Source organism: Ruegeria sp. HKCCD7221, assembly GCF_013031225.1.
In the GTDB taxonomy this organism is placed as follows: domain Bacteria; phylum Pseudomonadota; class Alphaproteobacteria; order Rhodobacterales; family Rhodobacteraceae; genus Ruegeria.
This window is the reverse complement of record NZ_WPZE01000007.1, coordinates 1-56098: the sequence shown is the minus strand read 5'-3', so window position 1 is coordinate 56098 and position 56098 is coordinate 1. Positions and strand designations below refer to the sequence as shown.

At 58.1% G+C, this 56098-nt stretch carries 57 protein-coding genes and 1 tRNA gene (1 of these 58 cut by a window edge); 26 read left to right on the top strand and 32 right to left on the bottom strand.

The genetic code is table 11. The features are described 5' to 3' along the window. The 3 genes from GOX73_RS20790 to GOX73_RS15960 all read right to left on the bottom strand — a co-directional run. Window positions 1-629: the 5' portion of a helix-turn-helix domain-containing protein gene (locus tag GOX73_RS20790; protein WP_254428709.1), read on the bottom strand. It extends 124 nt beyond the left edge of the window; only the first 629 of its 753 coding nucleotides appear in the window; it begins with the start codon at window positions 627-629; the stop codon falls past the left edge of the window. 292 nt (window positions 630-921) lie between these two features. Next, window positions 922-1482, bottom strand: a complete 561-nt coding sequence (ilvN, locus tag GOX73_RS15965; RefSeq protein ID WP_171122214.1) for an acetolactate synthase small subunit — start codon at window positions 1480-1482, stop codon at window positions 922-924. A gap of 66 nt (window positions 1483-1548) precedes the next feature. Continuing rightward, window positions 1549-3300 carry an acetolactate synthase 3 large subunit gene (locus GOX73_RS15960; RefSeq protein ID WP_171126567.1) on the bottom strand — a complete coding sequence of 584 codons (1752 nt, stop codon included), beginning with the start codon at window positions 3298-3300 and terminating at the stop codon, window positions 1549-1551. A gap of 422 nt (window positions 3301-3722) precedes the next feature. Between GOX73_RS15960 and GOX73_RS15955 the strand changes: the two genes are divergently transcribed. Then, window positions 3723-4568 carry a 2OG-Fe(II) oxygenase gene (locus GOX73_RS15955; RefSeq protein WP_171126568.1) on the top strand — a complete coding sequence of 282 codons (846 nt, stop codon included), beginning with the start codon at window positions 3723-3725 and terminating at the stop codon, window positions 4566-4568. A gap of 91 nt (window positions 4569-4659) precedes the next feature. On the opposite strand, the gene GOX73_RS15950 is transcribed toward GOX73_RS15955, so the two are convergent. Beyond that, on the bottom strand, window positions 4660-5307 hold the full coding sequence (locus tag GOX73_RS15950; protein ID WP_171122217.1) for a response regulator transcription factor: 648 nt from the start codon (window positions 5305-5307) through the stop codon (window positions 4660-4662). Continuing rightward, window positions 5304-6737 (bottom strand): cache domain-containing protein, encoded by a 1434-nt coding sequence (locus tag GOX73_RS15945; protein ID WP_171126569.1) that lies wholly within the window; start codon window positions 6735-6737, stop codon window positions 5304-5306. The genes GOX73_RS15950 and GOX73_RS15945 overlap by 4 nt, the downstream gene beginning before the upstream one ends. 248 nt (window positions 6738-6985) lie before the next feature. Between GOX73_RS15945 and GOX73_RS15940 the strand changes: the two genes are divergently transcribed. The 3 genes from GOX73_RS15940 (at window position 6986) to GOX73_RS15930 (ending at window position 11489) form a co-directional block, all read left to right on the top strand. Further along, window positions 6986-8068, top strand: coding sequence for a TRAP transporter substrate-binding protein (locus GOX73_RS15940; RefSeq protein ID WP_171122219.1), 1083 nt, complete (start codon window positions 6986-6988; stop codon window positions 8066-8068). Between the two features lie 122 nt (window positions 8069-8190). Next, the gene (locus GOX73_RS15935) at window positions 8191-9117 is read left to right on the top strand and encodes a TRAP transporter small permease subunit (protein ID WP_171122221.1); all 927 of its coding nucleotides are present in this window, start codon (window positions 8191-8193) and stop codon (window positions 9115-9117) included. A 17-nt stretch (window positions 9118-9134) separates the two neighbouring features. After that, window positions 9135-11489 (top strand): TRAP transporter large permease subunit, encoded by a 2355-nt coding sequence (locus GOX73_RS15930; protein WP_171122223.1) that lies wholly within the window; start codon window positions 9135-9137, stop codon window positions 11487-11489. 138 nt (window positions 11490-11627) lie between these two features. Here the strand turns inward: GOX73_RS15930 and GOX73_RS15925 are convergent, their stop codons facing one another. The 4 genes from GOX73_RS15925 to GOX73_RS15910 all read right to left on the bottom strand — a co-directional run bounded on the left by GOX73_RS15925 (window position 11628) and on the right by GOX73_RS15910 (window position 13848). Continuing rightward, window positions 11628-12017, bottom strand: a complete 390-nt coding sequence (locus tag GOX73_RS15925) for a VOC family protein (protein ID WP_171126570.1) — start codon at window positions 12015-12017, stop codon at window positions 11628-11630. Between the two features lie 6 nt (window positions 12018-12023). After that, window positions 12024-12848: an arginyltransferase gene (locus GOX73_RS15920; protein WP_171122227.1), complete on the bottom strand. Its 825-nt coding sequence runs from the start codon at window positions 12846-12848 to the stop codon at window positions 12024-12026. Between the two features lie 78 nt (window positions 12849-12926). Next, window positions 12927-13358, bottom strand: coding sequence for an RDD family protein (locus GOX73_RS15915; protein WP_171122228.1), 432 nt, complete (start codon window positions 13356-13358; stop codon window positions 12927-12929). Between the two features lie 67 nt (window positions 13359-13425). Then, window positions 13426-13848 (bottom strand): DUF2852 domain-containing protein, encoded by a 423-nt coding sequence (locus GOX73_RS15910; protein WP_171122230.1) that lies wholly within the window; start codon window positions 13846-13848, stop codon window positions 13426-13428. Window positions 13849-14068: 220 nt separating this feature from the next. On the opposite strand from GOX73_RS15910, the gene GOX73_RS15905 reads away from it, so the two are divergent. The 4 genes from GOX73_RS15905 to GOX73_RS15890 are packed head-to-tail and all read left to right on the top strand — an operon-like array spanning window position 14069 to window position 18897. Then, entirely contained in the window at window positions 14069-16858 is a 2790-nt protein-coding gene (locus GOX73_RS15905; protein WP_171126571.1) for a glutamine-synthetase adenylyltransferase, read from the top strand. Further along, on the top strand, window positions 16845-17117 hold the full coding sequence (locus GOX73_RS15900) for a hypothetical protein (RefSeq protein ID WP_171122235.1): 273 nt from the start codon (window positions 16845-16847) through the stop codon (window positions 17115-17117). The genes GOX73_RS15905 and GOX73_RS15900 overlap by 14 nt, the downstream gene beginning before the upstream one ends. Window positions 17118-17155: 38 nt before the next feature. After that, window positions 17156-18358, top strand: a complete 1203-nt coding sequence (locus GOX73_RS15895) for an RSP_2647 family RNA methyltransferase (protein ID WP_171126572.1) — start codon at window positions 17156-17158, stop codon at window positions 18356-18358. Further along, on the top strand, window positions 18355-18897 hold the full coding sequence (locus GOX73_RS15890; RefSeq protein ID WP_171126573.1) for an RSP_2648 family PIN domain-containing protein: 543 nt from the start codon (window positions 18355-18357) through the stop codon (window positions 18895-18897). Before GOX73_RS15895 ends, GOX73_RS15890 begins: the two co-directional genes overlap by 4 nt. Before the next feature lie 13 nt (window positions 18898-18910). On the opposite strand, the gene GOX73_RS15885 is transcribed toward GOX73_RS15890, so the two are convergent. From GOX73_RS15885 to GOX73_RS15855, 7 genes are all read right to left on the bottom strand, one after another. After that, a complete protein-coding gene (locus tag GOX73_RS15885) occupies window positions 18911-19600 on the bottom strand; it encodes a M48 family metallopeptidase (RefSeq protein ID WP_171126574.1) in 690 nt (229 codons plus the stop codon). An 83-nt stretch (window positions 19601-19683) separates the two neighbouring features. Next, complete coding sequence (locus GOX73_RS15880) at window positions 19684-21405, bottom strand: hypothetical protein (RefSeq protein WP_171126575.1); 1722 nt, start codon at window positions 21403-21405, stop codon at window positions 19684-19686. 171 nt (window positions 21406-21576) lie between these two features. Further along, entirely contained in the window at window positions 21577-22761 is a 1185-nt protein-coding gene (locus GOX73_RS15875; RefSeq protein WP_171122245.1) for a VWA domain-containing protein, read from the bottom strand. Between the two features lie 3 nt (window positions 22762-22764). Then, window positions 22765-22935 (bottom strand): hypothetical protein, encoded by a 171-nt coding sequence (locus GOX73_RS15870; RefSeq protein WP_171126576.1) that lies wholly within the window; start codon window positions 22933-22935, stop codon window positions 22765-22767. 3 nt (window positions 22936-22938) lie between these two features. Continuing rightward, window positions 22939-24303 carry a DUF2927 domain-containing protein gene (locus GOX73_RS15865; RefSeq protein ID WP_171135002.1) on the bottom strand — a complete coding sequence of 455 codons (1365 nt, stop codon included), beginning with the start codon at window positions 24301-24303 and terminating at the stop codon, window positions 22939-22941. After that, complete coding sequence (locus GOX73_RS15860) at window positions 24300-24749, bottom strand: GNAT family N-acetyltransferase (RefSeq protein ID WP_171122251.1); 450 nt, start codon at window positions 24747-24749, stop codon at window positions 24300-24302. Before GOX73_RS15860 ends, GOX73_RS15865 begins: the two co-directional genes overlap by 4 nt. A gap of 116 nt (window positions 24750-24865) precedes the next feature. Then, window positions 24866-25711 (bottom strand): MoxR family ATPase, encoded by an 846-nt coding sequence (locus GOX73_RS15855; RefSeq protein WP_171126578.1) that lies wholly within the window; start codon window positions 25709-25711, stop codon window positions 24866-24868. A 373-nt stretch (window positions 25712-26084) separates the two neighbouring features. Between GOX73_RS15855 and dksA the strand changes: the two genes are divergently transcribed. Both dksA and GOX73_RS15845 read left to right on the top strand, forming a co-directional pair. Next, the gene (gene dksA, locus GOX73_RS15850; protein WP_171122255.1) at window positions 26085-26507 is read left to right on the top strand and encodes an RNA polymerase-binding protein DksA; all 423 of its coding nucleotides are present in this window, start codon (window positions 26085-26087) and stop codon (window positions 26505-26507) included. Between the two features lie 70 nt (window positions 26508-26577). Further along, a complete protein-coding gene (locus GOX73_RS15845; RefSeq protein WP_171126579.1) occupies window positions 26578-27729 on the top strand; it encodes an FAD-dependent monooxygenase in 1152 nt (383 codons plus the stop codon). A gap of 4 nt (window positions 27730-27733) precedes the next feature. Here the strand turns inward: GOX73_RS15845 and xth are convergent, their stop codons facing one another. Together xth and GOX73_RS15835 are read right to left on the bottom strand one after the other, a co-directional pair. Continuing rightward, window positions 27734-28513, bottom strand: coding sequence for an exodeoxyribonuclease III (xth, locus tag GOX73_RS15840; RefSeq protein ID WP_171126580.1), 780 nt, complete (start codon window positions 28511-28513; stop codon window positions 27734-27736). A 282-nt stretch (window positions 28514-28795) separates the two neighbouring features. After that, a complete protein-coding gene (locus GOX73_RS15835) occupies window positions 28796-29119 on the bottom strand; it encodes an iron-sulfur cluster assembly accessory protein (protein WP_171122261.1) in 324 nt (107 codons plus the stop codon). Between the two features lie 76 nt (window positions 29120-29195). On the opposite strand from GOX73_RS15835, the gene GOX73_RS15830 reads away from it, so the two are divergent. Then, window positions 29196-30368: a deoxyguanosinetriphosphate triphosphohydrolase gene (locus GOX73_RS15830; protein ID WP_171126581.1), complete on the top strand. Its 1173-nt coding sequence runs from the start codon at window positions 29196-29198 to the stop codon at window positions 30366-30368. On the opposite strand, the gene GOX73_RS15825 is transcribed toward GOX73_RS15830, so the two are convergent. Continuing rightward, window positions 30350-30901 (bottom strand): hypothetical protein, encoded by a 552-nt coding sequence (locus GOX73_RS15825; protein WP_171126582.1) that lies wholly within the window; start codon window positions 30899-30901, stop codon window positions 30350-30352. The two genes, GOX73_RS15830 and GOX73_RS15825, sit on opposite strands and share 19 nt — an antisense overlap. A 132-nt stretch (window positions 30902-31033) precedes the next feature. On the opposite strand from GOX73_RS15825, the gene argS reads away from it, so the two are divergent. The 6 genes from argS to GOX73_RS15795 all read left to right on the top strand — a co-directional run bounded on the left by argS (window position 31034) and on the right by GOX73_RS15795 (window position 36676). Further along, window positions 31034-32779, top strand: coding sequence for an arginine--tRNA ligase (argS, locus tag GOX73_RS15820; RefSeq protein WP_171126583.1), 1746 nt, complete (start codon window positions 31034-31036; stop codon window positions 32777-32779). Between the two features lie 88 nt (window positions 32780-32867). Continuing rightward, window positions 32868-33932, top strand: coding sequence for an SPOR domain-containing protein (locus tag GOX73_RS15815; protein ID WP_171122269.1), 1065 nt, complete (start codon window positions 32868-32870; stop codon window positions 33930-33932). Continuing rightward, window positions 33929-34936, top strand: a complete 1008-nt coding sequence (gene nagZ, locus GOX73_RS15810; RefSeq protein WP_171126584.1) for a beta-N-acetylhexosaminidase — start codon at window positions 33929-33931, stop codon at window positions 34934-34936. The genes GOX73_RS15815 and nagZ overlap by 4 nt, the downstream gene beginning before the upstream one ends. Next, window positions 34926-35720, top strand: a complete 795-nt coding sequence (locus GOX73_RS15805) for a ScpA family protein (protein ID WP_171126585.1) — start codon at window positions 34926-34928, stop codon at window positions 35718-35720. The genes nagZ and GOX73_RS15805 overlap by 11 nt, the downstream gene beginning before the upstream one ends. Next, on the top strand, window positions 35713-36369 hold the full coding sequence (gene scpB / locus GOX73_RS15800; protein ID WP_171122275.1) for an SMC-Scp complex subunit ScpB: 657 nt from the start codon (window positions 35713-35715) through the stop codon (window positions 36367-36369). The genes GOX73_RS15805 and scpB overlap by 8 nt, the downstream gene beginning before the upstream one ends. Before the next feature lie 64 nt (window positions 36370-36433). Further along, window positions 36434-36676 carry a hypothetical protein gene (locus GOX73_RS15795; RefSeq protein WP_171126586.1) on the top strand — a complete coding sequence of 81 codons (243 nt, stop codon included), beginning with the start codon at window positions 36434-36436 and terminating at the stop codon, window positions 36674-36676. Here GOX73_RS15795 and GOX73_RS15790 read toward each other — a convergent pair. The 8 genes from GOX73_RS15790 to GOX73_RS15755 all read right to left on the bottom strand — a co-directional run bounded on the left by GOX73_RS15790 (window position 36673) and on the right by GOX73_RS15755 (window position 42039). Further along, entirely contained in the window at window positions 36673-37752 is a 1080-nt protein-coding gene (locus GOX73_RS15790) for a 2'-deoxycytidine 5'-triphosphate deaminase (RefSeq protein WP_171126587.1), read from the bottom strand. The genes GOX73_RS15795 and GOX73_RS15790 overlap by 4 nt on opposite strands. Window positions 37753-37813: 61 nt before the next feature. After that, window positions 37814-37890, bottom strand: a tRNA-Pro gene (locus tag GOX73_RS15785). A gap of 61 nt (window positions 37891-37951) precedes the next feature. Continuing rightward, a complete protein-coding gene (locus tag GOX73_RS15780) occupies window positions 37952-38566 on the bottom strand; it encodes a MerR family transcriptional regulator (RefSeq protein WP_171126588.1) in 615 nt (204 codons plus the stop codon). An 18-nt stretch (window positions 38567-38584) separates the two neighbouring features. After that, on the bottom strand, window positions 38585-38887 hold the full coding sequence (gene ihfA / locus GOX73_RS15775; RefSeq protein WP_008755922.1) for an integration host factor subunit alpha: 303 nt from the start codon (window positions 38885-38887) through the stop codon (window positions 38585-38587). 96 nt (window positions 38888-38983) lie between these two features. Continuing rightward, window positions 38984-39955: a beta-ketoacyl-ACP synthase III gene (locus GOX73_RS15770; protein ID WP_171126589.1), complete on the bottom strand. Its 972-nt coding sequence runs from the start codon at window positions 39953-39955 to the stop codon at window positions 38984-38986. 21 nt (window positions 39956-39976) lie between these two features. Further along, window positions 39977-41065: a phosphate acyltransferase PlsX gene (gene plsX, locus GOX73_RS15765; RefSeq protein ID WP_171126590.1), complete on the bottom strand. Its 1089-nt coding sequence runs from the start codon at window positions 41063-41065 to the stop codon at window positions 39977-39979. Window positions 41066-41089: 24 nt separating this feature from the next. After that, the gene (gene rpmF / locus GOX73_RS15760) at window positions 41090-41296 is read right to left on the bottom strand and encodes a 50S ribosomal protein L32 (protein ID WP_008756996.1); all 207 of its coding nucleotides are present in this window, start codon (window positions 41294-41296) and stop codon (window positions 41090-41092) included. Between the two features lie 206 nt (window positions 41297-41502). Beyond that, window positions 41503-42039: a DUF177 domain-containing protein gene (locus tag GOX73_RS15755; protein WP_171126591.1), complete on the bottom strand. Its 537-nt coding sequence runs from the start codon at window positions 42037-42039 to the stop codon at window positions 41503-41505. A gap of 85 nt (window positions 42040-42124) precedes the next feature. On the opposite strand from GOX73_RS15755, the gene GOX73_RS15750 reads away from it, so the two are divergent. The 3 genes from GOX73_RS15750 (at window position 42125) to GOX73_RS15740 (ending at window position 45283) form a co-directional block, all read left to right on the top strand. Beyond that, window positions 42125-42601 carry an outer membrane protein assembly factor BamE gene (locus tag GOX73_RS15750; RefSeq protein WP_171122288.1) on the top strand — a complete coding sequence of 159 codons (477 nt, stop codon included), beginning with the start codon at window positions 42125-42127 and terminating at the stop codon, window positions 42599-42601. Window positions 42602-42698: 97 nt separating this feature from the next. Next, window positions 42699-43433 (top strand): GNAT family N-acetyltransferase, encoded by a 735-nt coding sequence (locus GOX73_RS15745; protein WP_171126592.1) that lies wholly within the window; start codon window positions 42699-42701, stop codon window positions 43431-43433. Between the two features lie 41 nt (window positions 43434-43474). Continuing rightward, on the top strand, window positions 43475-45283 hold the full coding sequence (locus GOX73_RS15740; RefSeq protein WP_254429221.1) for an ABC-F family ATP-binding cassette domain-containing protein: 1809 nt from the start codon (window positions 43475-43477) through the stop codon (window positions 45281-45283). A 3-nt stretch (window positions 45284-45286) separates the two neighbouring features. Here the strand turns inward: GOX73_RS15740 and GOX73_RS15735 are convergent, their stop codons facing one another. Further along, the gene (locus tag GOX73_RS15735; RefSeq protein ID WP_171126593.1) at window positions 45287-46042 is read right to left on the bottom strand and encodes a 3-hydroxyacyl-CoA dehydrogenase; all 756 of its coding nucleotides are present in this window, start codon (window positions 46040-46042) and stop codon (window positions 45287-45289) included. A gap of 239 nt (window positions 46043-46281) precedes the next feature. Between GOX73_RS15735 and GOX73_RS20620 the strand changes: the two genes are divergently transcribed. Beyond that, the gene (locus tag GOX73_RS20620) at window positions 46282-47136 is read left to right on the top strand and encodes a hypothetical protein (protein WP_174825690.1); all 855 of its coding nucleotides are present in this window, start codon (window positions 46282-46284) and stop codon (window positions 47134-47136) included. 85 nt (window positions 47137-47221) lie between these two features. On the opposite strand, the gene tyrS is transcribed toward GOX73_RS20620, so the two are convergent. Further along, entirely contained in the window at window positions 47222-48466 is a 1245-nt protein-coding gene (gene tyrS / locus GOX73_RS15725; RefSeq protein WP_171126595.1) for a tyrosine--tRNA ligase, read from the bottom strand. 183 nt (window positions 48467-48649) lie between these two features. Here tyrS and GOX73_RS15720 point away from each other — a divergent pair, with 183 nt between their 5' ends. Next, window positions 48650-49774 carry an anhydro-N-acetylmuramic acid kinase gene (locus tag GOX73_RS15720; RefSeq protein ID WP_171126596.1) on the top strand — a complete coding sequence of 375 codons (1125 nt, stop codon included), beginning with the start codon at window positions 48650-48652 and terminating at the stop codon, window positions 49772-49774. Here the strand turns inward: GOX73_RS15720 and GOX73_RS15715 are convergent. Together GOX73_RS15715 and GOX73_RS15710 are read right to left on the bottom strand one after the other, a co-directional pair. Continuing rightward, window positions 49740-50630, bottom strand: coding sequence for a fatty acid desaturase (locus tag GOX73_RS15715; protein WP_171126597.1), 891 nt, complete (start codon window positions 50628-50630; stop codon window positions 49740-49742). The two genes, GOX73_RS15720 and GOX73_RS15715, sit on opposite strands and share 35 nt — an antisense overlap. Before the next feature lie 3 nt (window positions 50631-50633). After that, window positions 50634-51053 carry a cupin domain-containing protein gene (locus GOX73_RS15710; protein ID WP_171126598.1) on the bottom strand — a complete coding sequence of 140 codons (420 nt, stop codon included), beginning with the start codon at window positions 51051-51053 and terminating at the stop codon, window positions 50634-50636. Window positions 51054-51137: 84 nt separating this feature from the next. On the opposite strand from GOX73_RS15710, the gene GOX73_RS15705 reads away from it, so the two are divergent. After that, window positions 51138-52556 (top strand): YdiU family protein, encoded by a 1419-nt coding sequence (locus GOX73_RS15705; RefSeq protein WP_171126599.1) that lies wholly within the window; start codon window positions 51138-51140, stop codon window positions 52554-52556. A 10-nt stretch (window positions 52557-52566) separates the two neighbouring features. Here GOX73_RS15705 and GOX73_RS15700 read toward each other — a convergent pair whose 3' ends face one another. Beyond that, the gene (locus GOX73_RS15700) at window positions 52567-53454 is read right to left on the bottom strand and encodes a DMT family transporter (protein ID WP_171126600.1); all 888 of its coding nucleotides are present in this window, start codon (window positions 53452-53454) and stop codon (window positions 52567-52569) included. A 235-nt stretch (window positions 53455-53689) separates the two neighbouring features. Here GOX73_RS15700 and GOX73_RS15695 point away from each other — a divergent pair, with 235 nt between their 5' ends. From GOX73_RS15695 to GOX73_RS15685, 3 genes are all read left to right on the top strand, one after another. Then, window positions 53690-54394 carry an endonuclease/exonuclease/phosphatase family protein gene (locus GOX73_RS15695; RefSeq protein ID WP_171122308.1) on the top strand — a complete coding sequence of 235 codons (705 nt, stop codon included), beginning with the start codon at window positions 53690-53692 and terminating at the stop codon, window positions 54392-54394. 74 nt (window positions 54395-54468) lie between these two features. Continuing rightward, window positions 54469-54882, top strand: a complete 414-nt coding sequence (locus GOX73_RS15690) for a Fur family transcriptional regulator (RefSeq protein ID WP_171122310.1) — start codon at window positions 54469-54471, stop codon at window positions 54880-54882. A 136-nt stretch (window positions 54883-55018) separates the two neighbouring features. Continuing rightward, entirely contained in the window at window positions 55019-55900 is an 882-nt protein-coding gene (locus GOX73_RS15685; RefSeq protein ID WP_171126601.1) for a DMT family transporter, read from the top strand. The last annotated feature ends 198 nt before the right edge of the window (window positions 55901-56098 follow it).

The window sequence follows — 56098 nt, the reverse complement described above, 5'->3', positions numbered from 1 at the left end:
GTGGTTTTTGACAGACAAATCGCAACGCCTCGCCATTGATCAGATTGCGCGTCGTTCCCGCGTTTCACGAGGTAAATTCGACTGTTCTGCGATGCGCGGCTGGACATGAGGATATAGATCTGGCGGCCAGCGCATGCTGCAATACCCTGAACCTCACGCAGGTTGGACGCAACGCTATCTTCTCCTGAGGGTGGTTCATAACTTCGGACCAGTGTGCATTGCGGTAGCCTGCGCGCATGCAGGACCCTGTGCCGGGTCGCATGGGGTTCGTCCAGCCCTGTCTCGGAGACAAAATAGAAACCCGCCGGAAGCAGGTTTTCCGTAAGTGTCCCGGGGCCGGAACCCAGAAATTCAGTCAGCGCCGAGGCTGCTGGGTGGACCGGAGGCAAGTCGATCTCGTCAATAGGGCGCAGAAGAATGCGCGCGTCGACCTCGAAGAAATTGCAAATCCGGTCCAGAACGTCCGGGCGCGGAAAGCTTTCACCGCCGAGATATCTGTTGAATTGCGTCCGGTTTATTCCAAGCTGGCGGCAGAGTTCGGAAACCGAGGGGTACTGCCTTGCCAATCGCCGTAGATTTGCGCCGAACATCTTGCGCAGTTCCGCCGGGCTGCGAGTGTTATTCGTCATTTGTGTCCCAGGTTCTTATTGTGACTTTGCAGGGTAACAAACAGCGCACGGGCCAACGAATGGTATTGCGCTTAATTTCACTGAATACGCTAACGGGCGCATCCCAACGCCACGCTACTCCATGAGGCTAGCGTGCAAAAGCGTAAACGCAATAGGCTTTAGTTCGTTTTGTTTGATCTTTATGGCGGTTTTCCGCAGAGGGCGGAAAAGGGAATCCCGAAATCCTGCTAGGTGCGGATTTTGGAAACAGATACCCCGCCCACGGGGTCGTCCAAGGGCGGGGTGGATATTATCAGTCACCGCGCAGCAGGGCTGCGACTCCGGTGCGGGCCACTTCGACCAATCCCAGCGGGCGCATTAGATCGGCAAAGGCGTCGATCTTGTCCGGTGCGCCGGTGATTTCGAAAATGAACGAATTCAAGGTGCTGTCGACTACGTTGGCGCGGAAAATATCGGCCAGACGCAGGGCTTCGACGCGCTTGTCGCCTTCACCGACGACCTTGATGATCGCCAATTCCCGCTCGACCGAGGGGCCTTCGACAGTCAGGTCGTGGACATCGTGCACAGTCACGATCCGACCCAACTGCGCTTTGATCTGTTCGATCACCTGTGGGGTGCCGGTGGTGACGATGGTGATACGGCTGAGATGGCCGGTATGATCAACCTCGGCCACGGTCAGACTTTCGATGTTATAGCCGCGACCAGAGAACAGCCCGATCACACGCGCCAGTACACCGGGCTCATTCTCGACGAGAACTGCTATCGTGTGACGTTCCTGAACGTCTGAAAAGGTGGGCCGTAGGTTATAGGCCGAATGGCGGGTGGCGCCTTTTTTGATATGTAGGGCAGACATTTACGTCCCTTTCATCATCTTGCGAAAACCGGGCGTCGGGCGCACGGTCAATTCCGACGAATGTTGTTAAACCAGAACCGAACCTTTGGAGTCGATCACGCCCTGCGTCTCGGCCTCGCCCAGCAGCATCTCGTTATGGGCTTTGCCCGACGGAATCATGGGGAAGCAGTTTTCGTGCTTTTCCACCAGACAATCAAAGATGACGGGGCCGTCATAGTTGATCATTTCCATGATCGCGTCATCCAGATCTGCGGGGTCGGAACACAAGATACCCTTGGCTCCGAAGGCCTCGGCGAGTTTAACGAAGTCGGGCAGCGCTTCGGACCACGAATGCGAGTACCGCTCGCCATGCAGCAGCTCCTGCCACTGGCGGACCATACCCAGACGTTCGTTGTTCAGGATGAACTGTTTCACAGGCAGGCGGTACTGAACGGCTGTGCCCATCTCCTGCATGTTCATCAGCCACGAAGCCTCACCCGCGACGTTGATCACCAGCGCGTCCGGGTGGGCCATCTGCACACCGATCGAGGCCGGGGTGCCATAGCCCATGGTGCCCAGACCACCGGATGTCATCCAGCGGTTGGGGTCTTCAAAGCCCAGATACTGCGCGGCCCACATCTGGTGCTGGCCGACCTCGGTGGTGATATAGCGGTCGTGTTTTTTGGTCAGCTCTTCAAGGCGTTGCAGCGCATATTGCGGTTTGATCGTCTTTGCGCTGTTGGTGTAAGCCAGACAGTTGACCTTGCGCCAGTCACTGATCTGTTCCTGCCATTTGGAAACTGCCGCAGCATCGGTCTTGCGACCGCGCGCTTTCCAGACCTTCAGGATATCCTCAAGAACATGCGCGACGTCGCCCACAATCGGGATGTCCACACGGATCACCTTGTTGATGGACGATGGATCAATGTCGATATGGGCCTTCTTCGAATTCGGCGAAAAGGCATCAATCCGCCCCGTGATCCGGTCATCAAACCGAGCGCCGATATTGATCATCAGGTCGCAATCATGCATCGCCAGATTGGCCTCATAAAGGCCGTGCATGCCCAGCATGCCCAGCCAGTTTTCACCCGAAGCTGGATATGCACCTAAACCCATCAGGGTCGAGGTGATGGGAAAGCCGGTCGAATCCACCAGTTCACGCAGCAACTGGCTGGCCGCAGGGCCTGAGTTGATCACGCCACCGCCAGTATAAAAGACGGGCTTCTTGGCGGTCTCCATCGCGGCTACCAGTTCGGTGATCTCTTCCAGATCGCCCTTCATTACCGGTTGGTAATGCGAGGTCGAGGGTTTCGGGCTGGTATATTCACCCGATGCGAATTGCACGTCCTTTGGAATGTCGATCAGCACCGGACCGGGGCGGCCCGAGGTGGCGACGTGGAAAGCTTCATGCATGGTCTCGGCCAGCGAATCCGTGTCCTTCACCAGCCAGTTATGCTTGGTGCAGGGGCGGGTGATGCCGACGGTGTCAGCCTCTTGGAACGCGTCCGAGCCGATCATGAAGGTCGGCACCTGACCGGTCAAAACAACGATCGGGATCGAATCCAGCAACGCATCGGTCAGGCCGGTCACCGCGTTAGTGGCACCGGGACCCGAGGTCACAAGCGCAACGCCGGGTTTTCCGGTCGACCGCGCATAGCCTTCGGCGGCGTGGACGGCCCCTTGTTCGTGACGCACCAGAATGTGGCGAATGTCGTTTTGCAGAAAAATCTCATCATAGATCGGTAGCACGGCGCCGCCGGGGTATCCGAATACCGTGTCCACGCCCTGATCCTTGAGGGCCTGAACCACCATCTTTGCGCCGGTCATCTCACGTGTCATCTGCTTTGCTCCGTTCGCGACATGTGTCTTGCGTTTTGCCAAAAAAAAGCCCCCGAGATTTTCGGAGGCGCATGGGTTGGATTATGGTTTACCGTTACCGGCCCATGCGCGTGTTTCCTACGATTACGACTAGCGCTTTCATCGCCAGAGGCTCCTTTTTTGCGTGCAGGGACATTATGGGCGGTAAAAGGGGGCGTCAACAGGCAATCGTACCAATTTTGTATCTTGAGCGATGAATTTTGCGACATTTTATTGCGCGTATTGGCGCCTGGCCGGAAGATTCGAGAAGATTTCCTGTCGTCTGCATGTGCATCGCAAAAATAACAGTGTCGGAAAGCGTCGTGGCAATGTCCCAAACAAGCATGATCGGCCGATTGGGTTGAGTACGCTGACTTTGTCTTTGCAGGCAGAGGAGGCGGGAAATGTTGCACGATCTTGTGGATCTGGGACGGTATCCGATCGATTGTCCGGGCTCGCGGGCGTATGATCAATTGATCGGCGATTTGCGGCGTGAACTGGATCAGGACGGATGCGCCGTCCTGCCGGGTTTTGTGCACGCCGAAGGGTTGGCGCAATTGCTGCAAGAGGCGCGGGCGACCGCCCCAAAAGCGCATCGCTCGTTCAATCGAACAAACGCCTATTTCACGAAGGATGATCCTGGGTTGGCGGCGGATCATCCTGTCCGGCGGTTCTATGATCGGTCCAATGCCTTTGTGCCGGCTGATAATTTCAAAACATCCGGACCTTTGCGCCGAATCTATGAATTTGAGGGCTTTCAACCTTTCATCCGCGCGGCCTTGGATGAGGCCGAGGATCGGTTCTTTCGCTATGATGACCCGCTGGCGGACGTCATTATCAATGTCGTTGAGGAAGGGCAGGGCTTCCCTTGGCATTTCGACACCAACAACTACACCGTGACATTGGCCATCCAAAACGGAGAGGAGGGCGGCGCGTTCGAGTATGTGCCGAACCTGCGCAGTTCTTCGGACGAGAATTTTGACACGGTCGCTTCGGTGTTGGACGGGAACAGAGCGCGGGTGCGCAAGCTTGAACTGCAACCCGGCGACCTGCAGATATTCAAAGGGCGCTACTCTCTACACCGCGTTGCGCCTGTCAAAGGGTCGTCCAGCCGGTATGTGGGGATTTTTTCATTTGTCGAGGCCGAAGGTATGTGCGGCGGGGTCGAACGAACTCGGCAATTATATGGCCGTGTTTTGCCGCATCACCTGGAGCGGGAAGGGGTAAGGCGAGACAGTCTGCTTGACTGATGCTGGTCGGCAGAAGGCCCTCCCGCCCATTGTCGACGCGCCTTTGGCGCGCCTCCGCTGGTTGGGCGTCGCTGCGCTGCGCGCTGCGGGATCAAAATCCGGGGCTTGTGCCTTGTAGGACGCCGTGTTCCAGCGCATAGCGTGTAAGACCGGCTGTCGATGATATGCCCAGTTTGCGTTTGATGTTCTTGCGGTGCGTCTCGACGGTGCGAACAGAGATATCCAGCGCCTGAGCGACTTCTTTATTCGACTTGCCTTGGGCGAGCTCCAGCAGGATTGTCTGTTCGCGCCCAGTCAGCGCCTCACGGGTGCTTTCGCCCTTGGGCTGTAACGAGCCACTGGCACCCGTGCAAAGGTATTGTTCCCCGCGCATTACGGCGTCGATGGCCTGTTTGATCTCTTCGGTTGGGACGTCCTTGAGGACATATCCCTTGGCACCATGACTTAGCGCGGTCGAGATGTATTCCGGGCTGTCATGCATTGACAGGATAAGGATGCGGGTCCGGGGCAGGCGTTCCAGGATGATCTCGGTGGCACTCAACCCGCCAAGCCCCGGCATATTCAGGTCCATCAGAATGACGTCTGGGGCCAGGTCTGTCGCCTTTTCCACCGCCTCTTGTCCGCTACTGAGCGTTCCGACGACCTGAATTTCGTCATAGCTTTCAAGGATTGACTGAATCCCTTCGGCAACCATCGGGTGGTCATCTACAATAAGGACCCGGATCGTTTGGTCGCTCATGTACCGGCCTTTCGGTTTGGGGTCGCGTCTTCGCGTGGTGGCAACAAATGACTCAGGGGCAGGCTGGCCTCGATCACCGTGCCGCTGCGTGGGCCGCGTGATGACAGAATACGCAATGAGCCGTCAAGCTGTTCGATACGCTCTTGCATATTCCGCAATCCGATCCCGGCGCTTGCCTGTCCGGGGTCGCTACGCAGACCACGACCGTTATCGGTAATGCGCATTGTCGCGCCTTTCTTATGGCCGCGCAAATCAATTGTAACGCGCGTTGCCCCCGAATGACGCTCAATATTGGTGAGGGCTTCTTGGGCGATGCGATACAGCGCGATCTTGCTGTCCTGATCCAGACGGTTACGGAAGACAACGGTTGAAAACTCGGTCTCAATCCCGGTGCGTTCGCGGAAATCGTCGGTTAGCGCCTTGAGCGCCGGGCCAAGCCCCAGATCGTCCAAAACGCCCGGGCGCAGGTCGCGGCTGATGCGGCGGACCTCGGTGATGGCAGTGCCAAGGTGGTCGATCCCTTTCTCCAACGGAACGCGTGCGCCTGCGTCATCACCCCGCGCCAAGCGGCGACGGGCGTTGTCCAAAGCATAGCGCACACCGACCAATATCTGACTGATCCCGTCATGCAGCTCACGGGCCACGCGACCGCGTTCTTCTTCCTGCGCGTCAAACACACGCTGGGTCAGCTCTTTCAGTTTGGCGTCGGCCAGCCTGCGTTCGCGGAAGTTCAGCAACATGCCCGAGGCAAAGACGATCAGCACGGCGGCCAGTACGATGCCGCCGATATACATGAAGGTACGCTGCACGCGGGCCTCGACCTCGGCGCGGGCATTGGCCACCGTTGCAACAATATCGTCTATGAAAACACCGGTCCCCACGGCCCAGCGCCAATCTTGCAGGCCGACGACATAGGCGATCATCTGCGCCTCTTCCCCGGTTGAGGGCTTTTGCCACATGAAACTGTGCCATCCGGCCCCCTGACGGGCGAGACGAATGAACTCATCAACAACGGGCGTGCCGTCGCTGTCGGTCAGGCCTTCCCAGTTTCGGTTGATGAACTGGGTTTGGCGCGGGCTGACCAGATTGTTACCGTCATAGTCATAAACGAAAAAGAACCCATCCTTGCCGTAGATCATCGCCGACAGGATTTGCGTCACAAGGTTCTGCGCCACCTTGTCGTCAGTTGATGCGCGGCCATAGATGTAAGCGAACCCGTTGCGGGCTTGGGTTACATAGTTGCGCAGTTCTTCCTTCTTGGCCTCGATCAGCCTGCGTTCCAGCGCCTGAATCTCGCGCTCGGCCGTTGCACGGGATTCATACGTCACGAACAGTGCTATCGCAGCGACGGCCACGACCAAGGGAATCGCCGCGACAAGCGACAATTTCTGGCCATAGGTCAGCGAAATCAGGTTTCGGAATCCCCTCATGGTCGAATCGATACGCAAGCCTGCGGCAAATTGCAAAATTTTTGGACTTTTGATCGTTCTTCCCGGCCATAGGTCGGAAAATTGTGGTGTTTGGCGTCAAATTCACGACCCAAGCCGCCAAAAAACCGCGGTTCCTACGTAGTAGTAGGTATTCACATTCAATTCGGGGTCATTAGGCTGGCGCGCACTGACAACGACTGCCCCCGGCATCGGCTGGGGTATTGGATATGTAGGGGAGGAACACTCATATGGATCGTCGTTCATTTCTGAAAACATCTGCTCTGGGCGGCTCGGCAGCTGCGGCCACAACGCTGGCGGCTCCGGCTTACGCGCAGGGCAAGCGCACTCTGACCATGGTGACCTCGTGGGGTCGTGGTCTGGCAGGTGTTTTCGACAGCGCGCAGCGTTGCGCCGACAGCATCACCGCAATGTCTGACGGCAACCTGACCGTTGACATCAAAGCAGCCGGTGAACTGGTTGGCGCGTTCGAAGTTTTCGACGCGGTATCGTCGGGTCAGGCCGACATGTACCACGCGGCGGACTATTACTTTGTGGGTCAGCACCCGGGCTATGCCTTCTTCACCGCTGTTCCGTTCGGCATGACCGCGCAGGAACTGGTGAACTGGTACTACCATGATGGCGGCATGGAAGCTCATGACGAGCTGGGTCAGATCTTTGGCCTGAAGTCGTTCCTGGCCGGTAACACCGGTGCGCAGGCGGGCGGCTGGTTCTCGAAAGAGATCAACAGCCCCGAAGACTTTAACGGGCTGAAGTTCCGCATGCCGGGTCTGGGCGGTAAAGCCCTGGGTAAACTGGGCGCGTCCGTTCAGAACATCCCGGGTTCGGAAGTGTATCAGGCACTGTCCTCCGGCGCGATCGACGGGACCGAGTGGATCGGACCTTGGGCCGACGAAAAGGCCGGTTTCCAGGAAATCACCAAGACCTACTACACCGCTGGCTTCCACGAGCCGGGCGCAGGTCTGTCGCTGGCGACCAACCGCGACGTGTTCGAGGAACTGACACCCGCACAGCAGAAGATCATCGAGATCGCTGCCGCCGAAGCGCACCAGTGGAACCTGGCGCAATTCCTGGCCAACAACGGTGCCGCCCTGCAGCGTCTGCAGTCGGGCGGCGTGAAGGTCATGGAATTCCCGGACAGCGTTTGGGATGCCTTCGGCACCGCCAGCCAGGAAGTTCTGGACGAAAACATGGGCGACGAGCTGTTCAAGAAGATCCACGACAGCGCGATGGCTTCGATGGCGGCGTCTTCGGCCTGGTTGAACCTGTCGTCGGGTGCCTACACTGCACAGCGCGACCGCGTTCGCGGCTAATCGCAGGAACTAAACTCAATTGGTTTCCCCGCCAGGTGCGGGGAAACCTTTCCCGTTGCACATGCAGGGCTCGGACAAGCCAACAATAAGCTGCGGTGCAACTGACGCGACCTGGGGACAACATGCAGGACGAAAACGGTATCTCGTTCTTCGGCGCCCTGTGGAATGGACTGGTTTGGTTCATTCAGAACATTGCCGAAGCCTTCTATAATTTCGGATATGCCATCACGCATCCGCAACTCTGGCTGAACTGGTCGGACAAAGAAGCCATCATGCGCTTTGTCTATTATGGCGGGTCGGTCGAGTTCTTCTTTGTGATCTTCACCATCTTTTTGGTTCTGACCGCCATCGGTCTGTATTATCGGAACTTCATGTGGGGCATGGTGCGCGGCCTTGAGGGGTTCGCCAACACAACCGGACGCTTCTTTGCGTGGGCGGGCCTGTTGATGGTCATCCAGCAAATCGTCATAGTTTTCATGCAGCGGGTGTTCGCGCGGCCCGATATGGCCTTTGGTTTCGGTATCCCGATCCAGATGGATATCAGTTGGTATGCCGAAGAACTGAAGCTTTATAACGCAATGGTCGTGTGCCTGTGCTGCACCTATACCTTCGTGCAGGGCGGACATGTTCGGGTTGACCTGATCTATGCAGGCATCAGCCACCGGGCCAAACGTGTGATCGACATGCTGGGTGCGTTGTTGTTCATGATGCCGATGGCGGTGCTGACATGGATGTACGGATGGTACTTCATGTGGCGGCACCTAATCGTGCCGAAGCCCTCGGCCAGCGATACACTGGACAAGCTGGTTCTGAAATCCCGCGCGCTGCGTTGGAACGTGGAAACCATCGGCTTCAGCCCGAATGGGTTTAACGCCTACTTCCTGTTCAAGATCCTTCTGGTGGCCTTCGCGGGCATGGTGTTCCTGCACGCCATCGCGTTCCTGTACCGGTCGTATCTGGAATATGTGGAAGGGCCAGACAGCGTTGGAAAATACCTCGACAAGGACAGCCTTGGTGAGGGTGAAGAAGCCTACGAAGGCGCACATTAGGGACGGGGACCCAGACTATGTTATTCGGACTTGATGGCGTCGAGATAGGCCTCATTATCGTGTTCTTCTGCCTTTTCGGAGGCATTCTGTCCGGCTTTCCGGTGGCCTTTGCCATCGGTGGGGCGGGGATCATCTCATTCGGGATCATTGCGGCGCTGGACAGTGCCGGGCTGCTGATACATCAGGCGATTGATACCAGCTCACAAGCCTATCGGGATGTGGTGAATTCTGGGATCAAGCCAGATGTGATATCGGTGTTCCGATACCCGGACTTACCGCGCATAGCTGAGCCGGTCTTTGTATCGGGCTGGGAAACGGCCCTTGACCGCAACGTCTCGTTCATCGTGAACCGCATGAATGAACGTGTTCTGGCGGGGCAGTCGATCGAAACTCTGCTGGCCGTTCTGATGTTCGTCCTGATGGGCATCACGCTTGAACGCTCGAAGATTGCAAACGATCTGCTGACGACGATGGCGCGCGTTTTCGGACCGCTGCCGGGCGGTCTGGCTGTGTCGATTGTTGTTGTGGGCGCGTTCCTTGCGGCCTCGACCGGGATCGTCGGGGCCACCGTGGTGACCATGGGCCTGCTGGCGTTGCCGACGATGTTGCGGAACAACTATTCGCCTGAACTGGCGACGGGTGTGATCGCCGCTTCGGGTACGTTGGGGCAGATTATTCCGCCCTCGATCGTGATCGTTCTGCTGGGAACTCTGGCGGGAGATTTGTATTCAACCGCTCAGGAAACCCGCGCAGTTGAAGCGGGCTGTACCGACGCGCTGACCTATCTGGGTGAGCCGGCGGTGGTTTCGGTCGGCACGTTGTTCCAGGCGGCGCTGCTGCCGGGGATCATGCTGGCATTGCTCTATGCGCTCTATGCGTTCGGATATGCGTTGCTTAACCCCGATAAGGCTCCGGCTGTTGAACTGTCGGGCGGCAGTGGCGAAGTGATTACTCGCGCCGAAGGTCTGACCTGGTTGCTGGGCGCGCCGGTCGCCCTGATCGTGGGCGCGGTAATGCTAAGTAGCGCCGGTATCATCGGCAGCCAGAACATCAGCGTTTCGGCGTTCTCTGACATTGGAGAGGGCGCATCGCTGCGTACCAACGTGTCTGCGGAATGTAAGGCCTCGATGATCGACCTGCATGGTCAATCCGCCTGGGATCAGGCCGTGGCCGAGCAAGAGGCTATCGACGCTGCAGGCGGAACCAGCGAAGCCACTCGACTGACCGAAGAGGAACTGGCCGCTGCTCAGGAAGCCAAAATCGCAGCGGCTGCACCGATCGGAACAGGTGTCGCCGTGATGGTTGTTCTGCTGGGTCTGACGCTGGTCATGGGACGGGGAATTGCACCGTCGCAGTCTACGCAGCCCCTGATCGTTGGGGCCATTGGCCTGTTGCTGATGCTATTGGTGGATGTGCTTCTGATCGCGCCGACAACATCGTCCGGGGCGACCTTCCTGCTGTTGGCGGTGCCGTTTGCGCTGGCCATGTATGGCTGTAAGGAAGCTGCGGCGCGGTGCGCGACCAATGATCTGATCCGTGTGGTGTTCCCACCGCTGGTTCTGATCATCGCGGTTCTCGGCTCGATCCTGGGTGGTGTGACGAACCCAACTCCGGCGGCTGCGCTGGGGGCTGGTGGTGCGATCATGCTGGCGGCCTATCGCAAACTGCAGGATCAGGGACGATCCGGCAAGGTGATCATCTGGTCGACATTTGCCGTGATCATTGCCCTGCTCATGGGGGTCAACTTTGACCTGCGCATCAACCAGGGCGGTGTGACGGCGGAAACCTGGATTGCCTTCTTCATCGCATATGGCGCTTACCTGTTCGCCCTGTTCGGCCTGATCTATGGGTGCTGGGTTCTGTTTACCAGTGGTGTTCTGACGCCGGTGGTACGGGAAACCGCCAAGGTGACCTCGATGGTTTTCACCATCCTGATCGGGTCGCAATTGTTGAACCTTGTGGTGATCTCGTTTGGTGGGGAACATTACATTCAGCAATTCCTCAGGAGCTTTGACAACGAGTTTACGGTTTTCCTGATCGTGATGCTGGTCTTGTTCATCCTTGGGTTCGTGCTGGATTTCCTTGAGATCATCTACATCGTGATCCCCATCGTAGGCCCGGTGATCTATGGCGGATCGTTTGATCCGAAATGGGTCACGATCATGGTCGCGGTGAACCTGCAGACCTCGTTCCTAACGCCACCTTTCGGATTTGCCTTGTTCTATCTGAGGGGGGTTGCACCGAAGGAGGTCACGACGGGGCATATCTATCGCGGGATCATTCCTTTCGTGCTGATCCAGGTGGTCGGAATCGCGATCCTGTGGTTCTTCCCGTCGATTGTGACAATCGTTCCGGATCTGATCCCGAACTGATCTTTGGGTGTCATTCAGTGAAAATGAAAAGGGGGCCTGCTGGCCCCCTTTGCTTTGGCGTTTTGGGAAGGGGCCAGCCCCTTCTTGGCCTGCGGCCAATTCAACCCCGGGATATTTTTGGCCAGATGAAGGGACGGATCAGGTGAACTGAATGAGGTCCCAGCGGTTTCCGAAGGGATCGCGCCAGACGGCGACCGTTCCGTAGGGCTCGTGTCGGGGGGCTTCCTCGAAGTGAACACCTGCGGCGTTCATTTTGGCGTGGTCGCGGTCGAAGTCATCGGTTTCCAGAAAGAAGCCTACGCGCCCGCCGGTCTGGTTGCCGATTGACGCGGACTGGTCAGGGTTGTCTGCGCGAGCAAGCAGTAGCGATCCCTGCTTTGATCCTGGCGGTGCGATGCGCACCCATCGCTTTCCGGCGCCCAGGTCAATATCCTGCAGCACGGTGAATTTCAGCGTTTTCGTATAGAATGTGATGGCTGCGTCATAATCCGGGACCACCAGCGTCACCGCGTGGAGACTTTGGCGCATTTTGCCTCAGCCCTTGGTCGGGTGGCGGTCGGGTAGTTGGATATTGGCTACCTGTTCGGCAATGGGGGCAGTGGACAGTGGATGATGACTGGAGTCCGGCAATTCCGACGGATTGCCGACATTGATCCATTCGCCCCGAACGTACGCTTCGAGCCCGGAGAAGCGGGCCTTGTATCCCATTTTGGGGCTTCCGGGTACCCAATACCCCAAATAGACGTATGGCAGGCCAGCTTCGCGGGCGATGTCGATGTGATCGAGGATCATGTACGTCCCCAAAGAGCTTTGCGGCTGGTTCGGGTCGTAAAAAGAATAGACCATGCTAAGCCCGTCATCCAAGACGTCCGTCAGGCTTACGGCGATCAGGTCACCGGTGGTCGGGTCCGCGTATTCCACGACCCGGCTGCGGATCGGAGTTTCCTCGATCATCGCGGCAAATTCGAAGACATCCATATCGGCCATGCCGCCATCCGCGTGGCGCGTGTCCAGATATCGGCGGAACAGTTCGTATTGTTCATCTGTTGCCCAAGGCGAGTTCGCCTTGCGCTGGAGGTAGGCGTTGCGTTTGATGGCGCGTTTTTGGCTTTTGCTGGTGCGAAACTCGGACACGTTTATCCGGGCGGACAGGCAGGCTGCGCAATCGGCGCAAGACGGGCGGTACAGCACGTTCTGCGACCGGCGGAATCCCTGTTGAGACAGCGAGTTGTTGAGCTGATCCGCGCCTTCGCCCTGTAGGGCGGTGAACAACTTACGCTCCATCCTGCCCTCAAGATAAGGGCAGGGTTGTGGGGCCGTCACATAGAATTGTGGCGCTATTGGCAGCGTGTGTCGCATGAATGTTCCAGGTTTCCTGAAACGGATGATAACAACCGATCCCGGTACCGCCAAGTGATTCAAGCAGTTGGATAATTATTACGCGCGCTGGTTGATCATGACCGTTCCAAGGAAAGCATCTGTAAGCCCCTGGCACCGCGCGCTGGTCAGCATCATGATGACCGAGATGATCTGCAGGACTGGGAAAGCCATGCTGACGAAATAGCCCGCGGTGTGTGCCAAGGCTTTGCCGGTATCCATGCGGGCCCCAAAGGAATCGCGCAATTCTATGCCCATGAACCGCATACCCAAAGTGGCTGAGCCATTTGCGATGGTCACGACACGATAGATAAAGCTGACGACCGCGTAGATCAGGGCAAGAATAAACAAGCCCATGCCCAAGGTCAGAAAGATCGCAACTGTGCAGAGCAGCGAGACAAAGGCGATGTCAAACAACCACGCGACAAAGCGTTTGATCGCCACGGACTGATAGAACTCCGGCTGGCGGTCAGGGTCAGGCAAATGGGTCATGTAGGGAATTTCCGAGTTGTTGTGTGGTTTACCCTGTCCCGATCGGGCGGGGCAGGGCAAGTCTGGATCAGGCGTTCTCGCCGTTTTCGCTTGGATCGCGGTTTTCGCGGGCGCGTTCGTCCATGAACTGATCGAACTCGGCCTTGTCCTTGGCTTCGCGCAGGCGGCGCAGGAACGCTTCAAAATCCTGTTGTTCGCGCTCCAGACGGGCAAGGGTGTCGGCCTTATATGCATCAAAGGCGCTGTTGCCCGAGGGTTTCATGGCGCTCATGTGGCTGTGCCAGGTTTTGCGGCGGCTGCAGGACTTGCTGAACATGCGTTTGCTCCAGATCATATAGGCCAGAATGGCCAGGCCTACGGGCCAGAAGAAGATGAATCCAAGGACCATTACAGCGATCCAGGCCCCTTTTCCCTTATCATCAAGCCAGGCTTCGGCGCGGTAGAGCCATCCCGGATTTTCAGGGACGGCGTGGTCGGAAAGTGCGGTCATTTGGGGTCTCCGGGTTAATGTAAATTGCGTTCACATCATCTAGATGGGGGGTATGCGGCAGGTTGCAAGGGGTGAATGTGAAAAAGATTTACATCTTGGATGGGCGGTGCATAGCAAAGCGCCGAGAAAAGGTTAGTTTCCGCTTGCGCAAGGCATTGAAATTACGCCATCTCCTAATTGGGGCTTGAATCCCTTGTATTGTCTTTCCGCCGGAGGGTTAATGTCAGGACCACTCGCCATCCAACGAATGCCTCTACCTTTCGATCCGTCGTTGGGGGCAGAGGCGCGTGCGCTTGTCACTGATCTCGCACCTGAAGCCGGCGAACTTATCGCTGGGGCCGCCGGATCGAGCCCTTATCTGAATGGGCTTGTTGCGCAAGAAAAGGACTGGCTTGCGCAGGCTTTAACCCAGCCAGATCAGGCACTGGCAGATGTGATGCAGGGCGTACAAAATCTGCCAGCGGATCAGTTGAAGCCCGGATTACGACAGGCCAAGCGGCGGGTGGCGCTTCTGACCGCTCTGGCTGATCTGGCCGGTGCATGGCCGTTGGAGAAAGTTACGGCGGCCCTTACGGATTTTGGCGCACTAGCGGCCGACGTTGCGGCCAAAGCTGAGATCGCCGCGCTGATCCGGCGGGGCAAACTGCCGGGCATGACCGAGGACGATGTGGAAACTGCTGCCGGGATGATCATTCTGGCCATGGGAAAGATGGGTGCGCACGAGCTGAACTATAGCTCGGATATCGACCTGATCGTTCTGTTTGATGAAACCCGGTTTGATCCGGACGATTTCTATGATGCGCGACACGGAATGGTCCGGGCCACACGAAATTTCTGCGCGACGCTCAGCGACAAGACGGCAGATGGCTATGTGTTTCGCACCGATCTGCGTCTGCGTCCCGATCCGGGGGTGACGCCTGTGTGCATTGCGGCTGAGGCCGCCGAACGGTATTACGAAAGCCTTGGCCGCACATGGGAGCGCGCAGCCTATATCAAAGCGCGGCCCTGCGCAGGTGATATTGAGGCAGGACAGCGCTTTTTGGACACGCTGCGTCCGTTTGTCTGGCGGCGGCATCTGGATTTTGCCGCCATTCAGGATGCCCATGACATGCGTCTGCGTATCCGCGAGAACAAAGGCACCGGCGGCGCGTTGACCATACCGGGCCATGACATGAAGCTGGGGCAGGGCGGCATCCGTGAGATCGAATTCTTTACACAGACCCGCCAGTTGATCGCCGGAGGGCGCGACCCAGATCTGCGGGTTCGTGGTACGGTGCCCGGGCTGGCAGCCTTGGCTGACAAGGGCTGGGTTCCACGGGATGTCGCGGAAAAGCTGACGGACCATTATCGCGCCCATCGGGATGTCGAACATCGGATTCAGATGATCCACGATGCCCAGACCCACAAGGTGCCTCAGTCGCCTGATGGGATCGAACGTGTCGCCTGCCTTATGGGGATCGACAGCGCCGAACTGACGGCGGACTTGACCCGCCGCCTGACCGAAGTCCACGAGCTGACCGAAGGTTTCTTTGCGCCCGGCTCGTCTACGCCGAAACCTGCCGGAGAGGCCGGGTTTGATCAAAGCATTCTGGCCCGCTGGCCCACCTATCCGGCGTTGCGATCGCAACGGGGCGCGCATATTTTCGAGAGGCTTAAGCCCGAGCTTCTGTCGCGCCTTTCGAAAACCGCGAAACCGGATGAGGCGCTGTTGGCACTGGACGGGTTTCTTTCGGGCTTGCCAGCGGGTGTACAGCTATTTTCGTTGTTCGAAGCCAACCCTCACTTGATTGACCTGTTGATTGACATTGTCGGAACCTCTCATGCGCTGGCGGCGCACCTGTCGCGCAATTCTTCGGTGTTTGATGCGGTGATTGGGGGCAGCTTCTTTGATGACTGGCCGGGGCGATCCGCTCTGCAGGCCGATTTGCAGCAGGCACTGGCGCAGGAAGGGGATTATGAAAGCCAGTTGGACCTCGCGCGGCGTTGGTGCAAAGAGTGGCACTTTCGGGTCGGTGTGCATCACTTGCGTGGATTGATCGACGGGGCGCAGGCCGGACAACAATATGCGGAACTGGCAGGGGCTGTGATCGCCGCGATCCTGCCATGCGTGGAAGAACAATTCGCCCTGAAACACGGCCCCGCGCCGGGACGTGGGGCCGCCGTTCTGGGCATGGGGTCGCTTGGCGCTGGCCGAATAAACTCGCAATCCGATCTGGATATCATCCTGATCTACGATCCGCTGGATCAGGACATGTCTGACGGCCCGCGACCTTTGGCAACCCGGACTTACTATGCCCGGTTCACGCAGGCGCTGATTACGGCGCTGTCTGCCCCTATGTCTCAGGGCAGGTTGTATGAGGTGGACATGCGCCTGCGCCCTTCCGGCAATCAGGGTCCCGTTGCGACGAGTTGGGCGAGTTTCACCAATTATCAACGAAATGAAGCGTGGGTTTGGGAACATCTCGCCCTGACCCGTGCCAGGGTCGTGGCGGGCGATCCGGGACTGGCCGAGGAAATTGAGGCGTTTCGCGCAGTACTCCTGTCCCACCCCCGAGATCAAGCGCAGATATTGAACGATGTGGCAGAAATGCGCGTCCGTTTGGCGGCGGCGAAATCCCCGTCTGGTATTTGGGACGCCAAGAACGGCGCAGGGCGCATGATGGATATTGAGTTGATGGCCGAAACCGGAGCCTTGTTGTCGGGTGAGACCAAGCACGATGTTCACGCAGGGTTGGACGGCGCGGTCGCTGCCGGGCTTTTGGACGTCGCGCAGGCGCAAACACTCAAAGAATGCTACGATTTATGCTGGTCTGTACAATGTGCGGCTCGGCTGCTGTCCGGTAAGATGATCGAAGCGGACAAAATAGGCCAGGGCGGGTCAGATTTCCTGTGCCGGGCCACTGGGTTCGAACAGGTTGAACAGCTTCAGGCCGAGCTGCAGCAGAGGTATTCAAGCGCTGCCGAAATTATCGCCAGCGTGATCAAGGAGGACGGCAATGGCGCGCAGTGACGATCCGAACGACCACAAAGGTCTTATCCGCGAAGCCTATCGCATTGATGGCATCACTTTGCCGGAATGCCGCTCTATCTTTCTGGACTGGGCGCTCAGCCTGCCTGCTGAACGGGATCAGGCTCTGGCGTTGGTTGACCTACACGCCGCCTATTCAGCGCAGGCAGCGGATCATCCTATGACGAAGGTGCTGGCCGAAGGTCTGCAAGCCGCCAAAACCCCTAAAAGACGGGGCGGATGGCGTTCGCGTTCGCGCTAGGGCTTTTCCCTGCGGGCAATCGGCACTAAGAGGGCGCCATGACCCAAGCCGCCGATCGCCCCCGTATTCGCCTGAAACCCAAAGCCAACGCACGCGGGCTGCGCCATGGCTTTCCCTGGGTCTATGCAAATGACATCGTGACCGACCGCCGGACGCGTAAGATCGAGGCCGGTGCCCTTGCGGTTCTCGAAGATGAAAAGCGCTCGCCCATTGCGCTGGTCGCGGTGAACCCGAACTCCAAGATCATGTGCCGCGTTCTGGACCGTGATCTGGAGGCCACGTTGGATTCCGATTGGTTTGAGACCCGTCTGCGCCGCGCGCTTCAGATGCGTGAACGGCTGTTTGACGCGCCATATTATCGCCTGATCCATGCCGAAGCGGACGGATTTCCCGGCGTGATCATCGACCGTTTCGGTGATGCCTGCGTTATTCAGCCAAATGCGGCTTGGGCTGAAAAACACCTTGAGACTCTGACCGATGCTCTGGTTTCTGTGACGGGCGTTTCGGTCGTGTTGAAAAACGCTTCGGGCCGGACACGCGGCCTTGAGGGGTTGGATGATGCTAACCTCACGTTGCGCGGCAAGGCCCCCGATGACCCGCTGCCGGTTCCAATGAATGGCGCGACCTACATGGCCGATCTGACCGGCGGGCAAAAGACCGGTCTTTTCTACGATCAGCGCCCCAACCACGCGTTTGCCGCGCGTTTGGTGCAACCCGGCGCACAAGTGTTGGATGTTTTTAGCCACGTTGGTGGGTTTGGTCTTGCGATGCTGGCCGGCGGTGCGGCACGCGCGCTTTCCGTCGATGGCTCAGCCGCTGCGCTGGAACTGGCCACCAAGGGTGCGCAAGCCTCGGGGTTTGACGGAAGGTTCGACACCCGGCAAGGCGACGCCTTCGATGTTCTGACACAACTGGGGCAGGAGGGTGCCCAATTCGACGTCGTTATCTGTGATCCGCCGGCCTTTGCCCCGTCGAAACAGGCACTGGACGCGGGGCTGCGCGCGTATGAACGTGTGGCGCGACTGGCCGCACCGCTGGTGAAGGCGGGCGGTTATCTTGGCCTGTGTTCTTGCTCGCACGCGGCTGACCTTGGTCGGTTCCGCGATGCTTCTTCGCGAGGAATTGGTCGGGCAGGGCGGCAGGCGCAGCTTATCCATACCGGGTTTGCCGGACCCGATCACCCGCAATTGCCGCAATTGGCCGAAAGCGGTTACCTCAAAGCTGTGTTTTATCGGCTGTGAAGGCCGTTCTTGATACCTGCGTCATTTACTCGACGGTGATGCGAGAGATGCTGCTGGGGGCGGCCAAACTTGGTCATTTTACACCGGTCTGGTCCGCGCGCATTCTAGAAGAATGGGCGCGCGCGGCCCGTAAACTCGGTCCGGAAGGTGAGGCGCAAGCTCGCGCTGAAATTGCTTTGACACAGGCAAACTGGCCAAAAGCCGAACACGCGGAGAACCCAGGGCTAGCGCAGAGACTTTGGTTGCCCGACCCGGCGGATATTCATGTTCTGGCGACGGCTGTTTCCTCGTCTGCGGATGCCATCGTTACCGTGAACGCAAGGGATTTCCCAAGAAACGTCCTTTCGGAAGAAGGGCTTGAGCGCCGCGATCCCGACGCGCTGCTTCACGGGTTCTGGTCGGAAAATCCGGTCGACATGGCAGAGCTCGCCGACAGGGTTCTGGCCGAAGCCAACCGTCTGTCGGGCGACCAATGGAACCTCCGTGCCCTGATGAAAAAAGCCCGCCTTCCGCGTCTGGGCAAGGCGCTCGCAAACTAGATAAGGATCCAGCCTATCCGCCCGCGCCCCAACGCTGTTCAAGCACTTCAATCGCCGCAATACGCTCATCGGTTTTGGGATGGCTCATCAGCCAAGCGGGGGTCACACCTGCGCGTTGTTGCGTCAGATCTTCGAGTTTGTGAAACAGGGACTTTTGCGGCTCGATCCCGATTCCGGCCTTGGTCAGCAATGCGGCGGCGTATTCATCGGCCTCATACTCGTCCCCCCGCGACAGTCGTGATGCCAGAAGATGGGTGAGCATGTTTGCGATCCACGCTCCAATGAATGGGATGAAACGGTTCAGCAACATCATCAACGCCGCCCGAAGCGCATTCTGCCCCGAGAAATCAATCATGCGGCGCCGGGCATGGCCTAGCGCAACATGGCCAAGTTCATGCGCAATCACGCTGGCCATTTCTTCGGCCGAAACCTCACCATTGCTGAATTTACGGTAGAATCCGCGTGTTATGAAAATTCGCCCATCCGGTGCGGCAAGCCCGTTCACCGGGTCAATCTCGTAGATATAAACCGGCACGCGGTCGATCCCCAGCGCCGCCGCAAGCCGATCCGTCATGCGTTTGAGAGCGGGGTCGGCCAGTTCTGTTGACTTGGCGTCCAGTTCCCGGTGGGTGCGCCAGACGGAAATTCGATACATGACAACGGCATAGGCGATTGCCAGCAATATTGGGGTTAGGCGAAGCATAATTCAGATATGGGCCGCGCGCGCGAACTAGACAAGCCACAAGTTCCTGCTTTGCCGGTTTGGGACCATAGCTGTGTGTCCGATCACTCGACGGGCGTGGGTAGGTCTAGGTTATCATGCAGGTCGGAAATAGTGTCTGTGGTCAACACCTCGCCCTTGGACGCCTGAAAGAATGCATACTCGGCCTCTTTCTGGGCGACCAATGTATCGACCCGCAGGTCTTTGAGATCAGCACGCAGATTGTCCCGAATTTCCTCATACGCCTCCGCTTCAAGCAACTCTCGTTCCAGAGTATCCAGCTTGTCGTCATAATTCGGATCACCAAGGTCGAGATCGGCAATGTCGTCTGCAATCTCATCGCTGCTGCGACCGCCGTAGTTTTCGTTCAATGCCCGCAAGTTGCGCCTTGTTTCGTATAGCTCAGCCCGCAGTTCGTAATACTCGGATGCCTCAAACTGGTAGGACGCAATCTTTCCGACGTTACTGTTGGGTGCCGCATTCTGGAACGCAGGAGCCGCCGCGTTTGAGGCGTTCAGGTTCCGCAACTTGTCCGATCCGTAAGGGTCCGTGATCGCGGCGACAAGCGGATCGCGTTTGTAACCGTTCCAGCCCTTTTTGTGCGGGTATTCGACGTCGTCGTAGCGCAGAATATAAGCGGCGTCTTTGGCAAAATACGCATGGTTATCAGAATAGCGGTGATAGTCAGGGTCGTAGGGCACCGGCTGAATCGTCACGTCGTCCTGAAGGCGATCTTTTGGTTGTGGCAGATCAAGATTTTCGTAAAACTCACCCAACGCGCTGCGGGTCAGAGTGCGCCCTTTTGATGCTTCGAAAAAGGCGGATTCTGCGTCGGCCAACGCATCCTTGGTCTCGTGTGACAAGTCTTTGACATCCTGCCGAAGGTCGTCGCGTGTTTCTTCGTACAATTCAGCTTCGCGCAGTTCAGCCTCCAGCTCATCTAGTTGCTCATCATAGTCCGGGTCACTTGGATCAAGCCCGGCGATGTCATCAGCAATTTCATAGCTCGAACGGCCATCATATCCTTCGTTGAGGTCGCGCAAATCACGGCGCGCCTCGTATAGGTCGGCGCGCAGATCGTAATACTCGGTTGCTTCGGCCTGATAGGTCGCGATCTTTCCGACATTACTGTTCGGTGACGCATTTCGGAAAGCAGGCGCTGCCGCATTTGAAGCGTTCAAGTTGCGCAACTTGTCCGAGCCATACGGATCGGTAATCGACGCAACAAGAGGATCGCGCTTGCGCCGTTTTGGCGGTTTCAGATCCCCGTCATCCTGATGCCATGTATATGCCCCCGTGGACCGTGCCACCGGGCGCGGCGACCGATCTACCGGGTCTATCGAGGCTTGTCGGTATGACTTTTTGACCGGTTTTGAACCGCGATTCGACCGAGAGCTTGAGCGCGTTCCAAACAATTCTTCGACGTCCCGTTTGAACTCGCGTCCGAATTCTGAAAACGAAACCCTTTGCGTGGTTCCGTTTTTAGGCTTGCTTTTGGCTTTATTCGAGCCGTTGTTCTTTTTGAACAAGTTCTGAAAGGAATTGTTCTTTCGGGCTTTATCCCGGCTTTTCCCGTATTCGCTTGTCTTGCTGTTTTTGTTGCCTTTTCCAGCTTTTCCTTTTCCGCTGCCTTTGCCGCGACCTTTCCCTGCGCCTTTTGCCTTGTCGCTTTTGGCAAATGCAGCGTCTGGGGCAAGTGCAAACGTGGCAACGGCCCCAGATGTCAGGATCAAAGAAGCGGATGTAACAATGGTCGTAAGAAATGCGCGGAAACGAAACTTGGTCATTTTAGCCCCCCAGCCTTAACCACTTCGCAATATACCACGGATTTGGGAATCCTGGCCGGACTAAGGGGGATTGTTTCTACAGGGGCTGCGATTTCCGGATTTTTTCCTGGAATTTGCCATATTGTTTCGGAATTGGAAACCGCATCGGCTGGGAACGAAAGTCCAAAAGACCTATCGTGTCAGTTCCTTCATTCCCTGTTCCAGCCCGGCCAATGTCATTGGCACCATGCGGTCTTCGAATATCTCGCGGACCATATTGATCGAGTGGGTGTACTGCCAATACTTTTCGGGCACCGGATTGATCCAAAGATGCGATGCCCACTGTTCGCGGGCCCGTTGCAGCCAGACCTGACCGGGTTCTTGATTCCAGTGCTCGCTCGCGCCGCCAGGATAGGCGATCTCATACGGGCTCATGGATGCATCCCCGACAAAGATGCACTTGTAGTCCGGGCCATAGGTCCGCAGCACCTCGTGGGTCGGGGTTTGTTGGTCCCAACGACGTACATTGTCCCGCCAGACGCCTTCGTACAGGCAATTGTGGAAGTAGTAGTATTCCAGATGTTTGAACTCGGTCCGCGCAGCCGAGAACAGTTCTTCGACCACCTTGATATGCGGGTCCATTGATCCGCCTACGTCCAGAAACAGTAGGACTTTGACTGCATTGTGACGCTCGGGCCGGGTTTTGACGTCCAGATAGCCGTGCTCGGCCGTGGCGCGGATGGTGCCGTCCAAGTCCAGCTCATCCGCCGCACCTTCGCGGACCCAACGGCGCAGGCGCTTCAGGGCCACCTTGATATTGCGAGTTCCCAGTTCAACCGTGTCATCCAGGTTCTTGAATTCACGCTTGTCCCAGACCTTGACCGCACGCTGGTGGCGGCTTTCCTTCTGGCCGATACGCACGCCCTCGGGGTTATAGCCATAGGCCCCGAACGGTGATGTTCCTGCGGTGCCGATCCACTTGTTGCCGCCCTGATGGCGGCCTTCCTGATCCTTGAGCCGCTCGCGCAGCTTTTCCATCAGCTTGTCAAACCCGCCAAGTGCCTCGATCTCGGCCTTTTCTTCGTCTGACAGGTGCTTTTCGGCCATCTTCGCCAACCACTCGGCCGGGATGTCGACGGCTTCCAAAACCTGATCAAAACTGATTTCTTCCAGCCCTTTGAAACTTGCGGCAAATGCCTGGTCGAATTTGTCGATGTTGCGTTCGTCTTTCACCATCGACACGCGGGCAAGATAATAGAACGCCTCGACGTCATAGGTCGCGAGGCCCTTTTTCATACCCTCCAGAAAAGTGAGGTACTCGCGGAGTGAAACGGGAATACCGGCTTTGCGGAGATTTTCGAAGAAGGGCAGGAACATGGCTCAAACCACCAAACGAACAAGGATGAGGGAAAGTACAAGGCCGACCAAGGCAAAGGCAATGCCGTAACCTGCTGCGTATTGGGCAATATCCGCCGTGCTACCGTTGCGCTTACGCGCGGTCAATGCCCCAAGGATAGCCCCAAGGATTGCCATGCCCAGAACCACTACCATGCGTTACCCGCCTTTGTTGTTTGCAGGGGCTTCGGCAACGTCCTGCACCAGCGACCTGACCACGATTTCTGAGCCGAAGCCGTAGCGCGCCCATCCCAGACTGTCCAGCCTGACGGAGCGTGCCTGCGTAAGCCGCCCAGTCTGACTGAGCGCTTCTGACTTCAGCAGCAACAAAGTAGCCAGTTGCGAGGCATTCTCAGCGCGTGTCATCACGTCGATGGCCTTGTCCAATTCGGGCAGAACCTCGGAACCCTTCCCCTGGGCCAGCGCGTAAGAGGCGGTTTGGGTCGTGACATAGGCGCGGTGTACCTCGGTGCCCGGGTTGGCGCGGAGAAATTGCAGGGCGACGTCATAGTGCAGCAAAGCCTGCTGCGGATCGTCGAACTGCACCATGCGTCCCATCAGGTAATAGGGAAAGGCGCGGCGGTGGTCCGTCCATCCCTGTTCCTGACCTATCAGGGCAGCTTTTTGCGCGGCGCGAAAGCGTTTGCGCGATCCGGGCCCCGGACCGACGGATTTTTGAATGGCGTTGACCCACTCGCGCGGGGTTTCAGTGATGGGTTGCGGTTGGATCGCGTCCCCGCGCGGGTTCAGCCGCGACAGGATACCGGGGATGGCGGCCTCGACCTGTTCGCGCGTCATGCCGCTTTGCAGTTCGGGGGCATAAGTTGCGCGCAGGATCAACATGTCGAAACCGGTCAGAACGGTGTGGATGTTGTCGTCGTTAAAGACGGAATCTGGCAGGTGATACAGGTCGTTCAGCGGCCCCAGTGCTTGCGCGATCTCTTCATGCAGGCAATCCCGTTTTTCCTGCGGGCTGACGTCGAATGGTATGAAAATTCCTATCCGTTCCCGGTTGCGCAAGGCGGTCCAACTGCTTTTCCGTTTGCGGCGATCGCGGCTGTATTCTTCAAAGCTGGATGAGTTGGGGACAACGAAACAGGCCGCGTTCGGCAGAATATCGTGAATCTGGTCCTGACTTACGGCCTCGACCGTGATGTTGGCTTGACCCTCTGAAATCTGGCGGATGTCAATCCTGGCCTCTCGTTGCAGACGGGTCAGAAGCCGGGTCAGATCACGCTGCATGGACGGGGTCGGTGTGCCCGTCAAACGCAGGGTTACCGGTCCTTCGAACCGCGTCAACACGGGCAGCGGGGTGCCGCTTTCCAACGCGAAATGCAGGTTGACGAAGTCCGACGCGATATTGGTGTTCGACCGCGATGGGGCGGTGGGGTACGACGCCGTGAAGGCCTTGACAGGCGGCAGGATTTCTTCAACCGCGTTCACACGTGTCGGCGGTTGGGGCGGGGGAACCGCAGTACACCCGACCAGGGCAAGCCCAAAAAGGATTACCGCCCATCGCATCATGGGCGTTGATACCGGATAAAGGGCGTTTCCTTGCCGATACGGTCATACAGCTTGCGCGCCGTATGGTTGAATTCCTGTGTCAGCCAGTAAACGGACGGAGCACCCTCTCTGTCGGCCTCGTCATAAACGGCCTGAATCAGGGCCCGTCCCACACCTGTCCCACGCGCCTCTGGTCGGGCAAAGAGGTCCTGCAGATAACATACGCTTTCCACTTTCCATGCATGGCGGTGAAAAAGGTAGTGGGTCAGACCAATCAACTGCCCGTCTTTTTCGGCGACGAAACAGGAAAAATCGTGCGGATCGTCCGCCAGCAGACGTGCAAAGGTGCTGTCGTAAATCTCGGCTGAAACAGTTGTTTCATAGAATGCCAGATAGTCGTGCCACATCTCTTGCCATTCCGGGCGATCTTCGGGCCGCAATGCGCGAATTGTAAGAGTATCAGGCAAGCAACATGTCCCATTGTAACGTGAGCAAGCGCCCGGACTGACCCGGACGCCTCTGCGCTGATGCTGACACCCGGCCTTCTATAAGGCAAGCGTCGATCAGCGGAACTTCACATCTCTTAGCGTTTGCTGCGGGCCATGAACGCCAGACGTTCGAACAAATGCACGTCCTGCTCATTTTTCAGCAGCGCGCCGTGTAGCTTGGGCAGAGCGTTGGCACCGTCACGCTTGAGGTCCTCGGCCGTCAGATCCTCGGCCAGAAGCAGCTTGAGCCAGTCCAGCACCTCGGAGGTCGACGGCTTTTTCTTCAGCCCCTGCGTTTCACGGATTTCGTAGAACTGTGTCAGGGCGGTGGTCAGCAGCCCGTCTTTGATACCGGGATGGTGCACTTCGACGATACGGCGCATCGTGGTTTCGTCGGGGAACCGGATGTAGTGGAAAAAACAGCGGCGTAGGAACGCGTCGGGCAGTTCCTTTTCGTTATTCGAGGTGATGATCACGATGGGGCGGTTCTTGGCCCGGATCGTTTCGCCGGTCTCGTAGACGTGGAACTCCATCTTGTCGAGTTCCTGCAGCAGGTCGTTGGGAAATTCGATATCGGCCTTGTCGATTTCATCAATCAGCAGCACGACCTTTTCGTCGGCTTCAAACGCCTGCCATAGTTTGCCCTTGCGGATATAGTTGGACACGTCGTGAACCCGCTCGTCACCCAATTGGCTGTCGCGCAGACGGCTTACCGCATCGTATTCGTACAGACCCTGCTGCGCCCGCGTGGTCGATTTAACGTTCCACTCGATCATCTTCAGGCCCAACGCCCCGGCGACTTGTTTGGCCAGTTCAGTCTTGCCTGTGCCCGGCTCGCCCTTGACCAGCAGCGGACGTTCCAGCGTCACGGCGGCGTTCACCGCAATCGTTAGGTCGTCAGTGGCAACATATTCTGCTGTTCCTTGGAATCGTGCGGTCATCGGCCCCTCATCAAGTGTCGCGCGGTAATTGCAACATGGGGTTATCGCGGCACAGGAATTTTGACAAGGCAGGTCGCAGCGTCGCGTGCCGCCAAATTTCCAAGCAACTTAAATGCTTGGCACGATTCGGTGCCTTTCAGGTCGTGGAAAATTTTTAACTTACGCCACGAAATCGCCCGGTGAGTTTCACAGAAAAACAACGTTTTGTTGTTTTATGTCTCATATTTAGACGACACAGGGTCACACGGTGCCGCCGACACGTTTGCATAGTGACAATCCTCGCGCCGTCAGATAAACGCTCCGCAGAAGGGAATGCCTCATGTCTGGTGAAGAGAGAGCACTCGGCGTTGCAGGCCACACCGAGGGAGCAAAAATGAAGCAGGAAGTATTTCTGCCCGAAGATTATCGTCCAGCCGAAGACGAACCATTTATGAACGACAAGCAACTGGAGTATTTTCGCCGTAAGTTGCTGGACTGGAAAAGCGAACTTTTGGCAGGCAGCCGTGATACCATTGAGGGGCTGCAAGACAACACCCGAAACATCCCTGATGTTGCCGACCGCGCAAGCGAGGAAACCGACCGCGCGCTGGAGCTGCGTACCCGTGACCGCCAGCGCAAGCTGGTTGCCAAGATCGACTCGGCCCTGCGCCGGATTGACGAAGGCGAGTATGGCTATTGTGAGATGACCGGTGATCCGATCTCGTTGAAGCGTCTGGATGCGCGTCCGATTGCAACAATGACGCTGGAAGCACAGGAGCGTCATGAACGCCGCGAGAAAGTCCACCGCGACGATTAATCGCTGAAGAATTCAATAATCTCAGACGCCGGGGCCTGTCGCTCCGGCGTTTTTGCGTTAAGCGTTGAACATGAATATTGACGGTCTCAGTTTTGTTGTGATCGGCGGCGGAATAGGCGGCCTGGCCAGTGCATTGGCGCTGCGGCAGCGCGGGGCAGATGTCACGGTGCTTGAGCAGGCGCCAGCGCTGACAGAGGTCGGCGCGGGGCTTCAGATCAGCGCCAATGGCGTGGCTGTTCTGCGCGCCCTGGGTGTTGCAGGCAAATCGCTGGAGATCGGGCAGTTGTCGCAAGGCACAACCCTTAGGGACTATCGAAACGGCCGCGTGATCAGCCACCTTCCGGGCCCGGCATCCGGTCCAACTTATTATTTTCACCGCGCTGATCTTCTGGACATTCTGCACAGCGAAGCTGTGCGTGCTGGCGTGAGGATAAGATTGGGCGCTCGGGTTTCGAGCGTCACAAAGCACCCGGCCGAGGCTGAAGTCGTTCTGAACGACGGCGAACGCCTGCGATGCGAGTGCGCTATAGCAAGTGATGGAGGGCGCAGTATTCTCCGCTCGATCCTGAACGGGGCCGAAACGCCGCAATTCACCGGTCAGGTCGCTTGGCGCGCAACGATCCAGTGGTCCCCTCAAGGCGACGTTCCGCGCTCGTCTTTGACGATGGGGCCAGGGCGTCACGTGGTGACCTATCCATTGCGGGATCAGTCCCTGATGAACATCGTTGCAGTCGAAGAGCGGTCGGACTGGCAACAGGAAGGATGGCGGCTGCAAGGTGACCCAGAAGACTTGCGTGCGCGTTTTTCGGATTTTGGGGGCGGCGTGCGCGATCTATTCGAGAAGGTGACAGAAACCCATCTGTGGGCCTTGTTCCTACGCCCTGTTGCCGAAAATTGGCAAGACGGACGTCTGACTCTGTTGGGCGACGCTGCGCATCCAACGCTGCCGTTCATGGCACAAGGGGCGTGTCTGGCGTTAGAGGATGCTTGGATATTAGCCCGGTCATTCGACGAACAATCCGACGTGTCGCAGGCGCTGCAGGCCTATGAGACGCTACGCCGGTCCAGAGCGCGCAAGGTCGTTGCAGCGGCCGGTTCCAACGCTCGAAACTTTCATTTGCACGGACCAATGCGGTTGGCCGCGCAAATGGCGTTGAAGGTTGCGGGTCCAAAACTGGCCCGCAAATATGAATGGATTTACAGCTACGACGCGACCAGCTAGCCCTTCAGAGGTCGAGTTCTACCCACACCGGAACGTGGTCAGATGGTTTCTCGTGCCCACGAATGTCCGAGTCGATCTGACAATCCCGCATCAGATCGGCTGCTTGGGGCGTCAGTAGAAAGTGGTCGATGCGTATTCCGTCATTCCGGTTCCACGCGCCTGCCTGATAATCCCAAAATGAATAATGTCCTGGGCCTTGAGTTCGCGCACGGAACGCCTCGGTAAATCCAAGGTTCAAGATTTTTCGAAATGCCTCACGGCTTTCGGGGCGAAACAGGGCATCCTCACGCCAGGCATCGGGGCGTGCTGCGTCCTCAGCTTGCGGAATAATATTGTAATCACCTGCCATCAACGCGGGTTCTTCACTGGCAATCAATTCTTGCGCCCGGTGGTAGAGGCGTTCCATCCAAGCCAGTTTATACTCGTATTTTGGCCCGGGGGCAGGGTTTCCATTCGGCAGGTACAGCCCACAGATGCGTAACGCTTTCTTCCCGACAACCGTGGCCTCTATCCAACGGGCCTGCTCATCGGTGTTATCACCGGGTAATCCGCGAGTCACATCTTCCAGAGGGAATTTGGATAGGATCGCAACGCCATTAAAGCCTTTCTGGCCGTGGGTTTCGACGTTGTAGCCGCGATCCTCGAACATTTCGCGCGGGAAGTTTTCGTCAATAGATTTGATCTCTTGCAGCAGCACAACGTCTGGTTGAGCGTCGTCCAACCAGCGTGGAAGAGTTTCGGCCCGCGCCTTTATGCCGTTGATGTTGAACGTGGCGATTTTCATACGCGATCCTCCGAAGCCTTTGGCAACCTATTGCGCAGAATGAACCCATCGGCAAGTCGGAGGGCGAGGGATGCGAGGCTCTGCCTCGCGCTCCGGGATATTTTAAGCCAGATGAAGAAACGGATCGTTAACCAATTTCTGCGATTAGTGCCGTGCGGAACAGGCGGGGACGCCGATGGCCGCGCCAGGTGAAGCTCTCCGGCGGAAGGGTCGGAGAGCGGATCCCTGCTTCATCTGGCTGAAAATGTCCTGGGGGTGTGGGGGCAAAGCCCCCACCGGCGACTACATCGAAAAAGACGTACCACAGCCACATGATGAAGTGGCGTTGGGATTGTCGATTACAAACCGCGCGCCGATCAGTTCCTGGGTAAAATCTATGACGGCGTTTTCCAGAAACGGCAGAGAAACAGAATCAACGATGACCTTCTGGCCTTTGCCTTCAAGGATGAGGTCGTCATCCTTCGGCTCATCCAGTGCAATTTCGTATTGGAACCCGGAACAGCCGCCGCCTTCCACCGCGACGCGTAAAGCTTGTCCTTGATCGGCGGCGCCGATTTCGGCCAGACGTTCAAAGGCGCGTTCAGTGACTGTTGGGGGCAGATTCATGCCGCACTCCAAAGGTTTATTTCTTTCTCACTCTACCATATAGAAAACGCAATGGCAGGCGACAAGGACAAGACCTTTGGAAAGAGCAGGTTTTGCATCTGACCCAGCGCGCGCACGAGGGCGTCTGGTGCCAGAGGAAGAAAGCAGTTTCCGGTCATGCTTTCAGCGGGATCGGGACAGGATCATTCACGCTAGCGCGTTTCGACGGCTCAAACACAAAACGCAGGTTTTCGTTGAGCATGAAGGGGATAGCTATCGCACGCGATTGACGCATTCCATTGAAGTCGCGCAGGTGGCGCGAACTATTGCCGGGGCTTTGGCGTTGAACCCGGAACTGACCGAAGCAGTGGCTTTGGCCCATGATCTGGGTCACACTCCGTTTGGGCACACGGGTGAGGACGCATTGCACGCGATCATGCAGCCTTATGGCGGGTTTGATCACAATGCGCAGGCCATTCGGATCGTCACCAAATTGGAACGGCATTATGCCGAGTTCGATGGTTGTAACCTGACGTGGGAGACGTTGGAGGGGATCGCAAAGCACAACGGCCCCGTATCGGGCGCGTTGCCCTGGGCGTTGGCTGAATGCACTGAGGCGTTCGATCTGGAACTGCACACCCACGCCAGCGCCGAGGCACAAGTAGCCGCCCTTTCGGACGATATCGCCTATAACAACCATGACCTGTTGGATGGCCTGCGGGCTGACTTGTTCACCGATGAGGAAATACAATGCCTGCCAATCGTGGGTGAGTGTTATGCCGGGGTCGATCGCAAATACCCAGCGCTTGATCCCTACCGGCGCAGGCATGAGGCTTTGCGGCGTGTGTTTGGCGTGATGGTGTCGGACGTCATCGACACCTCTGCAATGTTGATTGCCGAGTCAGGGGCGCAGTCCGTGAAAGAAATTCGCGATCTGGGCCGCCCAGTTGTCCGGTTCTCGGACGGGCTATGGGCGCAGTTGAAAGAAATCCGGGCGTTTTTGTTCACCCGAATGTATCGAGCGCCTTCGGTGATGGAGGTGCGCGCCGAAGTCAGCCGGATTGTAGAAGAACTGTTCCCAATTTACCTGAACGACCCCAAGCAGATGCCCGAACGATGGCATGCCGATATCGAGGCTGCGGCTGATGAGACCTCTCTGGCGCGGATCGTGTCAGATTACATCGCAGGAATGACGGACCGGTTTGCGATTCAGGATCATGCACGGCTGACGGGTAAACCTTTGACTGCGGCTCACTCAACCTCGATGTAAGCCAATGCCCAGACCTGTTGACCGGCTTGCTCGTCGGCGACGTCCTGGTTCTGTGAGGGCGGGAATACGATCATGGTGGGGCCGTATCCGCCAATGCCCATCGGTGCGCCATCGGCGTGGGTGGCCAATATGGGTTGGTAAGTCGAAATGCTGTCCCACGGGATTTCCGCCTGATACCCGTCCATCGCCATGGGGCGTGCGGTTTTGCCTTCGGCCCCAGCCATTGTCATTACCTCTGACAACAGGGGGCCACTGAAGGTAAAGTCGCGCTGATGTTCGGGCGGGCCGTAGGGGATGGTGATCTTGACCTGAGGCAGGCTGTCCAGCAAAGCGGCATCAAAGCCTGCAGCCCCATCATGGGTCACTTCAAGGAACCCAAGAAGGCCGCCTTCGTTTTCGCCCCGGGCGGGCAGGTTTGTTTCGCTTACTGCGCCGCCCAGTGTCACCAGCACATGACCTTGGGGTGCTGGCATCTCGGCCAAGGCGGGTAGAGCTGAGGACAAAAGCAGGGTCAGGGGCAATGCAAGGCGCATGAATGGACTCCGATTGGGCGTTTCGGGCCGACTGTAGCGAGGATTGCGTCCAAACCAAGGTCAAACTTTAGGCATCCATTGACCTTGCTGTGTTGCGTGATAAACCGCCGGGCAAGCAAAAGGACATCCGAAATGAACCTGTTTTCCGAGATCCGCGGCCTTGTGTTGGACGCGCTGGCGCAGATGCAGTCCGAAGGTGCTCTGCCCGAGGGGTTGAACTTCGACAACGTGGCGGTTGAACCTCCGCGTGATGCGGCGCATGGCGATATGGCCACGAACGCGGCGATGGTGCTGGCGAAACCGGCCAAGATGAAGCCGCGCGACATTGCCGAGGTGTTGGCCGGGAAACTGGCAGCCGACGATCGGATCACCAGTGCCGAGGTGGCCGGGCCGGGTTTCCTGAACTTGCGGCTTGCCTCTTCGGTTTGGCAGGGCGTGCTGGCTGCTGTGCTTGAAAAGGGTGTTGACTATGGCCGCTCGACCATGGGAGCCGGGCAGAAGGTGAACGTGGAATATGTATCGGCCAACCCGACCGGCCCGCTGCATGTGGGCCATACGCGGGGGGCTGTGTTCGGTGATGCTTTGGCAAGCCTGCTGGCCTATTCCGGCCACGACGTGACGCGCGAGTATTACATCAACGATGGCGGGGCGCAGGTGGATGTGCTGGCGCGGTCGGCCTATGAGCGGTATCGCGAGGCCAATGGCCTGAGCCCTGAGATCGCCGAGGGGCTATACCCCGGCGACTATCTGATCCCGATCGGTGAAGCGCTAAAAGAGAAATACGGCGACAGTCTGATCGACAAGCCCGAAAGCGAATGGCTGGAAGAGCTGCGCAATTTTGCCACAGACGCGATGATGGACCTGATCCGCGCAGATCTGAAGGCGCTGGGCGTTGAGATGGACGTGTTCTTCTCGGAAAAGTCGCTCTATGGCACGGGCCGGATTGAATCTGCGCTGCAAGCGCTGACCAACAAGGGCCTGATCTATGAAGGCGTTCTGGAGCCGCCCAAGGGCAAAAAGCCCGAGGATTGGGAGCCGCGCGAGCAGACCCTGTTCAAATCGACCGAACATGGCGACGACGTTGACCGCCCGGTCAAGAAATCGGACGGCTCATGGACCTATTTCGCCCCTGATATTGCCTATCACTATGACAAGGTGAGCCGGGGCTTTGACGCGCTGATCGACGTGTTTGGCGCGGATCACGGCGGCTATGTCAAACGTATGAAGGCCGCCGTTTCAGCGCTGTCCGATGGCAAGGTACCGCTGGATATCAAGCTGACGCAGTTGGTGAAGCTGTGGAAGAATGGCGAGCCGTTCAAGATGTCCAAACGGGCAGGGAACTTTGTGACCCTGCGCGACGTGGTCGATCAGGTAGGGCCGGATGTGACCCGGTTTGTCATGCTGACCCGCAAGAACGACGCGCCTTTGGATTTCGATTTCGACAAGGTGCTGGAACAGAGCCGTGAGAACCCGGTGTTCTACGTGCAATATGCCCATGCCCGCGTCATGAGCGTTCAGCGCCGTGCGGCTGAGGCCGGGATTGACGCCGATGATACCGCCCTTGCAGGCGCGGACCTGAGCAAGATTGATCATGCATCGGAATTGACTGTTGCCAAGAAGCTGGCCGAATGGCCACGTCTGGTCGAAATTGCCGCGCGAACCAACGAACCGCACCGCGTTGCCTTCTATCTGTATGAATTAGCTGGGGATTTTCACGCTTTGTGGAACAAGGGGAACGACGAAACTCAGCTTCGGTTCATTCAGGATGGCGATGTTGACACAAGTCAGTCAAAAATCGCACTCGCTCGGTCCGTTTCTGTTGTGATTTCAGCGGGCTTGGGTATTCTTGGCGTTACTCCGGCGCAGGAGATGCGGTAACAAATATCGCCCGAACCGCCGGTACGAGGTAGGCAAGAAATGACCCGCGCGCCTTATTTTCTGGCGCGAAACGGGCAGTGAGGCGGACATGGCGAATTACGATTACTCGGGGCAAATGCGCCCCGAGCAGATGCATTACACGAATCAACCGCATCCTCAGGATGGGTCCGAATATTCCGATGACATGCTGGAATATGAAGCGGCACCGCAGACAGCGGGGTTGGGGCGTATCGTAAATACGCTGGGCGCAGTCGCGTCGCTGGCTTTGGTCGCAGGTATCGGCATCTGGGGTTACAAGCTTGTCATGCGGGACGTGAGTGGTGTGCCCGTTGTGCGCGCTCTGGAAGGACCGATGAGGATTCAGCCTGAAAACCCCGGCGGAACTCCGGCGGATCATCAGGGGTTGGCCGTTAATGCTGTTGCCGCGGTTGGAACGGCTGCACCGCCTGCGGATCGACTGATCCTTGCTCCGCGCCCGGTTTCGCTAGCTGATGAAGACACACCGGTCGAAGCGTTGAAGCCGACCAAAGCCGTGCATCTGGTTGAGGAAGAGATTTCTGATCAGGAAGCTGCCCAAATGCGCCAGAGCGCGGTGGACGCGTTGGTTGCAGAACTTGCAGATGAAAATACTGCAACCGACACCCCGGCAGAGCAGGGCGTGCAACTGGCATCGTTGGTTATCCCGGAAGAAGAGCCTGCGATTGACCCCGCCGATCTGGCGGCGCAGCTACCCGACCCGGAATTGGCGGCCTTGCCCGGCGTCCGGCGTTCGCTGCGCCCGATTACGCGCCCGGCGCGGACGACACCGGCGGCGATTACACCGAACAGTACAACCGAAAACGCAATCAACGCAGCCGTCAAAGCGGCGGTTGGTCTGGATGTGGACCCCGACGCACTGTCAAAGGGAACGCGCCTTGCCCAGCTTGGTGCATATGAAAGTTCTGATGTGGCCCGCACCGAATGGGATCGTCTGAACGGCCGATTTGGCGAATATATGGCAGGAAAACAGCGTGTTATACAGAAAACCTCAAGCGGCGGGCGCACCTTTTACCGGCTTCGTGTATTGGGGTTCGATGACCTGAGCGACTCGCGTCAATTCTGCGCGGCCCTTCAGGCGGAAGGCGCTGACTGCATCCCGGTTGCCGCCCGTTGACGTTAGGCGCTGCAATCACTGACGCAGCAGGCCTGCGCCTGTCGGATGAAGAAAAAAGCCTGTTCCGCGAGATGAACCCGTTTGGGTTCATTTTGTTCGCCCGCAATATCGACACGGCTGATCAGGTACGCGCCCTATGTGACGACTTCCGAGAGGCGGTGGGCCGCAATTGTCCTATTACCATTGATCAGGAAGGTGGCCGCGTGCAGCGCCTGCGGAGCCCAATCGCCCGCGAATGGATGCCGCCACTGGATCACACCACACGTTCTGGCGAAAAGGCCGAGCGTGCAATGTATCTGCGGTATCGGTTGATCGCGCAGGAATTATTCGAGCTGGGGATCGACAGCAACTGTGCCCCTATGGTCGATCTGGCGCGCGAGGACACTCATCCTTTCCTGCAAAACCGCTGCTATGGTTCCGATCCGGATCAGGTTTCTAGAATTGGGCGCGCCGTCGCCAAAGGGCATCTTGATGGTGGTGTGCTTCCAGTGATCAAGCATATGCCCGGCCATGGTCTTTCAACCATGGACAGCCATCATGATCTGCCCCACGTGGATTTGCCTTTGGATGAGTTGAACCGCGACGACTTTGCCCCGTTCCGCGCTTTGAACGACCTGCCGATGGGTATGACCGCTCATTTGGTATATGATCAGATTGATCCCCAGCCAGCGACGATTTCATCCGTGATGATCCAACTGATCCGCGACCGAATTGGCTTTGACGGGCTGATCATGACCGACGACATCTCGATGAAAGCTCTGAGCGGCGCGCCAGAGGATATCGCGCGTCAGGCGCTGGACGCAGGGTGCGACGTGGTTCTGCATTGCAACGGATCGTTCGACGCCCGGGCACGCGTACTGGAGGCCGCCGGAGACATGACCGACCGGGCACAATCCCGAGCGGAAAAGGCGCTGTCGATGCGGCAGAAGCCAGCGGAACTTGACATCCCTGCGGCTGAGGCTGAACTATCTGCCCTAATGGGCGGGCAGGTGTATGAACGATAACCTTTTCAGCGAAGACCCGGTCTCGGTCGCGGATCGCCTTGCGGCCGAAGCCCTGATCGTTGATGTCGACGGGTTTGAAGGCCCGTTGGATGTCTTGCTGACCCTGTCGCGGACGCAAAAGGTTGATCTTCGGAAGATCTCGGTTCTGGCTCTTGCGCAGCAGTACTTGGCCTTTGTCGAAAAGGCGCGTGCGCTGCGTATCGAGCTGGCGGCGGACTATCTGGTCATGGCAGCGTGGTTGGCCTTTCTAAAATCCCGTCTGTTGTTGCCACCCGACCCGGACGACGAAGGACCGTCGGGTGAGGAATTGGCTGCCCATCTGGCTTTCCAACTGGAGCGGCTGCAAGCGATGCGCGACGCCGCCGCCCGTCTGATGGCGCGGGACCAACTGGGGCGCGATTTCTTCAAACGCGGGCAGGGCGAGGATATCACGCGTATCCGTACCGTGACCTATTCGGCCACGCTGTTGGATCTGATGCAGGGTTATGCCCGTATCCGCACCCGGGATGAGTTCCGCCCCTTTGTCATGGACCGCGACGCCGTCTTCACGATGGAGCAGGCGCTGGAACGGATGCGCCCGCTGATCGGTTTTGCCGGGACATGGACGGATATGGAGACTTACCTGCCCGATGGCTGGGATGCGGATCCAGTGCGCCGACGCTCGGCCACGGCTGCGACCTTTGCGGCCTCGCTGGAGCTGGTGAAAGAAGGACATATGGAGATCAAGCAAAGCGAGACTTTTGCTCCGATCCACCTGCGTAAGAGGACCGAAACACGTGACTGACGCCCCCGAAGACGAAGGCACCGGCACCCTGTTCGAGGCCCCGCCGTTGGCCGAACAGGAGCGGATGGTCGAGGCTGTGCTGTTCGCGAGCGCCGAACCGGTGACGATTGCCGATCTTGAGGCCCGGATGCCCCATGGCAGCGACGCGGCGCAAGCTGTTGAACTGCTGCATAAACGATACGAAGGGCGCGGCGTCCGCGTGGTCCGTGTGGGCGAGGCTTGGGCGATTCGCACAGCGCCCGACTTGGGTTTCCTGATGCAAAAGGAAACGGTCGAGACGCGGAAACTCAGCCGTGCCGCGATCGAGACATTGGCGATTGTCGCGTATCATCAACCCTGTACACGGGCCGAGATTGAGGAAATCCGTGGTGTTTCCGTTTCACGCGGCACCATTGATCAGTTGCTCGAGATGGAGTGGATCAGGCTGGGCCGTCGCCGCATGACTCCCGGGCGTCCGGTGACCTTTGTTGTGACCCCGCAATTCTTGGACCACTTCGGTCTGGAGAATGCGCGCGATCTACCAGGGCTCAAGGAATTGCGCGCTGCGGGCCTTCTGGAAAACCGACCACCACCGGGTGCAATGCCCTTGGGGGAAGGGCAGGATGGCGAAGATGACGAAGATCAGACCGAACTGTTCGAGGAAGAGTGATCGAGCGTCCCTTTTGTCGCGGCGCCAAAGGATTATGTTCGGATCTGGAAGACGGAGTTAAGCGATGAATGCCAATCGACTGATCGACATGATTGTGCGTCAGGTTATGCGCCGCCTTGTCAGTAAGGGTGTGGACAAAGGCTTTGACATGGCAGGTCGTATGGGGCGCCAATCCGGAAAACAGCCAAACGCCAAAGCTGACCCAACGGCTGAGCGTCACATGCAACAGAACGCCAATCGGCAGAAACAGAATATGAAGCAGGCGCAGCGGATGACCCGTCAGATGCGCCGTTTCATAAAGTTCTAGGTGACTGCTTTGAAATGCTTGGACAGTTTCAGGCCCTGTCCCTGATAGTTTGAGGCGATACCCGCTCCATAAAGCTGAGTGGGCATTTCGGCCATTTTCTCATACACCAGCCGTCCGACAACCTGCCCGTGCTCCAGCACGAAGGGGGCTTCGTGGCAGCGCACTTCCAGAACGCCGCGCGATCCCGCGCCGCCAGCAGCGGCATGTCCGAACCCGGGATCGAAGAAACCAGCATAATGCACGCGGAATTCGCCAACCATGGCCAGATAGGGGGCCATTTCCGCAGCGTACATGGGCGGAATATGAACCGCCTCGCGGCTGACCAGAATGTAGAACGCACCGGGATCAAGGATGATGCGGCCATCGGTGGTACGCACCTCCTCCCAGTATTCCTGTGGGTCGTATTCTCCAATCCGGTCAAGGTCGATCACACCAGTATGCGGTTTGGCGCGATAGCCGACCAGATCGGTGTCCGGCAGTTGCAGATCGACCGAAAAACCCAACCCGTCCTGAATGACGGCAGGCCCATCGACAAGGGGCGAGTCGTTGTGCAGTGCGGTCAGTTCCGCGTCGCTCAGCACCGCTTGACCCTCGCGGAAGCGAATCTGGTTCAACCGCATACCCGGCCGTACAAGAACCGAGAACGAGCGGGGGCAGATTTCGGCATACAAGGGGCCAGAATACCCTGCGGGCACCCGGTCAAACTCGGTCCCGCCATCGGTGATGGTGCGGGTCAACAAGTCCAGTCGCCCGGTCGAGCTTTTGGCATTGGCGACTGCGGTTATGCTGTCGGGCAGGGCAAGTGATTCCATCAACGGAACAAGATAAACGCAGCCCTTTTCCAGAACCGCGCCATCGCTGATATCAATCCGATGCATCTCGAACTCGGCCAGACGGTCGGCGACTGAGCGTCCTTCGCCCGCCAGAAAGGATGCGCGTACGCGGTAAGCCACTGTTCCCAGACGCAAGTCCAGGCTGGCCGGCTGCACCTGCGGGTCGATGATCGCGGGCTCGGCGGTAATCTCACCGCGCGCAATCATGCCTTCGATCTGCTGGTTTGGACATACGCCTGTCATTCCGATCCCCCCTGTTGCCAGAGCGGGATCTGGCCTGTCTGCCATAAACGTCGGTGTGATTTGGTCGGGCTAGCAGGACTCGAACCTGCGACCTTCCGTCCCCCAGACGGACGCGCTACCAGGCTGCGCCATAGCCCGACGTTGGGGTGTTCATAAAGACTTTCCCGGCAGGGGCAAGAGGAAATCATCGCCTTTTTTCTTATCCCGCCGATCGGTTTTCAATTCGATCCAGCACGGCCCGCAGCTCTTTGGCGACCGGTGCGATTTGGCGCAACAGACTGTCGTCAAAATCCGTTCTGTTCCACGCCTGAGTCGCAATGCCCCCCATCAGCGGTGCTTCATCCAGATATTCTGGTTCGGATTGCTGAGGGGCGTCATTTTGTGATGTTTCGACGACCGGAGCCGGTTCCGGTCGCGCAGGTTCAGGTGGATTGGCCGCCTCCAGATCCAGCGTAATCTGCTCTTGGGCAGGGGCTGGTTTGGTTGCGAAGGGAACGACAACGCTATTGTCAGCGATCGGATCAGGTTGTGCCGTTTCGTCCAGACCCTGCGACAGCGAAGCGACATGCGCTATACCTTGCTCCCGAAGGATGCGCTGAACGCCCTTGATGGTAATGCCATCCTCATGCAGCAGTTTCTTGATGCCACCAAGCAGCCGCATGTCATTCGGACGATAGTATCGACGCCCACCCGCGCGCTTTACCGGTTTTACCTGGCTGAAACGGCTTTCCCAGAATCGCAGCACATGAGCTTGCACGCCCAGCCAATCCGCAACTTCACTGATTGTGCGAAAGGCGTCTGGGGACTTGCTCATGACCCTGCTGTCCTGATCTTATTTACGGTTTCCTGCGGCGACGCGATCCTTCATCAGGTGCGACGGGCGGAAGGTCAGCACGCGGCGCGGCTGAATTGGAACTTCTTCACCGGTTTTGGGGTTGCGGCCGATACGGGCAGTTTTGTCGCGCACACTGAACGTGCCGAACGACGAAATCTTGACCTGCTCACCACGCACAAGCGCGTCGGACATATGGTTTAGAACGCTTTCAACCAGTTGCGCGCTTTCGTTGCGTGAAAGGCCAACTTCTCGAAAGACGGCCTCGCTCAGATCCATTCGGGTCAGTGTTTTGTCGCCCATGCCTATTCCCCTATTGATGGTAAAGCATAGGGTCAGGGCAAATTCACTGTCAATATCAATGAATTGCAGTCGTGTGTGTAAGCCGTTTTGCGCCTGTTACCACCGCAGGATGACTGAACCCCATGCCAATCCACCGCCGATTGCCTCAGTCACAAGCAGATCGCCCGGCTTGAACTGACCGCGTTGCTTTGCCACTGACATCGCAAGCGGAATCGAAGCGGCCGAAGTATTGCCGTGGTCCTGAAGCGTGACAACGACATGATCCATCGGAACGCCCAGCTTCTTGGCGGTGCCCTGAATGATGCGGATATTTGCCTGATGAGGGACGATCCAGTCCACATCCTCATGACCTAAACCGGCTTTTTCCAAGCAATTTTCGGCAGTTGACGTCAAACGTTCAACAGCTTGGCGGAACAGCTGGTTACCCTTCATCCGCAGAAAGCCGGTGGTCTGAGTGGAAACACCGCCATCGACATAAAGCAGGTCCTTGTAGCGCCCGTCAGAGTTTAGATCGGTGGCCAGAATGCCCCGGTCGTCCGAGGTTCCGTTGCCTTCCTGACGCTCCAGGATCAGCGCGCCTGCACCGTCGCCAAACAACACGCAGGTCGATCGGTCAGTCCAGTCCATGATGCGCGAAAATGTCTCGGCCCCGATGACCAGCACGCGCTTGGCCTGTTCCGACAGAATCAGGGCGTTGGCGTTGGTCAGGGCATAGACAAACCCGGCGCACACGGCCTGAACGTCAAAGGCGAAACCCCTGGTCATACCCAGCCGCGACTGCACCATGGTGGCGGCAGAAGGGAAGGTCAGGTCCGACGTCGAAGTTGCCAGAACGATGGCATCAATGTCGTCAGCCGTAAGGCCGGCATCTGCCAGCGCAGCTTCGGCGGCCTTGGTTGCCATATCCGACGTTGTTTCATCGTCTGCGGCAAAGTGGCGCCGTTCGATACCCGAGCGGGTTCTGATCCACTCATCCGTCGTATCGAGCGTCTTTTCAAACTCGGAATTCGGAACAATGCGCTCTGGCAAATAATGTCCGACACCAACTACAACTGAACGGCCTGCCATCCTGAGGTACTGCCTTTTTTGTTATTCGCCCGCTTTCGGCGGTGCGTGCGCGGCATCTTGTGCAAGCTCGGCTGTGGATGCAACCCGTGCCGCCAATTTTTCAGCAAAGCCCGATTGGGCCAAGGTGAAGGCCAGTTTTACCGCCGCTGACACCCCTGTCGCGTCAGCGCCGCCATGTGATTTGACCACTGTGCCGTTCAGACCCAGAAAAACCCCGCCATTCACACGGCGAGGGTCGATACGTTTTTTGAGACGGTTCAGCGACGTGATCGCAAGCACAGAGGCCAGGCGGGACAAAGGAGAGTACTTGAAAGCTTCGCGCAACAGGTCACCGATTAGGCTTGCGGTGCCTTCTCCGGTTTTGATGGCGACGTTGCCGGTAAACCCATCGGTTACAACGACATCCGCCTTATCTCCGGGGATGTCACTGCCTTCGACAAAGCCCACAAAGTCAAAGCTGGCCTGATCCGCGAAGTCCGCGATCATCGAATGCGCTTCTTTCAATTCGGCGCGGCCTTTGTGCTCTTCCGTTCCGACGTTGAGCAATCCGATGCGGGGTCTTTCCAGCGCCATGCCGTTGCGGGCATAGGACGCGCCCATCAGCGCGTATTGCAGCAGGTCCTTGGCGTCGGCGCGTACATCTGCGCCGACATCCAGCATCACGTTAAAGCCCTGCGGGTTGCGAGAAGGCCACAGAATCGCAATCGCCGGACGGTTCACGCCCGGCAGTTTGCGAAGCCGCATCATGGATAGGGCCATAAGCGCGCCGGTATTGCCGCAGGACACGGCGCCATGCGCCTCGCCCTGACGGACTGATTCCAGCGTCGACCACATCGAGGTCTGCTTGCCGTTGCGAACAACCTGGCTGGGCTTGTCCTCCATCGTGACCACATCGGGGCAATCACAAAAAACGACGCGCCCATTCAGGACACGTCGTTTGGCGACAAGTTTGCGCAGCAGGGCTTCTGGCCCGTGCAGAACGAAGGCAATGTCGGGGTTCTTATTCGCTGATTGCGCAATGCCTGCCACAACTGTGGCAGGCCCCGAATCTCCGCCCATTGCGTCAACCGAAATGGTAATCCGTCCGGCGTGCTTGGGCTTATCTGTCATGCCTTGGCCTGCACTAAGAAAGGCTTAGGCCGCGTCTTCGTCCAGGTCGATTTCGTCGGCCTGAGCGACGACTTCACGGTCATCATAGTGGCCGCAGGACGCACAGACGTGGTGCGGGCGCTTCAGCTCACCACAGTTGGGGCATTCGTTCGGGTTTGCAGCAACCAGAGCGTCATGTGCGCGGCGGTTGTTGCGGCGCGACTTGGAAACTTTGTTCTGTTGGACAGCCATGGTCTCAACCTTTGTCTACTAAGGGCCAACAGATTCGCTGTGGGCCGGGTTTCATTCTTCGTTTTTCTCGTGGTTTGACGCGCGTTTAGGGTACATGCCCTACGTTGTCCAACCCAAATTCCGATGAGCGCGCGAAAATACTGCGATTCTCGACATGTTCAAGCGATTTTTCTGAGGGCGTGCTATGACAGGAAATCTGCGCGGTGTCACTCGTCTTTTTTCATCGCATCGCGCAAACTGGCAAGCCCGGCAAAGGGTTTGACGTCTTCATCTGTCATCGCCTGTTTGCCCGGTTCTGTATAGTCGGCTTGTTCCAGTTCCGCACCGTCCTTGCGCGGGTATTGCGGCAGCGCCAGTGACAGCGCCTCGATCATGACCTGCGCCGGGTCGATCTCTGCTCCCAAAGGTTCCGAGTCGTCGCCTTCGGGAATCTCGAACTCTTCTTCGTCCGGGTCTGACCAATCTGCCAGAAACATGCGGGATACTGGCGTGTCGATCCTGGTCGTGACCGGTTCCAATGTCACGACGCACGGCTGAATGACCGTTGCACCCAATTTACCGGTCAAAGCCCAGTCCCGTTTGCCTTGCGCGCGCAGTTCGCCCACGAAGCTGAGTTTGCGCAATCCGAGCAGGCCAAGATCCTCTTTGATCACGTCCAGCCATCTGGCATCCGGGCGCAGATCAAAGGTGGTTGGCGTGTTCTGGGGTAGGTCTGCGACCCGCAGAGAAGTCTGGTTGCTCATTCGTGACCCTTTCCTGTGTTGAACCGGGGCTGCGGTTTGATGTAATCGGATAGGGTCCGCAAGGGGCCAAGGCAAGAGGGTGTGAATGTTGAAGGTTGTGAACAGGTTGAAACCAGCGTCCAAAGCGCTTGTATTTGGGGCGTGTCTGGTTGTCGCTGGTGCGTGTACGCCTGTTTTCGAGAATCACGGGTATGTCCCCACACCAGAAGAACTGGCCGAGATCAAAGTCGGCGTAGACACCCGCGACAGCGTGGTCGAAGCCGTCGGCGCGCCAACGTCGTCCGGCGTGGTACGGGATTCCGGTTATTACTATGTGCGTTCCAAAGTCCGTCACTACGGCCCTAAACGCCCCGAAGTCGTCGAACGTCAACTGGTCGCGATCAGCTTTGATCAGCGCGGCGTCGTCCGCAACATCGAGCGCTACGGGCTTGAGGACGGAGTTGTCGTTCAGTTGGATCGCCGCGTGACCGATTCCAGTATCGAGGGTCGGGGCTTCCTGCGTCAACTGCTTGGCAACATTGGCAACTTCAACCCTGCGAACATTCCCGGCGCGACCAATTAATTTGAAGCCAGTTCTTGCCGCAGTCACACGATGGTCACACATAGTGTGATAGTCACGCAGCAGGAAGAAACGGGTCTGCAACCGCGGAGGTGCGACCATGGCACTATTGCTCGGCAAGGGCCGGTACCGCGCGCGTCTGGCGCGAACGCCGCAGGATATTGCGGCGGCGCAGGGACTGCGGACGCTGGCCTTTGGAACAGAACAGGTGGATCAGGACGGTTTCGATCCTCTCTGCGCACATATTCTGGTCGAGGATACGCGCGCCGAGGGGCAAGTGGTTTGCTGCTTTCGGATGCTAACGATGGATCAGGGGTCCGAGATCAGCCGCAGCTATTCCGCCCAGTTCTATGACCTCTCGGCGCTTGAAGGATTCACCGGACGTATGGTCGAGATGGGGCGATTCTGCGTTCACCCTGACTGGACTGACCCCGATATCCTGCGCGTCGCATGGGGGGCAATGACCGCCTATGTGGACGCGAACAATGTGGAAATGCTGTTCGGTTGCTCATCGTTTGCCGGGACAGAAACTTCCGAATATCTGGACGCGTTTGCCATGCTGAAACATCGCCACCTGGCCCCAAAGCGCTGGTTGCCGCGCGTGAAGGCGCCCGATGTGTTCCGCTTTGCCGCAAGGCTGCGACGCAGGCCCGATGCCAAGAAGGCAATGCTGCGGATGCCGCCGTTGCTGCGCACTTATCTGATGATGGGCGGCTGGGTCAGCGATCACGCTGTCGTCGATCGCCACATGAATACGCTCCACGTCTTTACCGGGCTTGAGATAAGGGCGATCCCTCCGGCGCGAAGGCGGCTGTTGCGCGCGGTTGTCGGGTAATCGCCGTTGACGCCTTGGCCCTGCCGGTTTAGCTGGCGGGCATGGCGAGAATTCCTTTGTTGCAGATGGCCGGTATTTCCCTGACCTTTGGGGGCGACCCGGTGTTTTCGGGGCTGGATCTGGTGGTTCAGCCGGGCGACCGCGTTGCGCTGGTCGGGCGGAACGGGTCCGGTAAGTCGACACTAATGAAAGTGATGGCGGGGCTGGTTGAGGCCGATCAAGGCGACATCGTCATCCCCCCTGGAAAATCTGTGGGTTATATGGAGCAGGACCCGGGGATGGAGGGGTTTGCCACGCTTGGCGATTATGCCTCCAGCGGGTTGGAGCCCGGAGAGCTTTACAAGGTCGAACGCGCGGGTGAGGGTTTGAAATTTGATCCGTCGCGCGCTGTTGAGACAGCCTCGGGCGGTGAACGCCGCCGTGCAGCGCTGGCCAAGCTGATGGCCGAAGCGCCCGACCTGATGCTGTTGGATGAGCCGACCAACCATCTGGATATCGAGGCGATCGCTTGGTTGGAACGCGAGTTGGGGTCGACCCGTGCGGCTTATGTCCTGATCTCGCACGACCGTGCATTTCTGCGCGCTTTGACCCGCGCGACCCTGTGGATCGACCGTGGGGTTGTTCGGCGGCAAGAACAGGGCTTTGAAGCATTCGAGGCGTGGCGCGACAAAGTCTGGGAAGAAGAAGATCAGCAGCGTCACAAACTGAACCGTCTGATCAAGTCCGAGGCGAAATGGGCCGTCGAAGGCATCAGTGCGAGGCGTAAGCGCAATCAGGGTCGGGTTCGCGCGTTGCAGGCGCTGCGGGCCGAGAAAGCAGCGCAGATCAAGCGTCAGGGCTCGGCTGCGATGACGCTGGAAGCCGGACCCAAGTCAGGCAGAAAAGTGATCGAGGCTAAGGGGCTGGCCAAATCTTTCGGGGCGCAGCAGATCGTTCGGAACTTTGATCTGTTGGTGCAGCGCGGGGACAGAGTGGCCTTTGTCGGCCCCAACGGAGTGGGGAAGACGACCCTGCTGAAAATGCTGCTGGGGCAGGAGCAACCGGACGAAGGCTCTGTGTCGCTTGGAACCAACCTTGAGGTTGCCGTTTTTGATCAGACCCGCGCGCAGTTGGACCCGGAAATGACCCTGTGGGACAGCCTGACCGGTGACCCCGAGATGCGCGTTTCCGGCAAAGCTGATCAGGTGATGGTGGGCGGCCAGCCCAAGCATGTTGTCGGCTACCTCAAGGAATTCCTTTTCGACGAACGGCAGGCAAGGGCTGCCGTCAAGTCCTTGTCAGGTGGAGAAAAAGCGCGGCTTTTGTTGGCTAAGCTGATGGCAAAGTCCTCGAACCTGCTGGTGCTGGACGAACCGACCAACGATCTGGATGTGGAAACGCTAGACCTGCTGCAGGAACTGCTGGACGACTATGACGGGACCGTTCTGTTGGTCAGTCACGACCGGGATTTTCTGGACCGCGTCGCCACGACCACCATCGCGATGGAGGGCAATGGCCGCGCCACAGTCTACGCGGGCGGGTGGTCCGACTATATTGCGCAGCGCGGTGACGTTTTCGAAAGGAAGGCTGAGAAAACAAAGCCTTCAAAACCTAAGGTAAAGCAGGAAAATCAGCCCAAATCGGGCCTGTCGTTTTCCGAAAAACACCGTCTGGAAAAGCTACCTGCTGAAATGGAACGGCTTGAGGCCGAGATCGGTAAGCTCGAAGAGCTCATGTCCGATCCCGACTTGTTCACCCGCGAGCCGGTCAAGTTCCAGAAAGCGACCGAGGCGCTGGTTGAACGGCAAGAGAAGCTAGCAGCAGCCGAAGAAGAATGGCTGATGCTGGAAGAAAAGGCCGAAGGCGTCTGACGGTCACCTCATCCGCAGGGCGCCGTCGATACGGATCACTTCACCGTTCAGATAGCCCATTTCGACGATGAACCCGGCCAACCGCCCGAATTCACGCGGGTCGCCAAGGCGGGCAGGGTTCGGGACATCCGCCGCCAGTTGCTGTTGCACTTCTTCCGGCAGGCCAGCGAGCATGGGCGTCATGAAAATTCCCGGCGCAATGGCCATCACGCGGATACCGGATGAGGCCAGGTCACGGGCCATGGGCAACGTCATACCCACAATGCCACCCTTGGATGCGGCATAGGCGGTTTGGCCTTTCTGACCATCAAACGCCGCAATCGACGCCGTGTTGATGATCACGCCCCGTGCGCCGTCCGACTCGGGTGCGTTCTTTGCCATCTGTTCGGCTGCAAGACGCGAAACATTGAAAGTTCCAACCAGATTAATGTCGATCGTGCGTTGAAATGGGTCCAGTGGGTGAGGGCCTTCCTTCCCAACCGTCTTGATGCCTACGGCTATGCCAGCACAGTTCACCGCAGCGGTGATCCGGCCCATCTTGTCTACGGCATAATCAATCGCAGCGGCGACCGACGCCTCATCCGTCACATCCGTCTCGACAAAGTGCCCGCCGATTTCGGCCGCAACCTCATTTCCGCGCTCGGCGTCACGATCCAGAATAGTGACCTGTGCTCCGTTTTCGGCAAAGTATCGAGCGGTTGCCTCTCCAAGCCCGGATGCGCCGCCTGTGACTATGGCGCCGGTTGAGGGTAGTTGCATTTCGGTAACCTCTCCTTAATTTTGACACATTGTGACCACATTTGATTGGTGGCGCAGGTACATATTGTATATCCATGCGCCATAACCGTCACAACTGGTGTTCTGGTCGAGTGTGATGAGTGGTGGCGAGCCCTTTGTTAACGCATTTTCAGCATGCGCTTAACCGCGCTTCATCTGCGGCTTCCACTTTGTAATCGAAGATCCTGAAGGACTTGGGTTTTTAGGGCGCAAGGAGATTAATGATGCGGATAAGACTGAAATCAAGCGTTTCAGCCTTGGTGGTGTCCCCGTTCGTCGGGGTGTTGATGGCAACAACTGCGCAGGCTTCGACAGAAGTTTGCAACGCAAGAACGGCACGGATCGCGGCCAACGCGGGCGACTATCAAGCCCTGTGTGATTGTACGCAAGTGACGCCAAGCTTCATAGAGCGCCTGCAGCGGCGGTCGGATTTCGAAGCAACTTTAGCCGTCACAGGCGAGCAATGCCCCGCTTTGGCCGCATTGTTGACAGATTTCTCGACGGCGTCGATTGGGGCAACTTCCAATTCGGGTGAAAACCCGAACGACGATCAAGGGAATCAAGCGGGATCTGGTCCGGGTGGCAATAACGGAGGCGGAAACAACAACGGCGGCGGCGGCAACAACGACGGCGGCGGCGGCAACAACGACGGCGGCGGCGGCAACAACGACGGCGGCGGCGGGAACAATGACGGCGGCGGCGGCAACAATGACGGCGGCGGCAACGGTGGAAACAACGGCGGCCCCGGCAACGGCAACGGCAACGGCGGCAATCCTGGTAACGGTGGTGGTAACACCGGAGGCTCGGGACCCGGAACCGGTAACGGCGGCAGCAACAACGGCCAAGGTGGTGGAAACGGCAACGGTGGCAGCAATGGCGGCGGCCAGGGCGGCGGAAACGGCAACGGCGGTAGCAACGGTGGTCCCGGAAATGGAAACGGGAACAGCGGCAACTCTGGTAATGGCGGTGGAAACACCGGAGGCTCAGGCCCCGGGACCGGTAACGGCGGTAGCAACAACGGCCAAGGCGGTGGAAACGGCAATGGCGGCGGAAACGGCAACGGCGGGAAACGCTGAGGCCTTAAAACCAGCTTTCCAAAAAATTACGGCCGCCCAATAGGGTGGCCGTTTTCTTGTGTTGCCTATCGGTTCAATCGAGCGTTCAGCCCAGTTGCACTAGCGCGTGCCGCTTTTTTCCTGCGCTCAGCTTGATCGGCGATGACAACGCACCTGCGTCGATCATCAACCCCGCGTCGGTCAGTGGTGCGTCGTCCAGTTTGGCTCCGTTTTCGGCGATCAGGCGCTTGGCTTCCTTGCCGGATTTGGCGAGGCCGGACTTAACGATCAACTGCACGATTGAGGCAGGCAATTCATCCGCACCGATGGTCAGGGTCGGAAGATCGTCACCCACGCCGCCTTTCTCGAACACCTCGCGCGCTGTGGCTTCCGCGGTCGCGGCGGCCTCGGCCCCGTGCAGCAGGGTGGTGACCTCGTTGGCGAGGCGGATTTTGGCCTCGTTGATCTCGGACCCTTGCAGCGCGGCCAGACGGTCGCATTCGTCCACGGGCAGTTCTGTGAAAATCTTCAGAAAGCGGCCAACGTCGGCGTCGGTGGTGTTGCGCCAGAACTGCCAGAACTCATAAGGCGACAGCATATCTCCGTTCAGCCAGATCGCTCCGCCCTGCGATTTGCCCATCTTGCGGCCATCACTGGTGGTCAGAAGAGGCGTCGTCAGGCCATAAATCTCCTGATCCAGAACCCGGCGCGTCAGGTCGATCCCGTTGACGATGTTGCCCCACTGGTCGCTGCCACCCATCTGCAGAACACAGCCATAGCGACGGTTCAGCTCAAGGAAGTCATAGGCCTGCAGGATCATGTAGTTAAATTCGAGGAAAGACAGCGATTGTTCGCGGTCCAGACGGGATTTTACGGATTCAAAGGACAGCATCCGGTTGACCGAGAAATGCCGCCCGATATCGCGCAGGAAATCGAGGTAGTTCAGGCTGTCCAGCCATTCTGCATTGTTCAGCATCAACGCGCCGGTGTCGCTGTCATCATAGGACAGGTACTTGGCGAAAACCTTCTGCATCCCGGCGATGTTGGCGTCGATCTGTTCGGGGCCCAGCAGGGGGCGTTCGTCCGACCGGAATGAGGGGTCACCCACCTTGGTGGTGCCGCCGCCCATCAGGGTGATCGGCTTGTGACCGGTCTTTTGCAGCCAGCGCAGAACCATAATGTTCATCAGGTGACCGACATGCAGCGACTGCGCGGTTGCGTCATAACCGATATAGGCTGTTTGCACCCCACTGATCAGCGCGTCGTCAAGGCCTTGATAATCGGTGCAGTCGGCAAGAAAGCCGCGCTCGATCATCGTGGCGATGAAATCCGATTTGGGGTGGTAGGTCATATCCGTGCCCTTTGGGTTTGTGTTGCGGGGCAGTGTATAGGCGGTGGGGGTGGCAAGGAAAAGGCACCTTTTGCAGGAAAAGCACGCGGTGCGCCTTATGTGGCTTGCGTTGTGTTTACGTTACCGTGCAGGTTGTGGCCAACGCGCTGATCCAACGGGCGCGAAAGACGCAAGAGGTAAGGCATGAGCCGGGTAATAGGCAAGACGGATACGGTCAAAGCACTGGGCGCAATGTCGGGCACGTCTTTGGATGGCGTGGACGCAGCCGTGGTCGAAACCGACGGGGTGCGCATCATGGGGTTCGGTCCCAGCGGCTATCGCGCTTATTCCGACGAAGAACGTGCCACACTCAGGTCTGCGCTGGGCCATTGGCATGGTCCCGAAGTCGATGCCGCCGCTGAACTGGTGACCATCGCCCATGCCGAAGCATTGTCTGAATTCGATGAGATCGATCTGATCGGCTTTCATGGCCAGACCCTTGCACATGAACCGGGTGGGCGGGGAACCTTGCAGGTGGGCGACGGAGACGGTTTGACTCAGGCGTTGGGTGTTCCCGTCGTGTGGGATTTCCGCAGTGACGACGTGGCGATGGGGGGTGAGGGCGCGCCGCTTGCGCCGTTCTTTCACTTCGCCTGTGCCAAATGGATCGGAGCTAAGGAACCTCTGTGTTTTCTGAACCTCGGCGGGGTGGGGAACCTGACTTACGTGGACCCCAGTTTTGATGGCCCCGAAGCCCCCGGCGCGCTGCTGGCCTTTGATACCGGTCCGGCCAACGCGCCGGTCGATGACCTGATGCAAACACGGCTTGGTTTGCCGATGGACCGGGATGGCGCAGTTGCGCGCGGCGGAACGGTTGAGATGGGTGCGCTTGAATTGTTTCTGGCCGAGCCGTTCTTTAACAAGGTGCCGCCCAAATCGCTGGACCGGAACGATTTCGCAGAAATGATCGGGTTGGTACAGGAACTGTCCGACTCCGATGCCGTGGCAACCTTGACGGGCATGTGCGCCGCAGGCGTGATGCAGGGGATGGAGCATTGCCTCAAGCACCCCGCGCGCGTGCTGGTCACGGGCGGAGGCCGCCGCAATCCGGTCTTGATGGAAATGCTGCGCGCGGGCCTCGACTGCGCGGTCGAACCGGTCGAGGCCGTAGGTCTGGACGGAGACATGCTGGAAGCGCAGGCCTTCGCTTATCTCGCCGTCCGCGTGGCCAAGGGTTTGCCGACCTCGTGCCCGGGAACGACCGGAGTCAGGGCGCTTGTTGGCGGTGGTATGATCAGCGCTCCAGCGCGTGCACGTAGTCTGCCGTAAACTCAGAATATCCGTCTGAGGTGGATTGCAGATGGGCTTTCGTCCAGCCGTGCAGGGACGGTAATTGGTGAAAAGGCACATTCGGAAACGCATGATGTTCCGCGTGAAAGGGCATGTTCCACGCCAAAAACCGGATTATCCGGTTGGTGAAGGTGGTGCGTGAATTCTCAAGCATATTGGCGACCGGTGGGCAGAGGCCGTGTTCTGCCAATAGGTAAAGGCGCAGAAATGGCTGGCCGATTAGAACCGGAAGCAGCCACAGCCAGAACAGGATCGGTGTGAAAAAAACGCTGAGACCCGCAAGCGCATAGAGGCCAAGCAGCAATCCTGCCTCAATCCGCATTGTGCGATGTTGTCGTTGGGGTAGGTAGGGCGCGTCGATCTTTCCGGTCGCGTTGCGAAAGAGAACGAGCGTCATGCCTTTCCAGTACGGCCAGCCACTGAGGTAGATCATAAGGTCAGGCCAGCGCTCTGGTCTGGGTTTGCCGTCCAGTTCCGGGTCTTTGTCCGGGTCATTGGTCCATTTGTGGTGGGCCAGATGAAAGTACCGAAACCACGTGAAGGGCAGGGCAATAGGCAACGAAACAATGTGACCAACCGCGTCGTTCAGCCAGCCGCTGCGAAAGGGCGTCTTATGCGTGCACTCGTGGCTGAGTGTAAACAGAAACACCAGCAGCAGACCTTGAGGCAGCAGCAGAAGCGGCCACAGTGGAACCTGAAAAGCAATGCCTAAACTCGTGACCAAAAGCAGTAGGACATATAAGGAAAGGTGCCGCAACCCTGCGATGTTCGAACGCTCTTGCAGGCGGTCTTTTTCCTCTGGCGGAATCGAGGCTATGAGGGCTCGGTGGTCCATTCTTCAACTTCGGGGAATGTCAAAGCCGGGGTCGGCCAGTTCAAAGCCGTCAAACTCAAACCCCGGTGACACGGTGCAACTGACCAAGGTGTAAGCTCCGGTGGACCAGGCGGCTTGCCAATGGCCTTTTGGCACAATCAGTTGGGGCGCGCCCTTGGAAAGGTCAGGGGTCAGCACGTGATCCGCGGCAGGCCCGGTATCTGTATCGCTGATGGACAGGATAAGCGGCGCACCAGCGTGGAATAGCCAAATCTCGGTCGCGTCGACGCGGTGCCAGTGGCTGCGCTCGCCCTCTGCCAATAAGAAATAGATGCAGGTGCCCGTGGCGCGGCCTTCGTTTTCCGCGCGCCAGGTTTCGCGAAACCAGCCACCTTCGGGGTGTTGTTGCAGTTTCAGGTGGTCGATGATGTCTTGTGCAGTCATTGGTGCCTCGTGGTTGCGAATGATTATGCACGGGTTTGCGTGATCCGCTATGGTATTCGGCCGGATCAGGAATATGTTTGCCGCATGACCCTGATGATCCCGTTCGACAACACCTATGCCCGGCTTCCCAACAGCTTTTATGCACGGCAGGCTCCGATCCCCGTACGCGCGCCGCAACTGATCGCGTTCAACGAAGACCTTGCGCGTGTTTTGCGCGTCACTCCGGGCGATGTGCATGAAATGGCCGAGGCGTTTGCCGGGAATACGCTGCCCGAAGGGTCAGAGCCGATCGCGCAGCTTTATTCCGGGCACCAGTTCGGCAACTACAACCCTCAACTTGGTGACGGTCGCGCCGTGCTGTTGGGGGAGACCGTTGGAAACGACGGGGTGCGCCGGGACATTCAGCTCAAAGGCTCGGGCCCAACACCGTTTTCCCGACAGGGCGACGGACGGGCCTGGCTGGGTCCGGTCCTGCGGGAATACGTTGTGTCCGAGGCGATGCACGCGCTGGGCATTCCAACGACGCGGGCGCTGGCTGCGGTTGAGACCGGTGAAGTTGTCTTGCGCGAAGGGCCTATGCCCGGCGCTGTGCTTACAAGGGTTGCGCAAAGCCATCTGCGTGTGGGGACGTTTCAAGTCTTTGCGTCGCGCGGCCAGTTTGACAGCCTGCGCCAACTGACGGACTACGCGATTCAACGGCACTACCCTCAGGCCAAAGGGCCAATGGGTCTGTTGCGCGCCGTTGTCCAGAAACAATCCGAACTGATCGCCGCATGGATGAGCGTGGGCTTCATTCACGGCGTTATGAACACCGACAACAGCTCGATCGCGGGCGAGACCATAGATTATGGACCCTGCGCCTTTATGGACACCTATCACCCGAATACGGTCTACAGCTCAATCGACCGTATGGGCCGCTACGCCTATTCCAACCAGCCTGAGATTGCCGTTTGGAATGCCGCGCAGCTTGCCACCGCCCTGATCCAGCAGGTCGAGGACAAGCAGGCCGCAGTAGAAGAGGCGACCGAGATCGTTCATGCCATGCCGGACTTGCTGCAAGAGAACTGGCAAGCGCGCTTTCGGTCCAAGTTGGGACTGTCGACCTCGGAAGAGGGCGATGAGGGGTTGATTACCGATCTCTTAGTACGAATGGCGCAAAATCAGGCCGACTTCACCAATACGTTCCGTGCGCTGGGCAGCGATGCAGCCCGCGATCAATTCACGGACCCGGCTGCGTTTGACACATGGGCTGAGGGTTGGAAGGCTCGGTTGCAGCGGGAAGACGATCCATTCCCGGTCATGGCCGCAGCAAACCCCGCCTTCATCCCGCGCAACCATCGGGTTGAACAAATGATTGAGGCGGCTGTGCAGGGTGACTATGGCCCGTTCCATCGCTTGAACCGGGTTCTGGCGCAGCCGTTTAAGGAACAACCCGATGAGGCCGACCTCAAACGCCCGCCGACTCAGAGCGAAGTGGTGCATGCGACATTCTGTGGGACGTAAACGTTCGTTGTTATTTGCGCACGATTTCCAAGACTGCTGCGCTGACGATCAGGACGGCACCCAACAGTTCGCGCAGACCAAAGGGTTCGCCCGAAAACGCAGCGGCCGAGGCGATACCGACGACAACCTCGCTCATCAACAGGATGCCGACCCGCGCGGGGGACAGCTTGGTCGCGGGCCAGATCGTCATATAGACCATGGGCAGCGTGTATAGGGCGGACAGAAGAGCAAGTTGAATGATCCAAAGATATTCGCTTTGGGTGAGGTTTGGCAGAACCGGGCCGCGAATAAGGGCGAGGCTGAGAAAAGACAGGATCAGTGCACCCAACACAAAGGCAAACACCTGCCCGGAAATGGAAATACTGCTGGCCCGATACAGCCCAAGGGTCCCCAGCGCCCAACAGATGCCCGACGCCAGCGCCAGCCAGTCGCCTGCGTTTTGGGGCCATGGCACAAAGCCTTCACCGCCCAACACAACGAACAACCCTGCGACCCCGCAGACCAGCCCGGCAAAGCGACCCCAGCTTAGACGCTCGCCTAGGAAAGCCAGCCCAAGCATCGTCCCCCAGATTGGCGTCAAATAGAACAGAAGGATCGAGCGGACGACGTCCGTGTAGACAAGGCTCAGGGAATACAGGCTGAACGCTGCCCCGGTGAACATCCCGCTAAGGGCGAGATTGCGCCACTGTAAGGCCAGCGCCAGACGCTCGCGCCAAACCAGAGGGATCAGAACAAGCAGGGCCGAGCTATACATCGCGATACCCGGCCACGGACCTGTCAAGCCAAGGTCATAGAAGAACCGGACCGGAATCCAATACAGCCCCCACATCATTCCGCCAATGACAAGGATTACGCTGGCGCGGGTGGTATTGTCCGTATGAACTGGGTTCGAAATCATGAACGTCCTCGGAAATCGGCAAGCAACACTGGCCTGTCGCCGGGATAGAGTGAACGTTGGCTGAGGATCAAGTGGAACATGTACGTCGGTCCATGTCCGGCTTTGAAACGCGGAAATCATGGGCTGTTGAACGAGGCCGCCTTCAAAATTCTGTATAAGCGCATCATTCGGGCGTCGGGGGTTGCACCTGACAACCATCGTGGCACTCTTGGATCAAATGTTTGATCAGGTCCAAATGCAAACTCATTCAACCCTGCGCATTGCGAGTTACAATATCCAGAAATGCGTCGGGCTTGATTTTCGTCGCCAGCCTCAGCGCATCCTGCAGGTGATCGAAAGCATGGAAGCCGATATCGTGGTGTTGCAAGAGGCCGACAAACGCCTGCCTCCACGACCGGCGGCTCTGCCTCATTTTATGTTGGATGAAGCGGGTTGGCAGATCGTTGATCTGGGCGGTGCGGGCAGTCTGGGCTGGCACGGCAACGCTGTCATCTGGCGTGGCGATAAAATTCAGGAACGCCAGAAAGGTCACCACGACCTGCCGGGGTTAGAGCCTAGGGGCGCGGTACGGGTCGAGTTTGATACCCAAATCGGCCCACTGCGGGTTATGGGGATGCATCTGGGCCTGTTGCCTGCGTCCAGACGTCAGCAGATCACTCATCTGCGGCGGTTCGATGATGATCTCGATCAGATGCCGACGGTCTGGGCAGGCGATTTCAACGAATGGTCGCGGCAGCCGGTGTTGGATCATCTGGCGCCGGACATGCGGTTTCTGCCACCAGTTCCCAGCTTTCCCGCCGCGCAGCCGCTGGGCGCGTTGGACAGGATTGCGCTGGGCGACGGGTTGGAGGCCATCCTGCATGGTGTCCATGACGCTCGGCCCGCGCATATCGCTTCGGATCATTTACCGATATGGGCTGATCTTCGGCGCGCCGCATAGAATGCAAATCCCCTGTGGCGCCAGCCGCACAGACGTATTAAGACAGAGAACCGAATAAGCCCCGAGGGTCACTCATGTCCGATACGATCATCGCCCGTTGTGAGGCCAAGGGCCTGCGCATGACAGGTCAGCGCCGTACCATTGCACATGTGCTGCAGCAAAGTGAGGATCACCCGGATGTCGAAGAGCTGTATGCGCGCGCGTCAGAGGTGGATTCGGGGATCTCGATAGCTACCGTGTACCGCACCGTGAAACTGTTCGAAGAGGCGGGAATTCTGGAACGTCTGGAATTTGGCGACGGCCGCGCGCGCTATGAGGACGCTGAGAGGGATCATCATGACCACCTCATCGACATGCAGTCGGGCAAAGTCATCGAATTCGTAGACCCCGACATCGAAGCGCTGCAAGAGAAGATCGCGGCAAAGCTGGGATACAAGCTGAAAGGGCACCGGCTGGAACTGTACGGTGTTCCGCTGGAACAGGACTGACCCATCACGAAACGCGATTGGCAGTCGCACGCGATTTCATGAAACACGTCGCAATATCGCTTGCGGCGTTTGGGATGTTACGGTTTTCCTGATTTGAGGGCTTGGCATTTACCTGCCCCTTTCTTTGGAAACGCGCATGAACAACGTACACGGCATTTTGCTGATCATCGGGTCGATGGCGGCCTTTGCGCTTGAGGATATGTTCATCAAGCACCTGTCGACCAGTGTTCCTACCGGTCAGATCATGATTGTTCTGGGGGTAAGCTGCGGGTTCCTGTTTACAGGTATGTCGCTGGTAACCCGAAAGCGCATATTTGATCCGCTGGCATGGCAACCGTTGCCGATGGCGCGGGCAGGGGCCGAGGCATTCGGGGCGGTGACTTTTGTCACGGCATTGTCGCTGGTGGAACTGTCAACAGTCGCTGCGGTCTTTCAGGCCATGCCTTTGGCGGTAACCATGGGGGCCGCGCTGTTTCTGGGGGAACATGTCGGCTGGCGGCGGTGGAGTGCAATCGGAATTGGTTTTGTCGGCGTCCTGATGATTATTCGCCCTGGTTTGGCGGGGTTTCAGCCCGAATCGCTTTTCGTTGTGGCAACCGTAGTCGCAATCGCTGCGCGCGATTTGATTACGCGCAAGCTTGATGCGCGTGTGGCGTCGTCCGTTGTGGCGTTGCAGGCTTATGTGGCGATCGCGCTGGCGGGTGCAGCCCTTATGGTCTTGTCGGCACAACCTGTCACTCCGCTGCAGTCCGGACAAGTTGGACCTTATCTGGGCGCGATCGGCTTTGGCGTTTTGGCGTATTACGCCATCGTAACGGCAATGCGGATCGGAGAGGCCTCGGCGCTGACACCGTTCCGCTATACGCGCCTTGTCTTTTCGATTGCTGCGGGGATGCTGATGTTCGGCGAACGTCCTGACGTAATGACACTTGCCGGGGCCTCTCTGATTATCCTGTCTGGCATGTATACTTTTATCCGTGAGCGTCGTTTGGCGCGCGAATTGGCCGTTGCCGCCTGACGGATCGTCGCACGTTAGCCCAAACAATTGGCTGTTAGCCCTAAACCTGTGGAAATACGGGTGTTAGCGATAACGGGTCCGGTTTACTTTTGAATCCGTGATGCTATGAGGCGTGCAACTGAATGCAGCCACAGGGATCGGCCTAATGAGCACAATCATCGACATCCACGCCCGGGAAATTCTTGACAGTCGGGGCAA

Coding starts and splice junctions, on each gene's coding strand:
- ilvN (WP_171122214.1), bottom strand. CDS start 1,482: ATGTCTGCCCTACATATCAAAAAAGGCGCCACCCGCCATTCGGCCTAT.
- GOX73_RS15960 (WP_171126567.1), bottom strand. CDS start 3,300: ATGACACGTGAGATGACCGGCGCAAAGATGGTGGTTCAGGCCCTCAAG.
- GOX73_RS15955 (WP_171126568.1), top strand. CDS start 3,723: ATGTTGCACGATCTTGTGGATCTGGGACGGTATCCGATCGATTGTCCG.
- GOX73_RS15950 (WP_171122217.1), bottom strand. CDS start 5,307: ATGAGCGACCAAACGATCCGGGTCCTTATTGTAGATGACCACCCGATG.
- GOX73_RS15945 (WP_171126569.1), bottom strand. CDS start 6,737: ATGAGGGGATTCCGAAACCTGATTTCGCTGACCTATGGCCAGAAATTG.
- GOX73_RS15940 (WP_171122219.1), top strand. CDS start 6,986: ATGGATCGTCGTTCATTTCTGAAAACATCTGCTCTGGGCGGCTCGGCA.
- GOX73_RS15935 (WP_171122221.1), top strand. CDS start 8,191: ATGCAGGACGAAAACGGTATCTCGTTCTTCGGCGCCCTGTGGAATGGA.
- GOX73_RS15930 (WP_171122223.1), top strand. CDS start 9,135: ATGTTATTCGGACTTGATGGCGTCGAGATAGGCCTCATTATCGTGTTC.
- GOX73_RS15925 (WP_171126570.1), bottom strand. CDS start 12,017: ATGCGCCAAAGTCTCCACGCGGTGACGCTGGTGGTCCCGGATTATGAC.
- GOX73_RS15920 (WP_171122227.1), bottom strand. CDS start 12,848: ATGCGACACACGCTGCCAATAGCGCCACAATTCTATGTGACGGCCCCA.
- GOX73_RS15915 (WP_171122228.1), bottom strand. CDS start 13,358: ATGACCCATTTGCCTGACCCTGACCGCCAGCCGGAGTTCTATCAGTCC.
- GOX73_RS15910 (WP_171122230.1), bottom strand. CDS start 13,848: ATGACCGCACTTTCCGACCACGCCGTCCCTGAAAATCCGGGATGGCTC.
- GOX73_RS15905 (WP_171126571.1), top strand. CDS start 14,069: ATGTCAGGACCACTCGCCATCCAACGAATGCCTCTACCTTTCGATCCG.
- GOX73_RS15900 (WP_171122235.1), top strand. CDS start 16,845: ATGGCGCGCAGTGACGATCCGAACGACCACAAAGGTCTTATCCGCGAA.
- GOX73_RS15895 (WP_171126572.1), top strand. CDS start 17,156: ATGACCCAAGCCGCCGATCGCCCCCGTATTCGCCTGAAACCCAAAGCC.
- GOX73_RS15885 (WP_171126574.1), bottom strand. CDS start 19,600: ATGCTTCGCCTAACCCCAATATTGCTGGCAATCGCCTATGCCGTTGTC.
- GOX73_RS15880 (WP_171126575.1), bottom strand. CDS start 21,405: ATGACCAAGTTTCGTTTCCGCGCATTTCTTACGACCATTGTTACATCC.
- GOX73_RS15875 (WP_171122245.1), bottom strand. CDS start 22,761: ATGTTCCTGCCCTTCTTCGAAAATCTCCGCAAAGCCGGTATTCCCGTT.
- GOX73_RS15870 (WP_171126576.1), bottom strand. CDS start 22,935: ATGGTAGTGGTTCTGGGCATGGCAATCCTTGGGGCTATCCTTGGGGCA.
- GOX73_RS15865 (WP_171135002.1), bottom strand. CDS start 24,303: ATGATGCGATGGGCGGTAATCCTTTTTGGGCTTGCCCTGGTCGGGTGT.
- GOX73_RS15855 (WP_171126578.1), bottom strand. CDS start 25,711: ATGACCGCACGATTCCAAGGAACAGCAGAATATGTTGCCACTGACGAC.
- dksA (WP_171122255.1), top strand. CDS start 26,085: ATGAAGCAGGAAGTATTTCTGCCCGAAGATTATCGTCCAGCCGAAGAC.
- GOX73_RS15845 (WP_171126579.1), top strand. CDS start 26,578: ATGAATATTGACGGTCTCAGTTTTGTTGTGATCGGCGGCGGAATAGGC.
- xth (WP_171126580.1), bottom strand. CDS start 28,513: ATGAAAATCGCCACGTTCAACATCAACGGCATAAAGGCGCGGGCCGAA.
- GOX73_RS15835 (WP_171122261.1), bottom strand. CDS start 29,119: ATGAATCTGCCCCCAACAGTCACTGAACGCGCCTTTGAACGTCTGGCC.
- GOX73_RS15825 (WP_171126582.1), bottom strand. CDS start 30,901: ATGCGCCTTGCATTGCCCCTGACCCTGCTTTTGTCCTCAGCTCTACCC.
- argS (WP_171126583.1), top strand. CDS start 31,034: ATGAACCTGTTTTCCGAGATCCGCGGCCTTGTGTTGGACGCGCTGGCG.
- GOX73_RS15815 (WP_171122269.1), top strand. CDS start 32,868: ATGGCGAATTACGATTACTCGGGGCAAATGCGCCCCGAGCAGATGCAT.
- GOX73_RS15805 (WP_171126585.1), top strand. CDS start 34,926: ATGAACGATAACCTTTTCAGCGAAGACCCGGTCTCGGTCGCGGATCGC.
- GOX73_RS15795 (WP_171126586.1), top strand. CDS start 36,434: ATGAATGCCAATCGACTGATCGACATGATTGTGCGTCAGGTTATGCGC.
- GOX73_RS15790 (WP_171126587.1), bottom strand. CDS start 37,752: ATGACAGGCGTATGTCCAAACCAGCAGATCGAAGGCATGATTGCGCGC.
- GOX73_RS15780 (WP_171126588.1), bottom strand. CDS start 38,566: ATGAGCAAGTCCCCAGACGCCTTTCGCACAATCAGTGAAGTTGCGGAT.
- ihfA (WP_008755922.1), bottom strand. CDS start 38,887: ATGGGCGACAAAACACTGACCCGAATGGATCTGAGCGAGGCCGTCTTT.
- GOX73_RS15770 (WP_171126589.1), bottom strand. CDS start 39,955: ATGGCAGGCCGTTCAGTTGTAGTTGGTGTCGGACATTATTTGCCAGAG.
- plsX (WP_171126590.1), bottom strand. CDS start 41,065: ATGACAGATAAGCCCAAGCACGCCGGACGGATTACCATTTCGGTTGAC.
- rpmF (WP_008756996.1), bottom strand. CDS start 41,296: ATGGCTGTCCAACAGAACAAAGTTTCCAAGTCGCGCCGCAACAACCGC.
- GOX73_RS15755 (WP_171126591.1), bottom strand. CDS start 42,039: ATGAGCAACCAGACTTCTCTGCGGGTCGCAGACCTACCCCAGAACACG.
- GOX73_RS15750 (WP_171122288.1), top strand. CDS start 42,125: ATGTTGAAGGTTGTGAACAGGTTGAAACCAGCGTCCAAAGCGCTTGTA.
- GOX73_RS15745 (WP_171126592.1), top strand. CDS start 42,699: ATGGCACTATTGCTCGGCAAGGGCCGGTACCGCGCGCGTCTGGCGCGA.
- GOX73_RS15740 (WP_254429221.1), top strand. CDS start 43,475: ATGGCGAGAATTCCTTTGTTGCAGATGGCCGGTATTTCCCTGACCTTT.
- GOX73_RS15735 (WP_171126593.1), bottom strand. CDS start 46,042: ATGCAACTACCCTCAACCGGCGCCATAGTCACAGGCGGCGCATCCGGG.
- GOX73_RS20620 (WP_174825690.1), top strand. CDS start 46,282: ATGATGCGGATAAGACTGAAATCAAGCGTTTCAGCCTTGGTGGTGTCC.
- tyrS (WP_171126595.1), bottom strand. CDS start 48,466: ATGACCTACCACCCCAAATCGGATTTCATCGCCACGATGATCGAGCGC.
- GOX73_RS15720 (WP_171126596.1), top strand. CDS start 48,650: ATGAGCCGGGTAATAGGCAAGACGGATACGGTCAAAGCACTGGGCGCA.
- GOX73_RS15715 (WP_171126597.1), bottom strand. CDS start 50,630: ATGGACCACCGAGCCCTCATAGCCTCGATTCCGCCAGAGGAAAAAGAC.
- GOX73_RS15710 (WP_171126598.1), bottom strand. CDS start 51,053: ATGACTGCACAAGACATCATCGACCACCTGAAACTGCAACAACACCCC.
- GOX73_RS15705 (WP_171126599.1), top strand. CDS start 51,138: ATGACCCTGATGATCCCGTTCGACAACACCTATGCCCGGCTTCCCAAC.
- GOX73_RS15700 (WP_171126600.1), bottom strand. CDS start 53,454: ATGATTTCGAACCCAGTTCATACGGACAATACCACCCGCGCCAGCGTA.
- GOX73_RS15695 (WP_171122308.1), top strand. CDS start 53,690: ATGCAAACTCATTCAACCCTGCGCATTGCGAGTTACAATATCCAGAAA.
- GOX73_RS15690 (WP_171122310.1), top strand. CDS start 54,469: ATGTCCGATACGATCATCGCCCGTTGTGAGGCCAAGGGCCTGCGCATG.
- GOX73_RS15685 (WP_171126601.1), top strand. CDS start 55,019: ATGAACAACGTACACGGCATTTTGCTGATCATCGGGTCGATGGCGGCC.